This is a genomic window from Actinoplanes sp. DH11, from assembly GCF_020873875.1.
GTDB lineage: Bacteria > Actinomycetota > Actinomycetes > Mycobacteriales > Micromonosporaceae > Actinoplanes.
On sequence record NZ_JAHWGU010000019.1, the window covers coordinates 109850 to 165568 of the forward strand.

At 72.3% G+C, this 55719-nt stretch carries 56 protein-coding genes (2 of these 56 only partly in view); 36 read left to right on the top strand and 20 right to left on the bottom strand.

The window, feature by feature from the left end:
* The 3 genes in view from LPA41_RS26130 to LPA41_RS26140 are tightly spaced (at most 25 nt apart) and all read left to right on the top strand, a layout consistent with a single transcriptional unit that may run on beyond the window.
* A protein-coding gene (locus tag LPA41_RS26130; protein ID WP_229073428.1) for an EAL domain-containing protein crosses the window boundary here: on the top strand, positions 1-185 show its final stretch. It extends 2131 nt beyond the left edge of the window; only the last 185 of its 2316 coding nucleotides appear in the window; the start codon falls outside the window, past its left edge; it ends in the stop codon at positions 183-185.
* Between the two features lie 9 nt (positions 186-194).
* Positions 195-2414 carry a GH92 family glycosyl hydrolase gene (locus LPA41_RS42510; RefSeq protein WP_308036615.1) on the top strand — a complete coding sequence of 740 codons (2220 nt, stop codon included), beginning with the start codon at positions 195-197 and terminating at the stop codon, positions 2412-2414.
* 25 nt (positions 2415-2439) lie between these two features.
* Positions 2440-3693, top strand: coding sequence for a glycosyltransferase (locus tag LPA41_RS26140; protein ID WP_229073429.1), 1254 nt, complete (start codon positions 2440-2442; stop codon positions 3691-3693).
* 136 nt (positions 3694-3829) lie between these two features.
* On the opposite strand, the gene LPA41_RS26145 is transcribed toward LPA41_RS26140, so the two are convergent.
* Both LPA41_RS26145 and LPA41_RS26150 read right to left on the bottom strand, forming a co-directional pair.
* Positions 3830-4324 (bottom strand): SRPBCC family protein, encoded by a 495-nt coding sequence (locus LPA41_RS26145; RefSeq protein ID WP_229073430.1) that lies wholly within the window; start codon positions 4322-4324, stop codon positions 3830-3832.
* Positions 4321-4695 carry a helix-turn-helix transcriptional regulator gene (locus tag LPA41_RS26150; protein ID WP_229073431.1) on the bottom strand — a complete coding sequence of 125 codons (375 nt, stop codon included), beginning with the start codon at positions 4693-4695 and terminating at the stop codon, positions 4321-4323. Before LPA41_RS26150 ends, LPA41_RS26145 begins: the two co-directional genes overlap by 4 nt.
* Before the next feature lie 155 nt (positions 4696-4850).
* On the opposite strand from LPA41_RS26150, the gene LPA41_RS26155 reads away from it, so the two are divergent.
* The 4 genes from LPA41_RS26155 to LPA41_RS26170 all read left to right on the top strand — a co-directional run bounded on the left by LPA41_RS26155 (position 4851) and on the right by LPA41_RS26170 (position 7687).
* Positions 4851-5258, top strand: coding sequence for an STAS domain-containing protein (locus LPA41_RS26155; RefSeq protein WP_229073432.1), 408 nt, complete (start codon positions 4851-4853; stop codon positions 5256-5258).
* Between the two features lie 148 nt (positions 5259-5406).
* Positions 5407-6117: a nucleotidyltransferase domain-containing protein gene (locus tag LPA41_RS26160; RefSeq protein WP_229073433.1), complete on the top strand. Its 711-nt coding sequence runs from the start codon at positions 5407-5409 to the stop codon at positions 6115-6117.
* 41 nt (positions 6118-6158) lie between these two features.
* The gene (locus LPA41_RS26165) at positions 6159-6731 is read left to right on the top strand and encodes a Uma2 family endonuclease (RefSeq protein WP_229073434.1); all 573 of its coding nucleotides are present in this window, start codon (positions 6159-6161) and stop codon (positions 6729-6731) included.
* 74 nt (positions 6732-6805) lie between these two features.
* A complete protein-coding gene (locus LPA41_RS26170) occupies positions 6806-7687 on the top strand; it encodes a TIGR03560 family F420-dependent LLM class oxidoreductase (protein ID WP_229073435.1) in 882 nt (293 codons plus the stop codon).
* A 360-nt stretch (positions 7688-8047) separates the two neighbouring features.
* On the opposite strand, the gene LPA41_RS26175 is transcribed toward LPA41_RS26170, so the two are convergent.
* On the bottom strand, positions 8048-9100 hold the full coding sequence (locus tag LPA41_RS26175; protein ID WP_229073436.1) for a glutamate-cysteine ligase family protein: 1053 nt from the start codon (positions 9098-9100) through the stop codon (positions 8048-8050).
* 255 nt (positions 9101-9355) lie between these two features.
* On the opposite strand from LPA41_RS26175, the gene LPA41_RS26180 reads away from it, so the two are divergent.
* Both LPA41_RS26180 and LPA41_RS26185 read left to right on the top strand, forming a co-directional pair.
* Positions 9356-10816, top strand: a complete 1461-nt coding sequence (locus tag LPA41_RS26180; RefSeq protein WP_229073437.1) for a hypothetical protein — start codon at positions 9356-9358, stop codon at positions 10814-10816.
* 72 nt (positions 10817-10888) lie between these two features.
* The gene (locus LPA41_RS26185) at positions 10889-11461 is read left to right on the top strand and encodes a hypothetical protein (protein ID WP_229073438.1); all 573 of its coding nucleotides are present in this window, start codon (positions 10889-10891) and stop codon (positions 11459-11461) included.
* Positions 11462-11542: 81 nt separating this feature from the next.
* On the opposite strand, the gene LPA41_RS26190 is transcribed toward LPA41_RS26185, so the two are convergent.
* From LPA41_RS26190 to LPA41_RS26200, 3 genes are all read right to left on the bottom strand, one after another.
* Positions 11543-13141: a methyl-accepting chemotaxis protein gene (locus tag LPA41_RS26190; RefSeq protein WP_229073439.1), complete on the bottom strand. Its 1599-nt coding sequence runs from the start codon at positions 13139-13141 to the stop codon at positions 11543-11545.
* 101 nt (positions 13142-13242) lie between these two features.
* The gene (locus tag LPA41_RS26195; protein ID WP_229073440.1) at positions 13243-13725 is read right to left on the bottom strand and encodes an SHOCT domain-containing protein; all 483 of its coding nucleotides are present in this window, start codon (positions 13723-13725) and stop codon (positions 13243-13245) included.
* 58 nt (positions 13726-13783) lie between these two features.
* Entirely contained in the window at positions 13784-14122 is a 339-nt protein-coding gene (locus LPA41_RS26200; protein WP_229073441.1) for a gamma-glutamylcyclotransferase family protein, read from the bottom strand.
* Between the two features lie 90 nt (positions 14123-14212).
* On the opposite strand from LPA41_RS26200, the gene LPA41_RS26205 reads away from it, so the two are divergent.
* A complete protein-coding gene (locus tag LPA41_RS26205; RefSeq protein WP_229073442.1) occupies positions 14213-14575 on the top strand; it encodes a nuclear transport factor 2 family protein in 363 nt (120 codons plus the stop codon).
* A gap of 87 nt (positions 14576-14662) precedes the next feature.
* On the opposite strand, the gene LPA41_RS26210 is transcribed toward LPA41_RS26205, so the two are convergent.
* Together LPA41_RS26210 and LPA41_RS26215 are read right to left on the bottom strand one after the other, a co-directional pair.
* Positions 14663-15184, bottom strand: a complete 522-nt coding sequence (locus tag LPA41_RS26210) for a hypothetical protein (protein ID WP_229073443.1) — start codon at positions 15182-15184, stop codon at positions 14663-14665.
* Between the two features lie 981 nt (positions 15185-16165).
* Positions 16166-16378, bottom strand: coding sequence for a helix-hairpin-helix domain-containing protein (locus LPA41_RS26215; RefSeq protein ID WP_229073444.1), 213 nt, complete (start codon positions 16376-16378; stop codon positions 16166-16168).
* Positions 16379-16727: 349 nt separating this feature from the next.
* On the opposite strand from LPA41_RS26215, the gene LPA41_RS26220 reads away from it, so the two are divergent.
* From LPA41_RS26220 to LPA41_RS26235, 4 genes are all read left to right on the top strand, one after another.
* The gene (locus LPA41_RS26220) at positions 16728-17762 is read left to right on the top strand and encodes a LacI family DNA-binding transcriptional regulator (RefSeq protein ID WP_229073445.1); all 1035 of its coding nucleotides are present in this window, start codon (positions 16728-16730) and stop codon (positions 17760-17762) included.
* 62 nt (positions 17763-17824) lie between these two features.
* The gene (locus LPA41_RS26225) at positions 17825-18598 is read left to right on the top strand and encodes an alpha/beta fold hydrolase (RefSeq protein WP_229073446.1); all 774 of its coding nucleotides are present in this window, start codon (positions 17825-17827) and stop codon (positions 18596-18598) included.
* Positions 18599-18621: 23 nt separating this feature from the next.
* On the top strand, positions 18622-19452 hold the full coding sequence (locus LPA41_RS26230; protein ID WP_229073532.1) for a DUF72 domain-containing protein: 831 nt from the start codon (positions 18622-18624) through the stop codon (positions 19450-19452).
* A gap of 34 nt (positions 19453-19486) precedes the next feature.
* Positions 19487-19894: a hypothetical protein gene (locus LPA41_RS26235; RefSeq protein ID WP_229073447.1), complete on the top strand. Its 408-nt coding sequence runs from the start codon at positions 19487-19489 to the stop codon at positions 19892-19894.
* Between the two features lie 55 nt (positions 19895-19949).
* On the opposite strand, the gene LPA41_RS26240 is transcribed toward LPA41_RS26235, so the two are convergent.
* Positions 19950-20795: a dienelactone hydrolase family protein gene (locus LPA41_RS26240; protein WP_229073448.1), complete on the bottom strand. Its 846-nt coding sequence runs from the start codon at positions 20793-20795 to the stop codon at positions 19950-19952.
* A gap of 225 nt (positions 20796-21020) precedes the next feature.
* Between LPA41_RS26240 and LPA41_RS26245 the strand changes: the two genes are divergently transcribed.
* On the top strand, positions 21021-22106 hold the full coding sequence (locus LPA41_RS26245; RefSeq protein ID WP_229073449.1) for an RNA ligase RtcB family protein: 1086 nt from the start codon (positions 21021-21023) through the stop codon (positions 22104-22106).
* A gap of 60 nt (positions 22107-22166) precedes the next feature.
* On the opposite strand, the gene LPA41_RS26250 is transcribed toward LPA41_RS26245, so the two are convergent.
* Entirely contained in the window at positions 22167-22724 is a 558-nt protein-coding gene (locus tag LPA41_RS26250) for a TetR/AcrR family transcriptional regulator (RefSeq protein WP_229073450.1), read from the bottom strand.
* A gap of 64 nt (positions 22725-22788) precedes the next feature.
* On the opposite strand from LPA41_RS26250, the gene LPA41_RS26255 reads away from it, so the two are divergent.
* Together LPA41_RS26255 and LPA41_RS26260 are read left to right on the top strand one after the other, a co-directional pair.
* Positions 22789-23502 carry an MBL fold metallo-hydrolase gene (locus LPA41_RS26255; RefSeq protein ID WP_229073451.1) on the top strand — a complete coding sequence of 238 codons (714 nt, stop codon included), beginning with the start codon at positions 22789-22791 and terminating at the stop codon, positions 23500-23502.
* Between the two features lie 94 nt (positions 23503-23596).
* Complete coding sequence (locus LPA41_RS26260) at positions 23597-23971, top strand: glyoxalase/bleomycin resistance/extradiol dioxygenase family protein (RefSeq protein ID WP_229073453.1); 375 nt, start codon at positions 23597-23599, stop codon at positions 23969-23971.
* Between the two features lie 195 nt (positions 23972-24166).
* On the opposite strand, the gene LPA41_RS26265 is transcribed toward LPA41_RS26260, so the two are convergent.
* Positions 24167-25117 carry an Lrp/AsnC family transcriptional regulator gene (locus LPA41_RS26265; protein ID WP_229073455.1) on the bottom strand — a complete coding sequence of 317 codons (951 nt, stop codon included), beginning with the start codon at positions 25115-25117 and terminating at the stop codon, positions 24167-24169.
* Positions 25118-25202: 85 nt separating this feature from the next.
* Here LPA41_RS26265 and LPA41_RS26270 point away from each other — a divergent pair, with 85 nt between their 5' ends.
* Positions 25203-26570, top strand: a complete 1368-nt coding sequence (locus LPA41_RS26270) for an MFS transporter (protein ID WP_229073457.1) — start codon at positions 25203-25205, stop codon at positions 26568-26570.
* Here the strand turns inward: LPA41_RS26270 and LPA41_RS43060 are convergent.
* Together LPA41_RS43060 and LPA41_RS26280 are read right to left on the bottom strand one after the other, a co-directional pair.
* Positions 26548-27423, bottom strand: coding sequence for a TetR/AcrR family transcriptional regulator (locus LPA41_RS43060; RefSeq protein ID WP_229073459.1), 876 nt, complete (start codon positions 27421-27423; stop codon positions 26548-26550). The genes LPA41_RS26270 and LPA41_RS43060 overlap by 23 nt on opposite strands.
* Positions 27420-27986, bottom strand: coding sequence for a sugar O-acetyltransferase (locus LPA41_RS26280; protein ID WP_229073461.1), 567 nt, complete (start codon positions 27984-27986; stop codon positions 27420-27422). Before LPA41_RS26280 ends, LPA41_RS43060 begins: the two co-directional genes overlap by 4 nt.
* A 1086-nt stretch (positions 27987-29072) precedes the next feature.
* Here LPA41_RS26280 and LPA41_RS26285 point away from each other — a divergent pair.
* The 8 genes from LPA41_RS26285 to LPA41_RS26320 all read left to right on the top strand — a co-directional run bounded on the left by LPA41_RS26285 (position 29073) and on the right by LPA41_RS26320 (position 37964).
* On the top strand, positions 29073-31103 hold the full coding sequence (locus LPA41_RS26285) for a bifunctional aldolase/short-chain dehydrogenase (RefSeq protein ID WP_229073463.1): 2031 nt from the start codon (positions 29073-29075) through the stop codon (positions 31101-31103).
* Positions 31100-32479: a rhamnulokinase family protein gene (locus tag LPA41_RS26290; RefSeq protein ID WP_229073465.1), complete on the top strand. Its 1380-nt coding sequence runs from the start codon at positions 31100-31102 to the stop codon at positions 32477-32479. Before LPA41_RS26285 ends, LPA41_RS26290 begins: the two co-directional genes overlap by 4 nt.
* 3 nt (positions 32480-32482) lie before the next feature.
* On the top strand, positions 32483-33214 hold the full coding sequence (locus LPA41_RS26295; RefSeq protein WP_229073467.1) for a (Fe-S)-binding protein: 732 nt from the start codon (positions 32483-32485) through the stop codon (positions 33212-33214).
* The gene (locus LPA41_RS26300; RefSeq protein WP_229073468.1) at positions 33215-34642 is read left to right on the top strand and encodes a LutB/LldF family L-lactate oxidation iron-sulfur protein; all 1428 of its coding nucleotides are present in this window, start codon (positions 33215-33217) and stop codon (positions 34640-34642) included.
* On the top strand, positions 34639-35229 hold the full coding sequence (locus tag LPA41_RS26305; RefSeq protein ID WP_229073470.1) for an LUD domain-containing protein: 591 nt from the start codon (positions 34639-34641) through the stop codon (positions 35227-35229). The genes LPA41_RS26300 and LPA41_RS26305 overlap by 4 nt, the downstream gene beginning before the upstream one ends.
* 78 nt (positions 35230-35307) lie before the next feature.
* Entirely contained in the window at positions 35308-36306 is a 999-nt protein-coding gene (locus LPA41_RS26310; RefSeq protein WP_229073472.1) for a zinc-binding dehydrogenase, read from the top strand.
* An 87-nt stretch (positions 36307-36393) separates the two neighbouring features.
* Positions 36394-36741 (top strand): YciI family protein, encoded by a 348-nt coding sequence (locus LPA41_RS26315; protein ID WP_229073474.1) that lies wholly within the window; start codon positions 36394-36396, stop codon positions 36739-36741.
* Positions 36738-37964, top strand: coding sequence for an RNA polymerase sigma factor (locus tag LPA41_RS26320; RefSeq protein ID WP_229073476.1), 1227 nt, complete (start codon positions 36738-36740; stop codon positions 37962-37964). The genes LPA41_RS26315 and LPA41_RS26320 overlap by 4 nt, the downstream gene beginning before the upstream one ends.
* A 27-nt stretch (positions 37965-37991) precedes the next feature.
* On the opposite strand, the gene LPA41_RS26325 is transcribed toward LPA41_RS26320, so the two are convergent.
* Positions 37992-40265 (bottom strand): ATP-binding protein, encoded by a 2274-nt coding sequence (locus tag LPA41_RS26325; protein ID WP_229073478.1) that lies wholly within the window; start codon positions 40263-40265, stop codon positions 37992-37994.
* 280 nt (positions 40266-40545) lie between these two features.
* Here LPA41_RS26325 and LPA41_RS26330 point away from each other — a divergent pair, with 280 nt between their 5' ends.
* Complete coding sequence (locus tag LPA41_RS26330) at positions 40546-40929, top strand: response regulator transcription factor (RefSeq protein WP_229073480.1); 384 nt, start codon at positions 40546-40548, stop codon at positions 40927-40929.
* 205 nt (positions 40930-41134) lie between these two features.
* On the opposite strand, the gene LPA41_RS26335 is transcribed toward LPA41_RS26330, so the two are convergent.
* Positions 41135-41806, bottom strand: a complete 672-nt coding sequence (locus tag LPA41_RS26335) for a sensor histidine kinase KdpD (protein ID WP_229073482.1) — start codon at positions 41804-41806, stop codon at positions 41135-41137.
* A 40-nt stretch (positions 41807-41846) separates the two neighbouring features.
* Between LPA41_RS26335 and LPA41_RS26340 the strand changes: the two genes are divergently transcribed.
* The 4 genes from LPA41_RS26340 (at position 41847) to LPA41_RS26355 (ending at position 45052) form a co-directional block, all read left to right on the top strand.
* Positions 41847-43079: an efflux RND transporter periplasmic adaptor subunit gene (locus LPA41_RS26340; RefSeq protein WP_229073484.1), complete on the top strand. Its 1233-nt coding sequence runs from the start codon at positions 41847-41849 to the stop codon at positions 43077-43079.
* 41 nt (positions 43080-43120) lie between these two features.
* Entirely contained in the window at positions 43121-44155 is a 1035-nt protein-coding gene (locus LPA41_RS26345; RefSeq protein ID WP_229073486.1) for an efflux RND transporter periplasmic adaptor subunit, read from the top strand.
* On the top strand, positions 44155-44589 hold the full coding sequence (locus LPA41_RS26350; protein WP_229073488.1) for a DUF5666 domain-containing protein: 435 nt from the start codon (positions 44155-44157) through the stop codon (positions 44587-44589). Before LPA41_RS26345 ends, LPA41_RS26350 begins: the two co-directional genes overlap by 1 nt.
* Before the next feature lie 100 nt (positions 44590-44689).
* The gene (locus LPA41_RS26355) at positions 44690-45052 is read left to right on the top strand and encodes an STAS domain-containing protein (protein ID WP_229073490.1); all 363 of its coding nucleotides are present in this window, start codon (positions 44690-44692) and stop codon (positions 45050-45052) included.
* A gap of 17 nt (positions 45053-45069) precedes the next feature.
* Here the strand turns inward: LPA41_RS26355 and LPA41_RS26360 are convergent, their stop codons facing one another.
* Both LPA41_RS26360 and LPA41_RS26365 read right to left on the bottom strand, forming a co-directional pair.
* Positions 45070-45315 (bottom strand): DUF3040 domain-containing protein, encoded by a 246-nt coding sequence (locus LPA41_RS26360; RefSeq protein WP_229073492.1) that lies wholly within the window; start codon positions 45313-45315, stop codon positions 45070-45072.
* 53 nt (positions 45316-45368) lie between these two features.
* Entirely contained in the window at positions 45369-46472 is a 1104-nt protein-coding gene (locus tag LPA41_RS26365; RefSeq protein ID WP_229073494.1) for a M20/M25/M40 family metallo-hydrolase, read from the bottom strand.
* A gap of 97 nt (positions 46473-46569) precedes the next feature.
* On the opposite strand from LPA41_RS26365, the gene LPA41_RS26370 reads away from it, so the two are divergent.
* From LPA41_RS26370 to menC, 3 genes are read left to right on the top strand one after another with little or no spacing between them, the layout of a single operon-like run.
* Entirely contained in the window at positions 46570-47247 is a 678-nt protein-coding gene (locus LPA41_RS26370; protein ID WP_229073496.1) for a GNAT family N-acetyltransferase, read from the top strand.
* Positions 47244-47870 carry a MurR/RpiR family transcriptional regulator gene (locus tag LPA41_RS26375; RefSeq protein WP_229073498.1) on the top strand — a complete coding sequence of 209 codons (627 nt, stop codon included), beginning with the start codon at positions 47244-47246 and terminating at the stop codon, positions 47868-47870. Before LPA41_RS26370 ends, LPA41_RS26375 begins: the two co-directional genes overlap by 4 nt.
* The gene (gene menC / locus LPA41_RS26380) at positions 47867-48976 is read left to right on the top strand and encodes an o-succinylbenzoate synthase (RefSeq protein WP_229073501.1); all 1110 of its coding nucleotides are present in this window, start codon (positions 47867-47869) and stop codon (positions 48974-48976) included. The genes LPA41_RS26375 and menC overlap by 4 nt, the downstream gene beginning before the upstream one ends.
* A gap of 61 nt (positions 48977-49037) precedes the next feature.
* Here the strand turns inward: menC and LPA41_RS26385 are convergent, their stop codons facing one another.
* The gene (locus LPA41_RS26385; protein ID WP_229073502.1) at positions 49038-49883 is read right to left on the bottom strand and encodes an alpha/beta fold hydrolase; all 846 of its coding nucleotides are present in this window, start codon (positions 49881-49883) and stop codon (positions 49038-49040) included.
* 82 nt (positions 49884-49965) lie between these two features.
* Between LPA41_RS26385 and LPA41_RS26390 the strand changes: the two genes are divergently transcribed.
* Positions 49966-50466, top strand: coding sequence for a SigE family RNA polymerase sigma factor (locus LPA41_RS26390; RefSeq protein ID WP_229073503.1), 501 nt, complete (start codon positions 49966-49968; stop codon positions 50464-50466).
* Between the two features lie 3 nt (positions 50467-50469).
* The gene (locus tag LPA41_RS26395) at positions 50470-51414 is read left to right on the top strand and encodes a hypothetical protein (protein WP_229073504.1); all 945 of its coding nucleotides are present in this window, start codon (positions 50470-50472) and stop codon (positions 51412-51414) included.
* 33 nt (positions 51415-51447) lie between these two features.
* Here LPA41_RS26395 and LPA41_RS26400 read toward each other — a convergent pair whose 3' ends face one another.
* Entirely contained in the window at positions 51448-52812 is a 1365-nt protein-coding gene (locus LPA41_RS26400; protein WP_229073505.1) for a transaminase, read from the bottom strand.
* A gap of 23 nt (positions 52813-52835) precedes the next feature.
* Positions 52836-55719: the 3' portion of a beta-propeller fold lactonase family protein gene (locus tag LPA41_RS42515; RefSeq protein WP_304523797.1), read on the bottom strand. The gene runs 2621 nt beyond the window's last position; 2884 of the gene's 5505 nt are visible here — the last part of the coding sequence; its start codon lies off the right edge, out of view — the gene reads right to left on this strand; it ends in the stop codon at positions 52836-52838.

Here is a 55719-nt window from a genome sequence, read left to right on the forward strand (position 1 = left end):
CCGACTGGGAGGCGCTGCGGGCCGCGGGCTGCCCGGCCGTGCAGGGCTACTTCTTCTCCAAGCCGCTGCCGGCGCCCGAGTTCGACCGGTTGCTGGCCGCCGGGACCACGGTGGCCGACGTGGTGAACGCTTCCTTCGGGGGAGTTCACCTGAACGAAACCACCGGGAGCGCACTGGCCGGTTAGAGTCCGGCCATCCTAGACGACGTTGATCCCTTCATCGGCACGGCGGCCACCGATCTGCCTCGCGCACACGGTCTGGCCGCCACCTGGTGGTGGCCGAAACCGCAGGTGGGCAACACCCACCCCGGTGCCACCTCGCCCTTCGGCATGGTCTCCGCGTGCGCCTACTCGGGGGCGTATCCGACCGGTTACGGCAGGTACGCCAAGAACACCGAGGGCGTACCGGAGGAGATGTTCGACAGGCTCCAGGCCTCCGGTTTCACCCATTTCCAGCAGTCCGGCACCGGGGCGATCCGCAAGTACTACAACTACGTGCGGGTCACCCCGATGATCCAGCCGCTCGACGACCTCGGCCAGTCCTGGCCGCTGGAGGACGAGCGGGCCGAGGCCGGCTACTACGCGGCGAACCTCGACACCGGCGTGCGCTGCGAGATCACCGTGGGGGAGAAGGTCGCGGTGCACCGCTACACCTTCCCCGACCACGACAGCGCCCGCATCGTCATCGACCTGTCCTGCGGCGGCCTCGGCATCGACCTGGGACGCACGGTGCCGCTGCGGGCCCAGGCCGAGAGCATGGGGTACGGGCGCGGCCAGGCCACCGTGGTGATGGAGGGTGTGCCGCTCTCCGTGCACGTCGAGGTGGACAGCCCCGGCTGGCGGCAGATGCTCTGGTACGACCGGCGGCTCATCCCCGGCGGCACCCGGCTCGACTTCGACAGCATCCGGCACACCACGCTGCGCCCGTTCGGGATGCTGTTCCTGGGGCCGACCCGGGCCGGGCAGACCATCGAGGTGCGCCTCGGGTTCTCGCTGCGCGGCACCGAGCAGGCCCGCGCCAACCTGGAACGCGAGTGCGGCGGGGCACCCAGCGCCTTCGAGACGGTCCGCGCCCGCACCCGGTCCCGCTGGCGTGACCACCTCGGCCGGGTCCAGGTCGACGGCGGCACCCCGGCCCGGCGCACGGTGCTGGCGACCTCGCTCTACCACTCGCTGATCAAGCCGTGCATCGCCGAGGACGAGAGCCCGTTCTGGCCGACCTCGGGGCCGTACGCGTTCGACATCTGCACCATGTGGGACATCTACAAGACCCAGCTGCCGCTGCTGTCCGCGATCGTCCCGGACCGGGCGAACGAGCTGCTCGAGTCGCTGATCCGGGTGTGCGAGGAGGAGGGCAACTTCCCGATCGGGTACCGGATGGCCCGCGGCGCCGACCGGTTCTTCCGGCAGGCCAGCGCGCTCGCGCACACCGCCCTGGCGGACGTGCACGCGCTGCGCCGGCCCGGCATCGACTGGACGTGGGCGCTGGTGCACATGGTCGACGACCTGCGCCGGCTCTACGGCGAGGACTTCCGGGAGCACGGCGTGGTCCATCCGATCACGCACACGCTCGATCTCGCGTACGCCCACCACTGCACCGCGCAGGTGGCCCGCGCCCTGAACGACCACCGCCTCGCCGATGATCTGGAGCGGCGCAGCCGCGACTGGGTGAACGCCTTCGACCCGGGCACCGGCCTGCTGCGGGACTCCGAGTTCTACGAGGGCGGCAAGTGGAACTACTCGTTCCGGCTGCTGCACGACATGGCCGCGCGGATCGCGCTGGCCGGCGGTGACAGCGGTTTCGTCGACAAGCTGGACCGGTTCTTCGGCTACGGCGCCGGCCCGGTCACCCAGCCCGGTCGCTGCCCGTCGCCGGTGGAGATGGCCGCCGGGTACGCGCTGAACCGGTTCGAGGGCCTCAACAACGAACCCGACATGGAAGCGCCCTGGGCCTACCACTACGCCGGCCGGCCGGACCGCACCGCGGAGGTGGTGCACGCCGCGCTGACCTGGCAGTTCGGCACCGGCCCGGGTGGGCTGCCGGGCAACGACGACTCCGGCGGGCTCAGCTCCTGGTACGTCTGGGCGTCGCTCGGGCTGTTCCCGGTCGCCGGGCAGAACCTGTTCCTGGTCAACGCGCCGGCGTTCGCCCGGGCACAGCTCAGCGTCGAGGGCGGCGAGTTCGTCGTCGAGACCAGCGGGCACCGGGACACCCCGATCGGCGTGGACGGTCCCGGCCACGACCCGGCACCGCGGTACGTGCAGTCCGCCACCCTCAACGGCCGCCCGCTGCACACCACCCATCTGAGCGCCGCCGACGTCCACCAGGGCGGCCGGCTGCACCTGCGGCTCGGCCCCGAACCCTCCACCTGGGGTCAGGGGTCCCGGCCGCCGTCCCTCTCCACCCCCGCTTGACGGCTCTCACCCGAAGGAAACACCCATGAGTCGACCGACCCGCCGCCTGGTCATCGCGGTCCGCGCCGACCCGGTCATCTGCGGACACTCCGGCGAGGCGCGCAACCTCGCCGAGGTGGCGCTGACCCGTGGCTTCGACGACGTCCGGTTGCTCACGTGGCCGATTCCGACCCTGCAGGCGGCCGGCTTGCCGCTGAAGCCGCTCGACCGGCTGCTGCCGTACAGCCCCGGCATCACGGTGGAACGACCGGAATCGGTCGGCGACTACCGGGTGCCGGACGGGCGGCACCTCGCCGGGCTGACCGGCCGGCTGGTGGAGCTGCTCAGCGAGCCGGTGCCGACGGTGTGCCTGTCGATGTATCTGGTCCCGCACACCCAGGTGATCAACGACGCGGTGACCGCGGCCCGCGCCGCCGGCTTCGGCCCGCAGGTGCACACGATCGCCAAGGCGGTCGGCTCGGACGTCACCAACGTGATCCGCAACTGCCTGCGCGAGGGCCGGTTCGGCGCGGCCACCGTGCTGCTCACCACGTTCCTGGCCAGCGACGAGGTGGTCGCGGTCTCGGAGTACACCCGCGACGAGATCATCGCCTCGGCCGAGGAGGTCGACGCGCACTGCGGCACCCGGTTCGCCGAGCAGTGCCGGCAGCGCGTCACGGTGAGCTACCCGCCGATCGACGCGTCCGCGTTCCTCGGCCTCGAGGACAAGGCGGTCGACGACGCACTGACCCGCCGCGGCCTCGAACGCGGGAAGTACGTCCTGTTCCTCTCCCGCGTCGCCCGCGCCAAGGGGATCTACGACCTGGTGATCGCCTTCGGCCAGATGCGCGCCCGCGAGGACGTGAAACTCGTCATCGCCGGCACCGGACCGGCCCTGGAACACGTGCAGGCGATGGCGAAGGAAGACGACCGGATCGTCTTCCTCACCGACGTCGACGACGACGAGAAGCCGCTGCTCATGGCGGGTTGTGCCGCGTACGCGCTGCCCACCAAGCCGGAACCCGACTTCGTCGAGACCTTCGGCATCGCGCTGGCCGAAAAAGCCCTCGCCGGCGGCGGCCCGATCGTCACCACCCTGACCGGCGGCACCGGCGAGGCGGTCGGCGACGCGGCGATCATCGTGGAGGCGGGCGACATCGGCGCCCTCGCGGACGCGCTCGACCGGGTCGTGCTGGACATGCCCGACGCGCAGAAGCGCGACCTCGAGACGCGCGCGCGGGCGCACGCGATGCAGTTCGACCGCGGCGCGGTCTTCGACGGGCTCTTCAAGCCGTTGTGAGACGGGCTTTTCACAGCGTTTCTCATACGCGCGACGGCCGCTCCAGAAACAGAAGCGGCCGTCGCGCGATCTCCCGGGTTTCCGGTCTTCCCGTGGCGCACGGCATCGCTCATGCCGCAGCCATCGGGTGCGACGGCTACAGCTTGCCCTCGGCGGCGAGCTGCTCCAGCCGGGCGTAGCCCTCGTTCACGCCGACCTCCATGCCGCTCTGCAACCAGCCGTCGCGGCCCTCGAAGCTGTCGCACAGCGACTGCGCGTGCAGCCGGGTCCGGCCGTCACCGAGGTCCTCGAAGCGCAGCGTCTCCAGCGACACCGCGTCCGGCATGCCCTCCCAGGTGAAGGTCTGCACGATCAGGCCCGGCCGCACCTCGTGGAAGCAGCCGTGGAAGGCGAACTCCTCGCCGCTGGTGTCACCGACCCGGCTGGAGACGTAGCGCCAGCTGCCACCGGTCCGCGCCTCCCAGTAGTCGATCTTGTTGGCCACCGAGTCCGGCCCGTTCCACTGGACGAACAGCTCCGGGTCGGTGTGCGCCCGGAACAGCTGCTCCGGCGTCGCGTCGAAGTCCCGCGTGATGCGGATGATCGGCAGCTTCGGGTCGGCCTCGATGGCCGCCTCGACGATCTTGTTCATCGCTCGTCCCTCTTCTCGGTCTTCGTGCTCGCGTCGGTCGTCGTATCGTTCTCGGCCATGGTGGCCAGCAGGGCGTCCAAGCGGCGGTAACGCTGCTCGGCCCGGCCGCGGTAGAGCTCGATCCAGGCGTCCATCTCGTCGAAGGCCTCCGTCTCCAGGCGCACCACCCGTGGTTGCGGTCCCGGCGGCCGGCTGACGACGCCCGCGTCCTCGAGCACCTTGAGGTGCTTGTAGACCGCCTGCAGCGACATCCGGTACGGCTCCGCCAATTGGTTCACCGTCGCGTCCCCCTCGGCGAGCCGGGCCACCATGTCGCGGCGGGTCGGATCGGCGAGTGCGGAGAAGACGCGGGTCAACGTGTCCGCCGGCATCGAACCTTCTTTCAACTTCTTGGTTTAAACGAACCGTAGACGTGGCCGGGGTCACCTGTCAACCAGAAAGTTGAAACGCCAGCTCATCCGGTTGCAGTGCCCTGATCTCACCTGGAGTTGGAAATGTGTACACATCTTCCGGATAGACCGGTCCCATGGAACAGACGACCCCTCGTCCCGTCCGCACACCGAGCCCTGGCACGACGCCGCGCTGCGAGGTCCGCCGCGGTTCCCGGTCGGCCGTGCACCTCTACCTGACCGGCGACTTCGACCACGCCGCCCACGCCGAACTGCGCCGCAGCCTGCGCCGCGCGTTCGACCGCGCCGGCCGGGGCAGCGTCGTCGTCGACATGTCCGGCGTCGGAGCCATCGGCAGCGAATGCATCGAGGTGCTGCTCGTCGGCTACACGCGCGCGATGCGGGGCGGCCACGGCTTCGAAGTCGTGAACGCCCACGGCCCGGTCCGCCAGGCGCTCGCCGTCACCGGCCTCTGCGAACCGCCCGTCGACGACATGTTCGACTCCCTGATGGCCATGATCACCACCCCGGACACCGCCTCCTGACTCCGGCCCGCGCCGGATCGGGCGCTCCTCGCCGCGCAGGATCGGGCGCTCCTCGCCGCGCGGAATCGCGGGCTCCTTGCCGCGCGGGGTCGCAGCCTGCGCGCCGCGCGGGGTCGAGGGCTCTTCGTCGCGCTGGCATCATGGGGCCGTGGAGGCCGTCGAACGGTTCGCCGAGGAGCTCGCCGGCTTCGGCTGGGTGACCGACGTCTGGGTGGCCGGTTCCCTGGCAACCGGCGACCACCGTCCCGGCGTGTCCGACCTGGATCTCGTGGCGATCACCGCCGGCCCGGTCACCGAACCCCGCTCGGCACAGCTCACAGCCGTGCACCGGCGCCTCGACGACGGCGTCGCGAAGGGCCTGTCCCTGGGCTGCGTCCACGTCGACGAGGCCCGGCTCACCGACCCGGCCGCCGAGCACCCGACATGGACGCACGGCCAGCTCGTCCAGCGGATCCTCTCCGGAATCACCCGCGCCGAACTGGTCCTGCACGGCTACGCCGTACGCGGCCGCGAACCCGGTGCCCTGCTGCCGGCGATGACCGCTCAGGACGTACGAGAGGCCGCCCGCGCCGAACTCACCGGCTACTGGGCCTGGGCCGCCCGCCGCCCCTGGCTCTGGCTGAACCCGGTCATCGCCGACCTGGGCCTGACGTCGATGGCCCGCGGCCGGCACGCCCTGACCACCGGAACGCTCTTGACCAAAACCGCCGCCGTCGAACAGTCAGCGGCACCACCCTGGCTGACCGCCCAACTCCGCGCCCGCCGCGCCGGCCACCCGGTGCGGTCCCCGCGCGTACACACCGCCTTGATCGCCTGGCGCGACGCCCGCCGCACGGTAGCCACCGCCCGCCGCCGCTGACCCCCGGTACGTGGCAGAATTGGCGCGATACCGGTCGGGAGGTGTTGGCGACGAGTGTGACGCTGCTGGAACACCCGGGTCCGTGGAGCGAGGAGCAGTACTTCGCGCTCGGTGAGACGCCGAACCGGATCGAGCTGATCGATGGGGGACTGTGGGTCAGCCCGGCACCGAACAAACCTCATCAGGACATCTCGTTCCTGCTGATGGCCGGCATTCGCCCAGCGGCCCGAGCCGTCGGCCGGCGTGCGTACGAAGCGGCGAACGTCCGGCTCGGCACCGACCGGATCGTCATTCCTGACCTGGTGGTGGCCGACACGGACCCCAAAGGCGGCGTGATCGAGGCGGCCGAGGTCGCCCTGATCTGCGAGATCGTCTCACCGAGCAACGCGGCGAACGACCGGCTCCTCAAGATGCAGTTCTACGCTGCCGCCCAGATCGGCTGGTACCTGTTGGTCGAGCCGGACCTCACCGACTTCGCATCGGTGGTCTTGCGCTTGTTCCGCCTTGAGGGTCAGCACTACGTCGAGCACGCCATGGTGCCGTTCGGCGGCACTCTGACTCTCGACGTCCCGTTCCGCTGTGAGATCGACACCAGAACACTGCTCGACTGGTAGCGCTCAGAGTCATCTCCGCGGCGGGCCCGACCCCTTCGGCCGGATCGTCGCCGGCGGGTGGCAAGGTGATCGGCATGCGTATCTCGATCTGGCCCGGTGCGGGACAGCCCTACGGTGATGTTCTCGAGGCGGCCCGGCATGCGGCCGAGACCGGCTGGGACGGCGTCTGGATCGCCGATCACTTCATGCCCAACGACGGTACCGGCGCCGATCCGCTGCACCCGGTGCTGGAGGCCGGTTCGCTTGTCGCGGCGCTCGGGGCGGCGGTGCCCCGGGTGCGGATCGGCACGCTGGTCTACGGCAACACCTACCGGCACCCGGCGGTTCTGGCGAACATGGCGGCCACCGTGGATCAGATCACCGGCGGCCGGTTCACGCTGGGCGTCGGTGCCGGCTGGCAGATCAACGAGCATGAGCAGTACGGGATCGAGCTCCCGCCGATCGGCAAACGCATCGACCGTTTCGTGGAGGCCCTGCACATCCTCAAGGGCCTGCTGCAGGCGCCGCGCACCACGTTCGCCGGCGAGTACTACCGGGTCACCGATGCCGTCTGCGAACCCAAACCGGTGCAGGACCCGATGCCCATCATGATCGGCGCGAAGGGTGAGAAGCGGATGCTCCGGGTCGTCGCCGAGCACGCCGATCAGTGGAACACTTGGGGCCGCCCGGACCTGATCGCCCAGAAGTCCGCGGTGCTCGGCCGGCACTGCGCCGAGGTGGGCCGCGACCCGCGGACGATCGTACGGACCGCGCAAGCCCTGACCGTCGTCGACGGCCCGGTCCCGGACGGCGTGTCGATGCCGGTGATCGGCGGCTCGCTGAAGCAGCTCACCGAGGACATCGAGGCCTACCGCGCGGCGGGCGTCGACGAACTGATCGTGCCGGACGGCCTGCTGGGTGCGGGCGCGCCCAAGTTCAAGGCGATGGACACGGTCCTCCGCCTGGTCCGCGGCTGACCCGCCGCCGACGCACCGAGCCCGGCGACGTCCCCGCACCTGATGGCGGGCCGATCCCATCCGCGCCCGAACCCGGGTTCTCCCCGTCCCGACCCCGGACGCGCCGACCGTGTCGCGAAGTTGATCTGCTAGCGCTACGAAATCGCTGTGATCATGGGGTCGAAACCGCGATTTCGCACCGCCAGCAGATCAACACCGCCGCGCGGGCGCAACGCAGCCGACCCCGGGTGAGGGGCGGGCCGCGACGTGGCTGGGCGTGTGTCAGGGGCGGGCCGCGACGTGGCTGGGCGTGTGTCAGGGGCGGGCCGCGACGTGGCTGGGCGTGTGTCAGGGGCGGGCCGCGACGTGGCTGGGCGTGTGTCAGGGGCGGGCCGTGACCTGGTCGAGGACGTCGTCGGCGGGGCAGCGGCCGCGGTGCACGTAGCGCTCGGTGAACTCGGCGACCTCGTCGCGCAACTCCCGCGAGGCGCCCCGCCGGGCCAGCGCGCCGTAGGCGGCCACGAAACAGTCCCGCGCGGCCGCCGCCAGTACCGGGTCGGTGAGCGCGTCGCGCGCGACCCGTTCCCAGAGGCCGGCCTCGGCGGTCAGGTGCGCGGTGGCCTGCCAGGCCTCCTCGGCGGCGCGCGGGTCGTCGAGCAGCACCGTCGCGACGGTGGCGGGCACCCGCCAGCCGTGTTCTGGCTGACGGTCGGCGACGTCGAGTTCCAGGTGGCCGCGGGCGGCCACCGGCGGGCGCAGTGCGGCCAGGTGCCGCTGCAGATCATTCTCGGTCACTCGGGCGCCTGCCCGGATGGCTTCCCGGAGCGTACGTCCGGCGGCCGTGCGCGCGTCCATCACATACGCCGACCAGCCGTCCCGCGGCGAACCGGCAGGCGGGCCGACGGGCCGGTCCCGGCGCAGCGCCTGCCGCACGCTGCGCCACCCGGTGGGGCGGCCGTGCCGCAGCGGCGCATTGGCGAACGCGGCCGCCAGTACAGGCGTCACGGTGTGCGCGAGCGCCCAGCGACGCTCTGCCCCGAGCGGGCCGCCACCGTCGATCCCGGCTTCGAGGCCGACCCGTACGCCCGCCGTCGCCGTGCCCAGCGCATGCTCCGGCCCGTCCGGGTGCACGGTGTCGGTGGCCTGATCGAGAACAGTCAGCCGATGCTGCTCGACGAGCCGGTGCGAGGCTGCCAGGTCGTCGGACATGCGGCGCAGCGCCACGTCGAGCCCGGGGGAGGGCGGACCGCTCACCACCATGACGCGCGGTGAGCGGGCGTCGAGGAAACCGTGCCGCAGGGCGCGCCGGCCGGTGGGTGCGCTGGCCGGGTCGAGCATCAGGTCGACGGCGATGCCCACGAAGCCCGGCATCCCGGGCGTGACGGCCCGGGTCGCGATGAGCTCGGCGGCAGCCTGTTCGGTCAGGGTGGTCACTGTGCCTCACTCCCCGGGGTGTCCCACGAGCGGCGAGCATAGCATTCCTATCTGTGCGATAGGAATGGTTGCCTCCGGCGGGTGCAGATCACGCCCGGCCGGGCGATCCGGTCCGGGAAACCCTCGGTGCGGACTCGGTCGTTCAGATACTGGAAGGCGCACTCCGGGGCGCGGGGACGGGTCCGTGACGACGTGCACCTCACAAGCGTGGCCGGGGGACGGGCGCGCGCGACCACGTACGCCTGAGGAGAGCTGATGCCCACGCCGGCCCGCGCCGCGCTCGCCGCCCTGACGCTCACCTGGCTCGCGGCCCTGCCCGGCTCTCCGCCCGCCCACGCGGGCCGATCCGGCGCTCCGCCCGCCGACGCGAGCCGATCCGGCGCTCCGCCCGCCGACGCGGGCCGACCAGGTGCGGGCCAGGTCCGCGCGATCGCGAGGGAAGCCGGGCATGCCGGCGCGAGTTGGTCGGTGACCGGCCTGGAACCGGTCGGTCAGCCCGTCGCGGCCGGTCCGTCGGTGGTCGGGCAGGTGCGCCACGACGGGCGGATCTTCCTCCAGGGCCGGGCGCCGGAGGACGGTGCGCTGCGCTGGGAGGCCGAGGCAGTCGCCGGTACCGCCGGGCTGGCCGGCGGATGGCTGACGTTTCTGGAGCCGCAGCCGGACTTCGGCGCCGGGTACGCGAGTCTGGTCGTTGCCGACCCGCTCACCGGCACGCAGGCGCAGCGAAGCCCCACGATGATCTTCGGGGAGGACGCGCCGCGGGGCTGCTTCCAAGGCGCGGCGGTCTGTGTCAGCGCGGCGCGGGCGGCCGGGGAACCCTTCCAGGGCTACCGGCTCGACCTGGGCAGCGGCGCGTTCATCCCCTTCGCCGACGGCATCCCGGGCGAGGGCATGCACCGCATCGGCCGGCTCGCGAGCGAGGACCCCGCTGGTGCCGCTGAACCCGGCGACGCCGCCGGTTCCGCTGATGCAGCCGGCCCGGTGCGCGGCGCAGGGGAGATCGTGCTGGTCGAGGACGGTGTGGTGAGGTGGCGGCGGCCGGACCCGGGTGCCGTGCGCTGGACGGCGTTCCCCGGCGTCCGGGTGGGTGACACGGCAACCGGCAGTGTCGGGCTCGCCGCCACCGACGGCGCACCACTATGGTCGCTTCCCGGTGCGATCCAGGACTGTGGGATCCCGCTGCCGATCGCGGCGCTCCGGTGCCGGGCCGGCCGGCTGGAAGGGTTCGACCCCTTGACCGGGCTGAGCCGCTGGTCGGTGCCGATCCAGGGACCGATCGGGGTCGCCGGCGACGACACCGTGGTGATCCAGGGTGTGTCCGTGGCGCTGAGCACCGGTGCCCGGTCGGCCGCCACCGCGACGTCCTGGTGTCTCCCCGACGGCCTCGCCCGGACCTGCGGCAAACCCGGAAATGACGAGCGGCCCGGAAATGACGAGCGGCCCGGAAATGACGAGCGGCCCGGAAATGACGAGCGGCCCGGAAATGACGAGCGGCCCGGAAATGACGAGCGGCCCGGAAATGACGAGCGGCCCGGAAATGACGAGCGGCCCGGAAATGGCGAGCGGCCCGGAGAGGGCGAGCGCTCCGGAGAGAGCCCGCCGGCCGAGAGCGAGCCACCCCCGGCGGCGTGGGCGGCGGTCGGCGCGGTCTCCGGAGGGTACGCCGTGGTCGCCACGCCCGACGGTTTCCGCGGACGGCAGCTGACCGGCCCTTAGGGGTGCGGAATCCGGGGCCCGGCAGGGATCGCACCGGTTATCCCCGCTGCACGGCGCCCATAGGTTCGACACATGTCATCGAATGCTGTCACCGTCCGCCGGGCCGCGATCGCCGCACCGGTGCTGATGTTCGTCTATGGCGTGTTCCGCTTCGCCGACGGTCTCGACGGAGATCGCGGCAACGGCGTGGCCTGGGACGCCGGGCACGTGGCGTTCTTCGTGGCCATGGTGCTGTTCGGGGTGCTCACGCTGGCGCTGCGCCCGTTCGTCCCGGCCGGCGCGCAGCGGATCGGGACCGGCGCCGCCGTGGCCGCCCTCTTCGGGGTCGGCTGCTTCCTCTGGGTGATCGCCGGGGACCTGTCGGACGGGTTCCGCGAGGCCGCGCCGCTGCCGGACGCGCTCGCGACCGGCGGTGCGGCGCTCTTCCCGATCGGCATGATCATTCTGCTGGGCCTGATGGTCGCGGCCCGGCGTGCTCCGGTGCGCAGCCCGCTGCTGCTCGGCGCCGGCATGGTGGCGATCACGGTGAACCTCGACCTGCTGCCGATCGCGTCCCTGGTCGTCCTGGCCGCGCTGATCCCGGTGGCCCGGCGCGCGAACACCCCGGCGGACCGTCCGGTGCGGGACGTCGCCGGGGTGCGCTGAGACTTTCTGCCCGCTGCCACGGGGGCATGCGGTCGAAGGTCAAGGGCGAGTGGGCGTACGGCCGGAGCAGCACCCGCCTCGTCAGAAGCGGAAGGCTCGCACCACGCCTTGGAGGTCGTCCGACAGCCGGGACAGTCCGGCGGCGGCGTCATGCGTCGCGTAGGCGCCCTTGCGGTTCTCCTCCGCGACACCGACCACCTGGTTGATGCCGTCGCCGATCTGGTTGGCACCGTCGGCGGCCGCGCTCAGGTCGGCGGCCATGCCGCTGGTCACCGCACTCTGCTCCTCGACCGCCGACGCGATGGTGGTCTGGAACTCGTTGATCCGGCCGATGATCTCGCCGATCTTGGTGATCGACTCGACGGCCGTGTGGGTGTCCGCCTGAATGGCCGCGACCCGCTTGCTGATGTCCTCGGTGGCCTTGGTCGTCTCCTGGGCCAGGTCCTTCACCTCACCGGCGACCACGGCGAAGCCCTTGCCGCTCTCCCCGGCACGGGCCGCCTCGATGGTGGCGTTGAGCGCGAGCAGGTTCGTCTGCTCGGCGATCGCGGTGATCACCTTGACGACGTTGCCGATCTCGCCGGACGACCGGCCGAGCCGGGCCATCAGGTCCTCGGCGGTGCTCGAGGCGATCACCGCCTCCTGGGCGACGCTCGCGGCCTCGGCGGCGCTCATCGCGATCTCGCGGATCGCGGCACCCATCTCCTCGGCGCCGGTCGCGACCGCGCCGACCCGGGAGTTGACCTCGGTGACCGCCCCGCCGATGGAGTTGACCTCGCCGGAGGTGCGGTCGGCCCCGCCGGCCAGGGTGCGTGACGCGTCCTGGAGTTCACCGGCCCGGCCGGCCAGCGCGTTGCCGCTGGCGGCGAGGGTGCCGACGGCCGTACGCATCTGCTCGGTGGCCTGGGCCAGCGCCGAACCCATGTCGCCGAACTCGTTGCGGTTGGTGATGTCGGCGCGGCGGGTCAGATCGCCGTCGGCGACCGCGTGCAGCACGTCGCGGAACTGCCGCAGCGGCCGGATCACGCTGTTCGCGATGAGGACGGCGAGCCCGGCCGCGACCAGCAGGCCGACGACCAGCACGACGATGACCATCGTGCGAGCCGAGTCGTACTCCTCGTCGGCGAGGGTCAGTGCCTCGTTCGCTGCCGTGTCCACGGCGGTGTCGAGCGCCTCCAGGCTGCCCAGCGCCTCGGTCACCTTCGCCGGGAGCTCCTTGCCCCGGATCGCGTCGAACCCGGCCAGGTCACCGGCGGCCTGCAGCTGACCGGCCCGCTCGCGCAACTCGCCGTACTCGGTCCAGGCGGCGCTGAACCCGTCGATCGCGGCGCGCTGCCCGGCGTCCAGGTCACGGCCGCTGTAGGCCTTGACAGCACCGGCGATCGCCTCGTCGGCCGCGGTCGCCCGTTCCTGGGCCGCGGTCTGCAGGGCCGTCGTGGTCGCGGACGCCGAGCTCAGGATCTCGAACCGGTAGACCCACACCTGTTCCCGGATGGTCGCGACCTCCCGGGACGGCAGCAGGGCACCGGTGTAGATGTTGCGGCCGCTCTCCGCGACCTGCGACATCCGGACCAGGCTGATGGTGCCCACGAGGACGGCGACGATGCCGGTCAGGGCGACGAGGAGGGCGAGACTGGTGCGGACACTGAGGTTGCCGACCAGACCGGGACGCTGAGCCACGAAAGTCCTATCGACTGGCTCGCCGGGTAACTGAGCCGGTGCGCTCAAAACAGGCCGGTGCGCTCAGAACGGGCCGGTGCGCTCAGAGCAGGCCGGTGCGCTCAGAGCAGGCCGGCGCGTTTGGCCGCGTACTCCTCGTCGGAGAGCACGCCCGCCTCGTGCAACTCGGCCAGGTTGCGCAGCAGCGCCTCGGAGGGCGCGGGCACGCCGGTCAGCCGGGCCTCGATCACGTCCCGCAGGTGACCGGCGACCGCCCGGTCGGTGACGAACTCGACGGTGGTGCCGTCCACCTCCAACAGCAGGGCGCCCTTGAGCAGACGGTCCCGGCAGCTCACCCCGGCCACCGAGGCGAACGGGATCGCGGACCGGCCGGCCCCGGTGCGGAACCCGAGCTGACCGGTGCTGACCAGTTCCAGCCGGTCCGGCAGGACCAGCAGGTAGACGCTGGCGCCGCCGTCGGTCATGTGCCCCACGGCCAGGGCGGCGCGGACGTCCACACCGGCCTGGGCGGCCCGGTGACGGGCCCGTTCGGCGCGCGCCCGGGCCTCGGCCGCGGAGACCGGTTTGCCGGAGAAGAGACCCATGACGGGCAACCGTAGCCGACGCCTGATCAGTTCCGGACGGGGTGGATCGTCGGCGCCGCTACCGGGACCGGCTGACGTAGGCCCAGGCCGCGTCGCCCGAGGCGAGATGCGTCTCGACCCGCTCGTAATCGGGCACCGCGAAGGCGTCGGACTGTGCCAGGTCGTCCTCGGTGACCTCCAGGACCAGCCCGTCGACACCGTCGGCGAGGTCACCCGTCGAAATCAGGATCGGATGGTTGCGCAGGCCACTGACCTCGACCACCCGTGGGTCGGTGATCTCCACGAGTGACAGCCGGAACCCCAGCACGCGGTCCTGGCGTCCGGTGAGCTCACGGCCGAACGTGGCCTTCTGCACCCCTGGGTCGCGCAATGTCCCGTACGAAAAAAGCAGCGGCATGAGCGCACCCTAACCGCCTGTCCAGGTCACCGGAGGGTTTCGCTCCCGACCGGGCGGGCGGTACGCGCGGGAGCCGTGTAGACAGGAGCCGTGAGTCTCGACGAGGAACTGCTCGTGGCCGAGCGCGCGTTGCAGGACGCGCAGCGCAACAACGACGTGGTGGCGCTGGCCCCGCTGCTGGACGACCGGCTGATCGCTGTCGGACCCGACGGCGGGCGGTACAGCAAGGAGGACGACCTGGCGGCGTACCGCTCCCGCTCCTCGATCATCGACGACCTGGTCGAGGAACACCTCGAGCACCTGATCGTGGACCGCACCGGCGTCACATTCTTCACCGGCACCGTCTCCGGCACGTTCGGCGGCGAACCCGTCACCGCCCGGATGCGTTACACCCGGACGTGGGTGCACGACGGCGGCTGGCGCGTCGTCGCCGCGCACATCGCTCCCGCCTGACCGCTCCTGCCTGATCGCCCCCGGCTGATCGTCCCACGCCCTGACCGCCCGGCGGGATGCCGGGCGGCCAGGGGACGCGGAGGTTCGTCAGCAGTAACCTGACGGGCACTCGCCGCTCGCCAGCAACTCGTACTGCCGGCACTTCGGGCACCGCGGCCGTTCCACCGGCACCTTCGCCGCGGCCCGGGGCCTGGGTTCCGCCTTGGCGCGCGGGGTACGCGGCGTGCTGGTGCTGCCCGCCGTGCTGCGGCTGCGCGCCGCCTTCGCCGGTGGGGTGGTCCGGCGCAGGTCGACGGCCTGGACCGCGGCGTCGAGCAGGGCGTCGTAGTTGGCGTCGATCAGGTCCGCCTCCACCGACACCACCGTGTTCGGGTCGTCCGGGTCGCGCACGTAGGCGCCCGGCATGGAGAGCGCGACGTCGTTCGCCTTCTCCGGATCCACGGCCACGTCGACGCCGCCGGGATGGATGTACACCGCCACTCCGGTGGCACCCTGCGGCCGGACCTGCAGCGCGCGGCCGACCGTGCGTACGTCGACGGTGGCCCGCCCACGCAGCTCCAGCAGCAGCCGGGCGACCGAGGGGGCGGCACCCGCGTTGTACTCGTCCATCTGTCCTCCGCTAGTCGACGACGACCTACCAGTATCGGCACACCCGCCGGAACCGTGATGTCGGCATCAGAACGGGTGAATTTCCTCAACCGGCGGCCCGGTCAGTGTCACCGGACGGCGCGGCGCCGGGCAGCGGGTTCACGGGACTTCGCCCACCCGAGCCGGATCATCCCCCTCAGGTAGGTCCTGAAGTGGGTACCACGGTGTGATGCGGCGGCGTTCCACCTGGTCCTAGCGTTCGCCGCATGACCGCAACCCTGGTTCTGGTCCTCGCCCTGCTTCCCGTCCTGGCCCTGGTCGCCCTCGCGGTGGCCGACCTGGCCGGCCGGTGGTGGCGGGGCCGGCTCGCGGTGGAAGCCGAGCGGGCCCAGCCCTACCGTGGCCGGTCGGCGTCTGTCGCGCCGGCCCCTGAGGTCACCGCATCTGTGCGAGCACGTCCCCGGCGGGGAGCCGGCCACATAGCCCCCGACCACCGGGCGCCGATTCGTGACCGCGCGCGACCGCCTCCTCTTCGCCCGCGACCGCCCTTGCTTTGAGCGCCGTCGCCCTGGACCGCCCTTGCCCCGTCCTCAATCGGGTCGCCCTTGATCGCCCTCGTTCGCGATCGCCCTCGATCGACTCCGGCCGGCCGCCGCGCCCCGGATCGGTGCCCAGCCGATACCGTCCCGCACATCAACCCGTAGCCCCTCTCCGGCCCGGTGGCGCCGGACGAGCCGTCCATGGCGAGATGTTGATCTGCTGGCGGTGCGAAATCGCTGTGATCAAGGGGTTGAAACCGCGATTTCGCATCGCTAGCAGATCAACATCGCCGCACGGAGTAATCGCGGGACACCCTGCGCTGATTGTCCACACACCGACTGCATCGGCGCGGTTACGGTCAGGCGGCGGTGGCTCCTGCGCCGGTTCGGCCGGGTGTTGATCGTGATCCCGGACAGGGTAGGGGGTCGATCGCGGTGGCGCTCAATTCGCGGCGGTTCGCCGTCAGTCGCTGAAGTTCAGACCGTTCTCCGTGAGCGCATCGGAAAGGATCCGGATCGCCTTCGGGCCGATCCCGTGCATGGCGAGCAGTTCGGTGCGGCTGTGCGTGGCGACCTGGGCGAGAGTGGTGATCCCAGCTTCAAGAAGCGCGCCGGTTGCCGGGCGCCCGATCGGTGGCAGATCCCCGATCCGCGCGGGAAGGTGGCGAGTACTCATACGCCCACTCTGCCCGTCCGCACCACCCGGAGCACTCCTGCCCCTGAGATGTCGCCGCCTTGCCGGGCCGCGCCGGGTCGCTGCCGCGCCGGGGTTGCTGCCGTGCCGGGTTGCGGCCGTGCCGGGGTTGCTGCCTGTGTCGTTGTCGGCGATGGCTGGAGCGGGGTGCGGGTGGCGGTTGTGGGTGCGTTTGGTATACAGGCCGGTACGCCCGTTGTGAATCCCCGCCGCGACATGCGCGGAAGGGGAGCGTCCGGTGGTCCGACTCGCGGGGACCGAGGGCGTTGAAATGTTTCAGTCGGGGTGGTTCACTCGATGTGCAACGTCCATCCCGGCGAAAGGTCCACCGTTGACGCGTAACGGCCGCGCCCCATCGGTCAAGGATGTCGCTGCCGCTGCGGGGGTCTCGCTCGGCACGGTGTCCAACGTGCTCAACCGGCCGTCGGTGGTCAGCACGACCACCCGGGAGCGGGTCGAACGGGCGATGGCGGAGCTGGGGTTCGTGCGCAACGAATCGGCTCGGCAGTTGCGGGCCGGCACGAGCCGGGCCTTGGCGTACGTCATGCTCGACGGCGGCAACCCCTTCTTCCATGACGTGGCGGAGGGCATCGAGACCGCGGCCGACGACGCTGACCTCTCGCTGTTCGTCTGCAACAGCAGCAGCCGCTCCGACCGTGAGGCCAAGCACCTGGACCGGCTCGTGCAGCAGCGCGTCCAGGGCATCCTGATCACCCCGGTCGACCCGGACGCGCCGCACCTCGCGGAGATCGCGCAGCGCGGTACCCCGTTCGTCATGGTGGACCGCCTCAGCCGGGCCGGTGATCACTGCTCGGTCTCCGTGGACGACGTGCTCGGGGGCCGGATCGCCGTCGAGCATCTGATCGATCGCGGTCATCAGCGGGTGGCGTTCGTCGGTGGGCCGGCCGGCATCGGGCAGGTGCGGGAACGGTTGCAGGGTGCGCGCGAGGTGTGGGCGGAGTTCGGCCTGCCCGCCGACGATCTGATCAACCTGTCGACCGAGGCGATGACGGTCAATGAGGGCCGTTCCGCCGGGGAACGGCTGGCCGGCCTCCCCAGCCGCCGCCGGCCGACGGCCGCGTTCTGCGCCAACGACCTGCTCGCCCTCGGGCTGCTCCAGCACGCCGTCACCGCCGGCCTGCGGGTCCCGGAGGACCTGGCCATCGTCGGGTTCGACGACATCGACTTCGCGGCCGCCGCCGCGGTGCCGCTCACCTCGGTGCGGCAACCGCGCCAGGAGCTGGGCCGCACGGCCGCCCGGCTGGTGCTGGACGAGGCCACCAATCCGGATCACGTGCATGAGCAGGCGACCTTCGTGCCGGCGCTGGTCGCCCGCGCCTCCACCGGCACAGCCCGCCGCAAGTAGCCCGGTCGCCCGGCCGGAGGCGGTGGTGAGCCGGGCGGTGGGCGGGACCATAGGATGGCCGGATGTTTGTCCTGGTTCCGGGTGCTGGCGGCAGTGGCTGGGCGTGGCATCTGGTGGCCGGTCTGCTGCGGGCGGCCGGGCACGAGGCGGTCGCCGTCGACCTGCCCGCTGCGGATGAGGGTGCGGGTCTGAGCGCGTACGCCCAGGTGATCGTCGAAGCCGGCGCCGGAGCGGAGGAGGTCGTCCTGGTGGCGCACTCGTTCGGTGGGCTCAGCGCGCCGCTAGCTGTCGGCAGGGTGCCGGTTCGCGAGTTGGTACTGGTCAACGCCATGATCCCGGCGCCGGGGGAGAGCGGTGGGGACTGGTGGGCGGCTACCGGGAGTTCGGCGGCGCGGCGGGCCAATGATCGGGCTCTGGGGCGGGATCCGGACGGTGACTTCGACCTGGATCACTACTTCTTCCATGATGTGCCGGCGGCGTTGGCGGAGCAGGCGATGGCGTACGAGCAGGATGAGGCCGACATCGCGTTCGCCGAGCCGTGGCCGCTGCCGGCCTGGCCGGACGTGCCGACGCGGGTGGTGGCGGGCGCCGACGACCGGCTCTTTCCGGTCGCTTTTCAGGAGCGGGTGGCGCGGGAACGGCTCGGCCTGCCCACGGAGGTCGTCCCGGGCGGGCACATGGTCGCGTTGAGTCACCCGGCCGAACTGACCGGAGTGCTCCTGCGAGGGCGAGAGCAAGAGCGAGAGCGAGGCCGGGGGCAAGAACGAGGGCGAGAGCAAGAGCGAGAGCGAGGCCGGGGGCAAGAACGAGGGCGAGAGCAAGGGCAAGGGCGATGATGCGACTGCATGTCGGCTGTGCGATGTGGAGCCTGAAGTCGTGGCAGGGCCGGTTCCTGCCGCATCCGGCGACCCCGGCCGAGCGGCTGCGCGCCTACGCGGGGTGGTGCGACGCGGTCGAGGGGAACACCACCTTCTATGCCGTTCCGGCGCGCGAGACGGTGGAGACGTGGGCCCGGGAGACACCGGCGGACTTCCGGTTCGTCGCGAAGGTGCCGAAGGTGGTCACGCACGAGCGCCGGCTCACCGATGCGGACGAGCCGCTGGCGGCCTTTTTCGATGCCTTGGAGCCGCTCGGTTCCCGTACTCATGCGCTCTGGATCCAATTGCCCGGGTCGTTCGGACCGCCAGATCTGCCCGTGCTCGCGCGTTTTCTGCGGCGCATACCGGAGGGGCATCGCTGGGCCGTCGAGGTGCGTCACCCGGAGTTCTTCGCCGAGCCGCAACGGCTGGAGGAGCTGTTGACGTCGTTCGATGCGGAATGGATCCCGTTCGACACCGCCGCGTTCTTCGCCGACCCGCCGACCAGCGACGCGGAGCGCGACGCCTGGATGAAGAAACCGCGCATGCCGCGACGCGCGCGGGCGCTCACGGAACGGCCCGTCGTGCGATATCTGGGGCGGGACGCCATTTCCCGTACGGTCGAAGGCTGGCAGCCCTGGGTCGAAACAATCGCCGATTGGCTGCGTGAGGGTCGCACCCCGACGTTCTTCGTGCACACGCCGGACAATGCGGATGCGCCGGAGTTGTGCCGCCGGTTCCACGCCGAGGTGCGTGCCCTCGTGCCGGAGCTGGCGCCGCTGCCCGAGCCGGCGCCGTTGCCGGAGCCGGCCGAGCCGCTGACCCTGTTCTGATCATGGGGGTGGGCGGTTCGATAGGTTGCGCGCCATGCGTGAACGGTCGCTCGGCGCGCGCCTGATCCTCTGGGCGCAGTGGTTCCTGCTGGTCGCCTGCCTGGTCGGCAGTCTCGGTGTGCTGGTGATGGCCGCCGTCCGCGCCGGTGACCCGGCTGCGCTGGTCGATCCGGGGCTGGAACGGCTCGGCGACCCGAAGGACTCGCTGCCCGACTCGCCGCTGGTCTTGCTGCTCGTACCGGGAATGTTCGTCGGGTACTTCGTCTTCGCGTCCGGCTTCGTGGCTGTCCTTTTCGGTCTGGGCGCCCTGATGCACACCTGGAATCTCGGTGACCGGGCGACGGCCCGGCGGCTGATCTTCAGCACCGGCGCGTGGGTGCTGCTGACCGCTGCCGCGCTGACCCCGTTCGGTGATCAGCTGCACCGCTGGCTTCTCGATTGACGCGCTGAGGCCCGGCAGGGTCTCTGCCGGGCCTTCGAGCTGGATCGGGTACGGGCTACGCGTGCGGGCAGGTGGCGCGGTACTCCTGGATCGTGGAGCCGGTCGGCGCCGGGCAGAGGAACTGGTCGTAGCGGGTGTCGTTGTCGATGAAGCGCTTGAGCCACGACAGGGCGTACTTCGCGACGGTGACGTTGCCGCCCTCGGTCGGCGCCGAGTGGGAGGCGTTGTTGACCTCGAGGTACGCCTTGTCCGGCGCGCTCGACATGCTGGTGTAGAACGGCTCGGAGTGCGACGTGACCGGCGCGACGGTGTCGTTCTCCGCCCCGATGATCATGGTGGGGACGCGTACCGTGCCCCACGACTTGGTGCCGTGCCACGGCGTCATCGGCACGGCGGCCTGCAGCGCCGGGCGGGTCCTGGCCGCGGCGAGGCTGCCGCCGCCGCCCATCGAGTGACCCATCACGCCGAGGCGGGCGGCGTCGATGCGGGTGCGCACGGTGCTCTGCCCGGTCAGGTAGTCGAGGGCCGCGAGCAGCTGCGTGCCCCGGCTGTCGGGCTGGTCGAGGGTGCTCAGCGTGTTGATGGTGATCACGACGAAGCCCTGCGAGGCGAGGCGGGGGCCCAGCCAGGCGACGCTCGACTGGGTGGCGGTGAAGCCGGGGGAGATGGCGACCGCGCCGAACGTACCGGCCGTGGTGGAGGTCGGGTAGTAGATGGTGCCGCCGCCGAAGCGGCTGGTCCGGGCCACCGTGGTCTGTGCGATGGCGAACGAGCCGCGGGACGCCTCGATGCTGGCGTTGGTGGGCGCGGGCCCGCGCTCGTACGGGTTGGCGGCCGCGGCCGGTGCCGGGGCGACCAGGATGGCGGCGGCCACGGCGAGCGAGGCGAACAGTTTCTTCATGCGAGTACTCCCCAGGGGATGTGGGAACGTTCACATACAGGGATGTGAATAAGATCGCGCCGGATCACTACCCGCGGGTAATCCCACTGGGTACATGCCGCCGCGATATGTAACACGCCGGAAATTCCGTTGCCGCGCGCGTGAACTGGGCGAACGATGATCGACATGACGTTCTGAGCAGCCCTCCCGCCTGTGCCAACTCCCCTCACGGAAGATGAACGTCTCGTGTCCGTCACCGTTTTCGCCGGCGCGTCCAGTTGGATCGAGTCCGACGCGGTCGCGCAGTGCCACCAGGTCGCCGCCCTCGACGGCATGATCCACGTGGCCGGCATGCCCGACCTGCACCCCGGCAAGGGCGCCCCGATCGGCGCCGCCATGCTGTCCCGCGTCCTCTACCCCCTCCTCGTCGGCTCCGACATCGGCTGCGGCATCGCGGTCTTCGGGTTCCGGCTCAAGAAGGTCGTCCCGGAACGGCTCGCTCCCCGCTTCCCCGACCTCGACGAGCCCGTCCCCGCGGACCGGCTGGCCGAGCTTCTCGGGTCAACGGCCGAGCTGCCGGGCGGATACGCCGACTCGCTCGGCACCGTCGGCCGGGGCAACCACTTCGTCGAACTGGCGCGCGTCGAGGAGGTCCTCGCCGACACGCCGCTCGCACCCGGCGACCACGTGCTGATCGTGCACAGTGGCTCCCGCGGGCACGGCGAACGCATCCTGCGGGCACACACCGAGGCCTGCGGCGCTGGTCCGGCTGCCGACGCCGGCGCCTACCTGGCGGCGCACGACGACGCCGTACGCTGGGGAAGTCTCAACCGCCGCACCCTGGCCGCCCGGGTCGCCGAGGCGCTCGGCGCCGAGATCACCGAGCCGCTCGTCGACGTCTGTCACAATGCGGTCGAGGTCCGGGACGGCCTCTACCTGCACCGCAAGGGCGCCGCACCCGGCGACGGCCGTGACGTGCTGATCGCCGGCACCCGCGGTACCCGGTCCTACCTGGTCAGCGGCCACGCCGGCGCCGACGCCGGCTATTCGGTGGCGCACGGTGCCGGCCGCAAGATGTCCCGGGCCGACGCCCTGCGGCGCGGCAAGGCCAAACACACGGTCGCGGAGCTGCGGCGTACGGCTGTCGGCTCCCTCGTCGTCTGCGGTGACCGGCAGTTGCTGTTCGAGGAGGCGCCGACCGCGTACAAGCGGATCGAGCAGGTGATCGGCGACCTGGTCTCGTTCGGGCTGGCCACGCCGGTCCTCACGACCATTCCGGTGATCACCTACAAGACGGCTGACCAGGGCGGGCGGCCGGGTCGGCGGCGGTAGGGGCCGGCTTCTCGCGCGGCCGGCTTTTCGCACGGCTGGCTTTCGCGCGGCCGGCCGGTTTCACGCGGCCGGTGCTCTGCCGGCTTTGATGGCTTCGGTCAGGCGGGTCAGGGCGTACTCGAAGGCGGCCTCGACGTCGCCGCCCAGGTTGAAGGCGCCGGCGAGTTCCATGCTGATGAAACCGTTCGCCCAGGCGGTCACCAGGCGGGCGGCTTCGAGGGTGTCGTCGGGGCCGGCGAGGGCGGCGATGGACGCGAGGACCGGCGCGATCGCGGCCGCCAGCAGCTCGACGTCGACGGTGACCGTTTCCGGTCCCCAGCCGAGGATCAGCCGGTAGCCGGCCGGATGCGCGTGGGCGAACGCGCGGAACGCCCGGGCCAGTTCGCCGAGCGTCTGCGGTGCGGTTCGCAGGTGTTCGCCGAGGTCCGCGACGGTGGCTGTCGCGACGAGCCTTACGAGCTCGTCGCGGTTGCGCACCCGTTTGTAGAGCGAGGGCGCCCGCACGCCCACCCGGTCGGCGACGGACTGCATGGTGAGGCGTGCCAGCCCGTCAGCCTCGAGGATCTCCCGGGCCGCGGCGACGATCGCGTCCCTGGAGGTGCGTTCAGGTGTCGGCATCGAAAAACCTTCCCGGAGCGATAGCTATTGACCATAGCCATCATAGCTAGGTAGCTTAGCCATCATGAAGCTGGGACCGCATCTGCGTCGCATCGGCAACGACATCGTCGCCGCCTACCTGATCGTCACCGACGACGGCGTGACAGTCATCGACGCCGGCCTGCCCGGGCACTGGCCCGAACTGATAAGTGAACTCGCCGAGGTCGGCCGCTCGGTCGCCGACGTACGCGGCGTCGTTCTGACACACGGCGACAGCGACCACATCGGGTTCGCCGAGCGGTTGCGGCGCGACCACGGCGTACCCGTCCACGTGCATGCCGCCGACGCGGCGCGGGCCCGTGGCGAGACCAAGACAAAACCCAGCTGGGGCAAGGTCCGGGTGGGCGCGATCGGGCGCTTCCTGTGGTACGCGAGCAGCAAGGGCGGCCTGCGGACCACCTACCTCACGGAAGTTCACGAGATGACGGACGGTCAGGTGCTGGACCTGCCGGGGTCACCCCGCGTAATCGGCCTGCCTGGACACTCGCCGGGAAGCGTCGCGATCCACGTGCCGGTCGCGGACGCGGTGTTCGTCGGCGACGCGCTCACCACGCGCCACGTGCTGACCGGCGAGCACGGCCCGCAGCCGGCGCCGTTCACCGACGACCCCGCGCAGGCCGCGACCTCGCTCGAACGGCTGGCGGAGCTGGACGTCACGTGGGTGCTGCCCGGTCACGGCGCACCGTGGGACGGCGGCACGGCGGCGATCGTGCGCCGGATCAGCGAGCGGGCGTCGTAACGCTTGGTCCTCCGTGTCCCGCCCGCGGCGGATGGCCGCTCTCACCGGCGCGGCCGGCCCCGTACTCCATCTCGTCGCCGATAGCGTGACGGGCATGGCCGCATTCCGGGACGCTCACCCGATCATCTACGTCGAAGACCTCGAAGCCGCTCTCGCGTTCTACCGGGATCAGCTCGGATTCGCCGAGACCTATCGGTTCGGTGAGTTCGTGTCGCTCGCGCTGGGCACGTCCGTCATCTCGGTGGTCCAGGTGACCGACGGGCAGACCGGTTCGCACGGGTTGCCGATCCGTCCGGGAGCCGGTCACCAGTTCGAGTTGTGCGTCTACACCGACGATGTGGACGCGGCGGTGGCCGAGTTCCGGGAGAGGGGCGTGCCCGTGCTGGTGGAGCCGGCGGACCAGCCGTGGGGCGAGCGCATGGCCTACGTCGCCGATCCGGACGGGCATCCCGTGATGATCTGCCGCTGAGTCGCTGAGTCGCTGAGTCGCTGCCGAGCTGGCGCGGGTGAGGCGGTGGGAGCGAAAGGCGGCGGCCCGAATCGGTGCCGCCGCCTCTCTGCGCGAGGGCGACGCCCCCGGGGGCAGGGGAGTGCCCTCTTGTTGATCAGGACGCTGCAGCGGGGTGCATCGGTTGCACGCGTGACAGGGATTTAACAATCATTCTCACCGTACGGCGCCGAACTGCTTGACGTGCCGCATCAACGGCGCGGACTCGGCGCGTTCCACGCCGTCCAGGGAGCCGATCCGCTCGGTCAGGTAGCGGTAGAAGCCGGCCATGTCCGGGCAGATCACGGTGGCCGTGACATTCGTCGGCCCGGTCGTGGCGGCCGCGAACACGACCTCCTCGTGGGTGGCCAGGGCGGCGCCGACCGCGGCGAGCCGGGACGGTGCCACCGAGAGCCAGAGGACGACCCGCCCGCGGAATCCGAGCGCACCCGGATCGGTTTCCACGTCGCTGAAGACGGTGCGGGTGCCGAGCAGGTCGCGCAGCCGGCGCCGTACCGTCGACTCGGGCCAGCCCGTCACCGCGGCGAGTTCGGTGTGCCCGGCCCGGCCGTCGTGGGCGAGCGCATCCAGCAGCGGCTGATCAGCATCGGTCAGCCGGGGAGAGCCGGGGAACCGCTCCGGTGCCAGGGCGGCGATCTGCTCCGGCGAGAGCGCCCGGTCCCTGGTGTCCGGGCCGGTGGCGCCGCCGGCGAACTGGTGGATCAGGCAGTGCGCGGTGACCGGACCCAGGCGCGGGGTGCGCGGCAGCCTCTCCAGGAGCAACGACTCCCAGTCGGCGCCGCCCGGCACCCGGACGCTGCACGTGATCTCCGTACCGCCGGAGGTGAGGTTCACCCAGCTCGTGTCCCGCCGCAGCGCCAGCGACCGGGCGACCGCGACCGCGGCGTCCGGCGTGGTCCGCAACCGGATCGTCCACGTCTGGTGCCCGAGAACGATCGGGTTCGGCAGCACCACGACCCGCAGCCCGGCCCGTTCGCGCAGCTTGCGGTACCGTCGCGCCACGGTCTGGTCGGAAACGCCGAGCACCGTGCCGATCTCCCGGTAACCGGCCCGCCCGTCGACCCGCAGCGCGTGGATGAGCTGGTGGTCGAGCGTGTCGAAATCCACCGGCAGAGCCTAATGGAAGTCGAGATCCGCCACCCCGGCCTTCGGCAGCGGCTTCAGCCGCCACGAATCGGGCAGAGTTCTTCGCATGCACAAATGGTCACCGCTCGTCGCCGTCTGTCTCGGCACGTTCCTCCTGCTCGTCGACGTCACCGTCGTCGTGGTCGCGCTGCCGGACATCTCCGTCAACCTCGGCGCCGGCTACGACGACCTGCAGTGGGTGCTCGACGGGTACGCGCTGGCGCTGGCCGCCCTGGTCCTCGGCGCCGGGTCCCTGGCCGACCGGTTCGGGCGCCGCCGCGCGTACCTCTGGGGTCTGGCCCTCTTCTCCGCCGCCAGCCTGGCCTGCGCGTTCGCGCCGGACGCCACCACCCTGATCGCGGCCCGGGTAATGCAGGGCATCGGTGGCGCCGCCATGTTCGCCACCACCGCGGCCCTGCTCAACGTCACCTACCAGGGCCGGGACCGGGGCGTCGCGTTCGGCGTCTGGGGCGCCGTCAACGGTGCCGCCGCGGCAGCCGGGCCGATCGCCGGCGGGCTGCTCACCGAACACCTCGGCTGGCACTGGATCTTCCTGATCAACCTGCCGGTCTGTGCCGCCGCGGCGTGGTTCACCGTCCGTGGCGTGGCCGAGTCGAAGGCGCCGCGTGCCGGCCGTTTCGACCTGCCCGGCACGCTGACCTTCACGCTCGCCGCCGCGGCACTCACGTACGGCCTGATCGAGGCCTCGGCCGCCGGCTGGACCTCCGCGGCCACCCTCGTCGCGTTCGCCGCCGGGCTCGCCGGCGCGATCGCCTTCATCGCCGTGGAACGCCGCTCCGACCACCCGATGCTCGACCTCACACTGTTCCGCCAGGCTCCGTTCACCGCACTGATCGTGGCGGCATTCCTCACCCAGGCGGCGGCTTTCGCGGTCATGCCGTACGCGACCGTCTGGCTCCAGCAGTTCCTCGGCAAAGGCCCAGTCGACGCCGGACTGCTCGGCGCGCTGCCGTTGAGTGTCGCGTCGCTGCTGGTCGGCGTGTTCGCGGGGCGGCATCTGCAACGCGTCCCGGCCCGCTGGACCGTCGGTGCCGGCATGCTCCTGATCGCCGCCGGCAACCTGCTGCAAACCCGGGTCGACCCCGGCAGCGGCGGTTCCGTGCTGATCCCAGGACTGATCCTTGTCGGGCTCGGCGTAGGCGTGGTGCTGCCGACCATGTCCTCGGCGGTGCTCGCCGAGGTGCCCCGCGAACGCAGCGGCATGGCCGGCGGGGCCCTCAACGCGTTCCGCCAGCTCGGATTCGCCTTCGGTGTCGCGGTGCTCGGCACCACCGTGCAGGGGCAGGCCGCCTACACCGACGGCCTGGACGCCGCCCTGTTCATCGCGGCCGGCCTGGCGCTGGCCGGCGGCCTGATCGTGCTCGCCCTCGCGAAACACCGCGAGCCGGCCGTCACCGACCCAGTGCGCGCCTGACGATCGCCTGGATCTCCGCCATCGGCACCGGCGTGGTCGCCAGGGTCTTGTGCATGACCAGGCCCTCTATCAACGCGTCCACCCCGCGCGCGGTCACCGGGTCGACGAAGCGTTCCAGCACCGACCGGCTGGTCCGCATCCACGTCTCGGTGACCGCGCGCAACGCCGGATCCCGCAGCGCCGCCAGGTAGAGCTCGTAGGCGACCGCCCAGTCCGCCGCACTCGCGCCCGCGTCACCGTGGATCAGCCCGGTCAGCGCGTCCAGCAACTGCTCATCCGTCGCCACCCCGTCGAAGTGCGCGGCGTAGATGGCCGACATCCGCTCGGCGTGCCGGGTGAAAGCCTGCACGCGCAGATCGTCGAGGCCGGTGAAATGGTAGGTCAGCGACCCCAGCGGGACATCGGCCTCGGCAGCGATGAGGCGGTGCGTGGTGCCGGCCACCCCGTGCTCGGCGATCACCCGGATGGCGGCGTCGACGATGCGGTCCTTGCGGTCGGGGTCATGCCGGCGGACGCGCCGCTCCCTCGGCCGCGCCCCTTGCTTGCGGCGCGGCGTGTCCTGCGCAGCTTGCTTGCCGCGCGGCGTGTCCGGTGTCGCTTGCTTGCCGTGCGGTGCGTCCTGCGTTCCTTGCTTGCCGTGTGGCGTGTCCGGTGTCGCTTGCTTGCCACGTGGGGTGTCGTGCGTTGCCTGCTCACCGCGTGGGGCACCCGGTGTCGCTTGCTTGCCACGTGGGGTGTCGTGCGTTGCCTGCTCACCGCGTGGGGCACCCGGTGTCGCTTGCTTGCCGCGCGGCGTGTCTCGGGGCGTCTGGCCGGCCTGACGCACGACGCCGTCGGCGCGCGCCGGGCTCACAGGTCGCGGATGACGCGCGCCGGCGAACCGACCGCGACCACGTTCGCCGGCAGATCGCGGACGACCACCGAACCCGCACCCACCACCGTGTTCTCGCCGATCGTGACGCCCGGGCAGACGATCACGCCGCCGCCGAGCCACACGTTGTCACCGATCACGATCGGCTGGGCCGACTCCCACTTGTCGCGGCGCGGCCCCGGCTCGAGCGGATGGGTAGCCGTCAGCAACTGCACGTTCGGCCCGATCTGCACGTCGTCGCCGACGGTCACCTTCGCGACATCGAGGATGACCAGCCCGAAGTTGGCGAACGACCGGGCCCCGATCGTCGTCTGATACCCGTAGTCGCAGTGCAACGGCGGCCGGATCTCGCTGCCCTCACCGAAGCCGCCGAGCAGCTCACCCAGCAACTCCCGCCGCCGCGCATGGTCCGTCGGATCGATCGTGTTGATCTCGTGGCTGAGCCGCTGCGCCCGCGCCAGATCCCGGGCGATCTCCGGATCGTCGGCAATGTACAGCTCACCGGCGAGCATCCGCGCACGCATGCTCTTCTCGCTGACCGTCATATGTACAAATGTACGCTGCCCGGGCAACGCATGCGCCCCCACTCGCGTGCGTCTTCTCTTGCATGCGCCCTGTCGCGCATGCGCCCTGTCGCGTATGGGTCCTGTCGCGCATGCGCCCTGTCGCGTATGGGTCCTGTCGCGCATGCGCCCTGTCGCGCATGCGCCCTGTCGCGCATGCGCCCTGTCGCGCATGCGCCCTCTCTCACATGCGCTCTCTCGCATGTGGGCCTGCGCCATCGGCCGAACCAAGATCGCCGTCCGGCCGATGGCGCAGGTGCCGCAGAAACGCCTCGAGGATCACGAACTCGGTTCGGATCCGCCCGCTCACCAACCCCGCGTCCCCCGGTTGCGGCCCAGTGGCGCCCGGCGTGCCGTCCCTGGCGAGAAGTTGATCTGCTAGCGGTGCGAAATCGCTGTGATCATGGGGTTGGAACCGCGATTTCGCATCGCTAGCAGATCAACACCGCGGTGTGGGCGCGACGCAGCCGATCGCGGCGACTTGTTGAAGGGCCTCAATGGAGTCGAGGGCAGCCAGCGTCACGCGCACTCGTCTGCCTCGCCTGCCGCCGCGTCGACATCTGTGCGCCGTGCTCCCAACCCTTCTACCAGCGCAAACCGGCAGAGGAGTTCGCTCCGGCTGCTTGCCGAGTCCATAGGGGTCACACCTGCGCCGCCGGCTGCCGCTGGCGCAAGGCCCGCCGGGGGTCCTGCGGACGTGGCGCGGGGGGGGGTTATGCGGAAGGGGCGCGGAGGTTCTGAGGGAGGGTCGCGGGGTTGTGCCGGGGTCTGCGGGAGGGGCGCGCGGGGCCTGTGGGCATGGTGCGGGGGTCGTGCAGGAGGGCGCGGGGGTCGTGTGGAGGTGGCGCGGGGGTTCGCGCCGGAGGGGCGCGGGGGGTCGTGCGGGGGCGCCGCCGGGGGATCGGGGTCAAGCCTTGACCCGCCGAGTGAGGCCCGCGTAATGTGTCCGTAACTCTGAAACGTTTCACACCGAGACGGCCGCCGCCTGGTGGTGCCGCGGGTGGAGCCGTCGCAGGGCCACGGACCAGAGCACGAAACCGCCCCGGCCTGAAGGACTGAAGGACCGTCATGACCAACCCCGCAGTCGCCGCGCTCATCGCCCGATCGAACCGCCTCGGTGCGGACCCCCGCACGACCAACTACGCCGGTGGCAACACGTCGGCGAAGGGCACCGACACCGACCCGGTGACCGGTCAGGACGTCGACCTGCTCTGGGTGAAGGGGTCCGGCGGTGACCTGGGCACCCTGACCGAGAACGGACTCGCCGTCCTGCGCCTCGACCGGCTCAAGGCGTTGCCGAGCGTCTATCCCGGCCTGGAGCGCGAGGACGAGATGGTCGCCGCGTTCGACTACTGCCTGCACGGGCGGGGCGGCGCTGCGCCGAGCATCGACACCGCCATGCACGGGCTCGTCGACGTCGCGCACGTCGACCACCTGCACCCGGACGCCGGCATCGCGATCGCGACGGCCGCCGACGGTCCCGCGCTCACCAAGGAGATTTTCGGCGACCGGGTGCTGTGGGTGGACTGGCGCCGCCCCGGTTTCCAGCTCGGACTGGACATCGCCGCCGTGCAGAAGGCGAACCCGCAGGCGATCGGCGTGATCCTCGGCGGTCACGGCATCACGGCGTGGGGTGCGACGAGTGACGCGTGCGAGGCCAACTCGCAGGAGATCATCGCCAAGGCCGCGGCCTATCTGGCGGAGCACGGCCGCAGCGCGCCCTTCGGTGCGACGATTCATCAGCCGCTGCCCGAGGCGGTACGCCGGGAGCGCGCCGCCGCCCTCTTCCCGGTGATCCGCGGTCTCGCCTCGACGGATCGGCCGCAGGTCGGCCACTACACCGACAGCGACGTGGTGCTCGACTTCGTGGGCAGCGAACGGCTCGCCGAACTGGCCGCGCTCGGTACGTCCTGCCCGGACCACTTCCTGCGTACCAAAGTGAAGCCCCTGGTCGTGGACACCGCGCCGGACGCACCGGTCGAGGAGGTCGTGGCCCGGCTCAAGGAGCTGCACGAGGCGTACCGCGCGGCCTACCGCGCCTACTACGACCGGCACGCCACGCCGGAGAGCCCGGCGATCCGCGGCGCCGACCCGGCGATCGTGCTGGTGCCCGGTGTCGGCATGTTCTCGTTCGGCGCGAACAAGCAGACCGCCCGGGTGGCCGGCGAGTTCTACGTGAACGCGATAAACGTGATGCGCGGTGCGGAGGCCGTCTCCCGGTACGCCCCGATCGACGAGTCGGAGAAGTTCCGCATCGAGTACTGGTCGCTGGAGGAGGCGAAGCTTCAGCGCCTGCCGAAGCCGAAGCCGCTCGCCACCCGGGTCGCGTTCGTGACCGGTGGCGGTTCCGGCATCGGCCGGGCGATCGCCCTGCGCCTCGCCGGGGAGGGTGCGGTCGTGGTCGTCGCCGACCGGGACGCGGCCGCCGCCGAGAGCGTGGCCCGCGAGATCGGCGGCACCGATGCGGCGGTGAGCGTGACCGCCGACGTCACCGACGCGGCAGCCGTCGAAGCGGCCCTGGACCAGGCGGTCCTCGCGTTCGGCGGGGTCGACCTGGTGGTCAACAACGCCGGTCTGTCGATCTCCAAGCCGCTGCTGGAGACCACCGAGCAGGACTGGGACATCCAGCACGACGTGATGGCGAAGGGTTCGTTCCTGGTCGCGAAGGCCGCCGCGAAGGTGCTCATCGCGCAGGGCATCGGCGGCGACATTGTCTACATCTCCAGCAAGAACTCGCTGTTCGCCGGCCCGAACAACGTCGCCTACGGCGCCGCGAAGGCCGACCAGGCGCATCAGGTCCGGCTGCTGGCGGCCGAGCTGGGCGCGCACGGCATCAAGGTCAACGGCATCAACCCGGACGGCGTGGTACGGGGTTCCGGCATCTTCGCCGGCGGCTGGGGCGCGCAGCGGGCCGCGGTCTACGGCGTGCCGGAGGAGAAGCTGGGCGAGTTCTACGCGCAGCGCACCCTGCTGAAGCGCGAGGTCCTGCCGGAGCACGTGGCGAACGCCGTCTTCGTCCTCACCGCGGGCGACCTGTCGCACACCACCGGCCTGCACATCCCGGTCGACGCCGGCGTCGCCGCCGCGTTCCTGCGATGAGCAAGGCCTTTGCCGCGGTCGACCTCGGCGCGTCCAGCGGGCGCGTCGTGGTCGGCCGGCTCGGCGACGGACGACTCGACCTGGACGTGGTGCACCGGTTCCCGAACGAGCCGGTCCGGGTCGGCGGGACCCTGCACTGGGACATCCTGGCGCTGTACCGCGGCGTGGTGGAGGGCCTGCGCAAGGCCGGCCCGGTGAGCAGCATCGGCATCGACTCGTGGGCGGTCGATTACGGACTGGTGGACGCGACCGGGGCGCTGCTCGGCAACCCGGTGCACTACCGGGACGCGCGCACCGACGGGGTCGCGGCCCGGATCGGCGACCTCTACGAGGTCAACGGGCTGCAGACGCTGCCGTTCAACACGGTGTACCAGCTGGTGGCGGCGCGTGACACCCCGCAGTACGCGGCCGCCCGGCACCTGCTGCTCGTGCCGGACCTGCTGGCCTACTGGCTGACCGGGGAGATCGGCGCGGAGTACACGAACGCGTCGACGACGGGGCTGCTCGACGTGCGTACCCGTGCCTGGTCCGCGCCCTTGATCTCCGAGTTGGGCCTGCGCGCGGACGTGCTGCCGCCGATCCGCCACCCCGGCGAGGTGATCGGGCACCACGCGGGGACGCCGGTCGTCGCGGTCGGCTCGCACGACACCGCGTCGGCCGTCGTCGGGGTGCCGGCGGAGGGCACCGATTTCGCGTACATCTCCTGCGGGACCTGGTCGCTCGTCGGCCTGGAACTGGACGGGCCGGTGCTCGGCGACGCGTCGAGGCGGGCCAACTTCACCAACGAGGGTGGAGTCGACGGGACCATCCGGTACCTGCGCAACGTCATGGGGCTGTGGCCGTTGCAGGAGTGCCTGCGGGAGTGGGGTGCACCGGACCTGGCGCAGCTGCTGCGGGCCGCCGCCGCGGAACCGGGCCTGGCCCACGTCGTCGACCTGGACGACCCGCTGTTCCTGGCACCGGGCGACATGGCGGGCCGGCTGCGCAAGGCGGCCGGTCTGCCCGCCGACGCCGGTCCGCCCGCGGTGACCCGGTGCATCCTGGACAGTCTGGCGCTGGCGCAGCGGCGTGCGGTACGGCAGGCCGCGGAACTGTCCGGACGCGAGATCACCAAGGTGCACCTGGTCGGCGGCGGCGCGCTCAACGAGTTGCTCTGCCAGCTCACCGCGGACGCCTGCGGGCTGCCGGTGCTGGCCGGGCCGGTGGAGGCCACCGCGATCGGCAACCTGCTCGTGCAGGCCCGCGCGGCCGGGGTCCTAGGTGGTGGCCTGGATGCGATGCGCGCGCTGGTGCGCGAGACTCAACGGATCGTGCGTTACGAGCCGCGCGGCGACGACGCCCTTTGGCGGGCGGCAGCCGCGCGAGCAGGGAGGTGACAGGTGCGGATCGCGCTTTTCGCCACGTGCCTGGCCGACACCCTCTTCCCGGAGGCGGCCAAGGCGACGGTGCTGCTGCTGGAGCGGCTCGGTCATGAGGTGGTGTTCCCGTCCGACCAGACGTGCTGCGGGCAGATGCACGTCAACACCGGCTATCAGAAGGACGCGTTGCCGCTGGTCAAGCGGTACGTCACGGTGATGGCCCCCTACGACGTGATCGTGGCGCCGTCCGGCTCGTGTGTCGGGTCGATCCGCCATCAGCACGCGATGGTCGCGGCGAAGTACGGTGACGCGAGCCTCGCCGCCCGCGCCGAGGACGCCGCCGCCCGGACCTATGAATTGTCGGAATTGCTGATCGACGTGTTGAAGGTCGAGGACGTCGGCGCGTTCTACCCGCACCGGGTCACCTACCACCCGACGTGTCACAGCCTGCGGATGACCCGGGTCGGCGACAAGCCGTTGCGGCTGCTCCGGCAGGTGCGCGGCCTCGACCTGGTGGAGCTGCCGGCGGCCGAGCAGTGCTGCGGGTTCGGTGGCACGTTCGCGCTCAAGAACGCCGAGACCTCCACGGCCATGCTCGCCGACAAGATGACGAACGTCGTCGCCACCGGGGCGGACGTCTGCACGGCCGGGGACGCCTCCTGCCTGATGCACATCGGTGGTGGCCTGTCCCGGCTGCGCACCGGCGTGCGTACCGTCCACCTGGCCGAGATCCTCGCCTCGACGGAGTCCTAGATGACCACCTTTCTCGGCATGCCGGCGACCGCTCCCCGCGGCGTCGGGAACCTGCGCGGCGAGCAGACCTTCCCGGCGGCCGCGCACGACGCCCTGGCCGACTCGCAGCTGCGCCGCAACCTGCGGCACGCCACCACCACGATCCGCGGCAAGTCCGGCAAGGTGATCGCGGAGCTGCCGGACTGGCAGCCCCTGCGCGACGCCGGGTCGGCGATCAAGACCGATGTCCTGGCCCGCCTCCCGGAGCTGCTGGAACAGCTCGAGGAACGGGTGACGGCGGCGGGCGGTGTGGTGCACTGGGCGGCCGACGCCAACGAGGCGAACGCGATCGTCACCCGGCTGGTCCGGGAGACCGGCTCCGACCGGGTCATCAAGGTCAAGTCGATGGCGACCCAGGAGATCGGCCTCAACGAGGCCCTGGAGGAGGCCGGGATCGCGGCGGTCGAGACCGACCTCGCCGAACTGATCGTGCAGCTGGGCCACGACAAGCCCAGCCACATCCTGGTGCCGGCCATCCACCGCAACCGGGCCGAGATCCGGGAGATCTTCCTGCGCGAGATGCCCGGCGTCGACCCGGCGCTGACCGACGACCCGCCGGTGCTGGCCGCGGCGGCCCGGCGGTACCTGCGGGAGACGTTTCTGTCGACGACGGTGGCGATCAGCGGGGCCAACTTCGCGATCGCCGACACGGGCACCCTCGCGGTCGTCGAGTCCGAGGGCAACGGCCGGATGTGCCTGACCCTGCCCGACACCCTGATCACCGTGATGGGCATCGAGAAGGTGCTGCCGACCTGGCAGGACCTGGAGGTGTTCCTGCAACTGCTGCCGCGGGCGTCGACGGGGGAGCGGATGAACCCGTACACGACGATGTGGACCGGTGTGACGCCCGGCGACGGCCCGCAGAACTTCCACCTGGTGCTGCTCGACAACGGCCGCAGCGCGGTGCTGTCGGACCCGGCCGGGCGGTCGGCGCTGCACTGCATCAGGTGCTCGGCGTGCCTCAACGTGTGCCCGGTCTACGAGCGCGCGGGCGGGCACGCGTACGGCTCGGTCTATCCCGGCCCGATCGGCGCGGTGCTCTCGCCGCAGCTCACCGGCATCGCCGACAACGCGTCCCTGCCCTACGCGTCGTCCCTCTGCGGCGCCTGCTTCGACGCCTGCCCGGTGAAGATCGACATCCCGTCGCTGCTGGTGCACCTGCGCAACGAGGCACCACACCCGCGGGGCGAGCGCGCGGCGATGGCGGCGGCGGCGCGGATCATGGACAGACCCAGGGTGTACGCGGCCGCGCAGCGCGCCGCCAAACTCGCCCGGATCGCCGGGCGCCGTGGCCGGGGACTGCCGCCACCGCTGTCCGGGTGGACCGCCGGCCGGGATCTGCCCGAGTTCCCCGAGCAGACCTTCCGGGATTGGTGGGCGTCACGATGAGTTCCAAGGACCTGATCCTGGGCCGGGTGCGGGCCGCCCTGCGTGACGCGCCGGTCGCGCCCCCGGTGCCCCGGGAGTACCGCCCGGCCGGGCGACCGGCCTCGCTGGACGTGCTCGTCGACCGGCTTCTGGACTACAAGGCCGAAGTGCACCGGGTCCGCCAGGACGAGATCGCGACGACCGTGGCGGGCCTGGTGGACGGGGCGGTGATCGTACCCCCGGGTCTGCCGCGAGCTTGGCGCCCGGCCGCCGCCGTGCCCGACGACGGCCTCGCCCCGGACCGGATCGCCGCGGCTGCCGCCGTGCTCACCGCCGCGGCCGTGGCCGTTGCCGAGACCGGCACCATCGTCCTGGACGCCGCCCCCGACCAGGGCCGGCGCATCATCACCCTGCTCCCCGATGTGCACTTCTGCGTGCTGCGCCCCGCGCAGGTGGTGGCCGCCGTGCCGGACGCGGTGGCCCGGCTCGACCCGCGGCGGCCGCTCACCTGGATCAGCGGTCCCTCCGCGACGAGTGACATCGAACTGAACCGGGTCGAGGGCGTGCACGGCCCCCGCCACCTGCACGTGCTGCTGCTCGACGAGTGACGACGGTCGCCGCGCGGGCCGTTCCCCGATGACCGGTCCGGGTCCGGTCGAGCGCCGCCGCGGCATAGGGTGATCTTCATGAAGATGCTGGCGGGACGGTTGCACCTGGCGGAACGGTCGCTCCGGATGGAGAGCGTCGACGTGCCGGAGCCGGGGCCGGACGAAGTGCTGGTCAAAGTGGCCGCGGCGGGCGTGTGTCTCTCCGATGTGCACCTCATCGAGGGTGGCCTGACGCCGCGGCTGCTCGACGGGGATGTGGTCACGCTCGGACACGAGACGGCCGGGGCCGTGGACCGGCTGGGTCCGCGGGTGGAGGGCTGGCAGCCGGGGGACCGGGTGCTGTTGCAGGCCGGGCAGCGTGACCGGCGCGGGACCGTCTACACGCGCGGGGTCGACTACGACGGCGGCTGGGCGGAGTACGCCGTGGCCCGCGCCGACACGCTCGTCGCGATCCCGGACGACCTGCCGTTCGAGCAGGCCTGCATCATCCCGGACGCGGTGTCCACGCCGTGGGCCGCGATCACCGCCACCGCGCAGGTCCGGGCCGGTGACGCGGTGGCGGTCTGGGGCGCCGGCGGGCTCGGGGCGCACGCGGTGCAACTGCTGCGGCTGATCGGGGCGGCCCCGGTGATCGCGGTGGACCCGCTGGCACCGGCCCGGGAACGGGCACTGGCACTGGGCGCCGACATCGCGCTGGACCCGTCCGAGGCGGCGACGATCCGGGACCTCACCGGCGGCGGGCTGGCCGTCGCGTTCGACTTCGCCGGGGTGCCGGCGGTCCGCGAGCAGGCGCTGACCGTGCTCGGCCGGGGCGGGAAGCTGATCCTGGCCGGGATCGCCGGCCAGCCCGTGACGATCAGTTCGGACAGCTTCTTCAACTATCTGAAGCTCAGCATCCACGGGCACTACGGCTCGGACGCCGAGCACGTGGCGGAACTGGTCCGGCTGGCCGGGCAGAAGCGCCTCGACCTGGCCGCCTCGGTGAGCGACGTGCTGCCGCTTGCCGAGGCGCCGGCCGCGGTGGAACGGTTGCAGCGCAAGGAGGGCAACCCGATCCGCCTGATCCTGCGTCCGTGACGCCGCGAAATTCTTTTCCCGCGGCGGTCCTTTTCCGGCGGACCCGTTCGTAGTGAGGTCGAAGCCGTCACAGATGGGAGTTCGACCATGAAGTACATGCTGCTGATCCACGCCGGTGCCGTCGACGAGCAGGGCGGGGCCGCCGGGTGCGAGCCGGCGGACTGGATGGCGTACGACAAGCAGGTCCAGGAGGCCGGCATCCTGGTCGCCGGCGAGTCGCTGGCCGACCTGGTCACCGCCACGACCGTGCGGGTCGCGGCGGACGGCACGCGGACCGTGACCGACGGGCCGTTCGCCGAGACCCGGGAGGTGCTGGGCGGGTTCTACGTGATCGACGTGCCCGACCTCGACGCGGCCCTGGACTGGGCGGCCCGCTGCCCGGGCGCCCGGGACGGTTCCGTGGTGGTCCGCCCGGTCGCCGATTTCGGGGCGTGATCCCCGGGCAAGCCGTGGAGGCCGTGTTCCGCGAGGAGCACGGCCGCCTCCTCGCGGCACTCGTGCGCCGCTTCGGCGACCTCGACCTGGCCGAGGAGGTCACGTCGGAGGCGATCGAGACGGCCCTGTCCCGCTGGCCCGTGGATGGCGTGCCACCGAACCCGGGTGCGTGGCTGATGACCACCGCGCGGCGCAAGGCCGTGGACCGGCTGCGCCGCGACGCGGCCCTCGCCGCCCGGCTCGCGGTCCTCCAGGTGGAGGCGGACCGGGCCGGTCCGGCGCCGGCCACCGACGAGTTCCCGGACGACCGGCTCCAGCTCTTCTTCACCTGCGCGCACCCGGCCCTGGCCGCCGAGGACCGGATCGCGCTCACCCTGCGCTGCCTGGGCGGACTCAGCACCCCCGAGGTCGCGCGGGCCTTCCTGGTGCCGACACAGACGATGGCGAAACGGATCACCCGCGCCAAGCACCGGATCCGTGCGGCGCGCATCCCGTTCCGCGTGCCCGGCCCCGACGAGCTACCGCATCGGCTCCCGGTGGTCCTCCAGGCGATCTACTCGATCTTCACGGAGGGGTATGCCGCCAAACGCACCGACCTCACCGGGGAGGCCATCAGGCTGGCCCGCATCCTGCGCCGGCTGATGCCCGCCGACCGCGAGGTGGCCGGGTTGCTGGCGCTGATGCTGCTCACCCACGCCCGGCGCTGGCCCGCACCGGACGCGGCCGGCGACGGTGCTGGGCCGGCGGGCGCGGCGGACGGGGGTGCGGCGCTGGTGGGTGCGGCGGAGGAGGGCGCGGCGCTGGTGGTCGTGGCGCTGACCGGCGGGGCGGCCGGGTTCTACGGTGTGCAGGCCGCGATCGCCGCGCTGCACGCCGAGGCGCCGGACCCGGAGAGCGCCGACTGGCCGCAGATCGTGGCGCTCTACGACGTGCTGCTGAGCATCGCCCCGTCGCCGGTGATCGCGGTGAACCGGGCGGCGGCGGTCGCCATGCGCGATGGCCCGGAGGCCGGGCTCGCCCTGCTCGACGCGCTGGCGGGGGAGCCTCTGCTGCGCGGCTATGGCCCGTACACCTCCGCTCGTGCCGACCTGCTCAGCCGCCTCGGCCGTCGCGGCGAAGCCGAGGAGGCCTACCGCGCGGCGCTGCGCCAAGCCGGCACCGACGCGGAGCGCGCGTTCCTCCGCGACCGGATCGACCGGATCGACGGGATCGACCGGCTCTGACCCGGTTTCCGCTTCTGGCCCGCGAGGTCAGCCGGTGCGGACCAGTTCCCGTGAGAGGCCGGCCATCGTGTCGCTCACCTCGCGGGCCTGCTGGTGCAGGTCGCGCAGCAGGTCGGCGGAGCCCTCGGGGTGCCGGTGGGCGCGGATCTCCAGATCCGCGCAGATGGCGGCGAACCGGTTCGCGCCGAGAGTGGACGAGGAACCTTTCAGGCCGTGCGCGAGGCGGGCCAGGTTGCGGGCGTCGCCGGTGCTCGCGGCCTCGTCCATCCGGTCGAGCACGCCGGGCAGCCGGTCGGCGAAGTTGCCGAGGATCTCGGCGAGCCGTTCCCGGTCCTCCGGCACCATCTCGGCGATCGAGTCCACGCAGGCCCGGATGCTCGCCGACTCGTCGTCGGTGTCCGGGCCGGGCAGCGGGCCGATCCCGGCCAGCCGGACGTCGGCGTGGGCGGCGGCGCCGGCCAGCACGACGTCCAGGTCGGCCTCGATGATCGGCTTGGCCAGGAAGCCGTCCATGCCCGCCAGCTGGCTCGCCTTCCGGTCGTCGACCATGGCGTTGGCGGTCAGCGCGACGATCCGCGGCGTACCGTGCGGAGGCGGGTCGGCCCGGATGATGCGGGTGGCGTCGAGGCCGTCCAGGACCGGCATCTGCACGTCCATCAGCACCAGGTCGTACCGGGTCCGCAGCACCGCCTCCACCGCCGCCTCGCCGTCGCCGACCGTCTCGACCCGGTGGCCGCGCCGCTCCAGCAGGAGCTGAGCCACCCGCTGGTTGACCGGGTTGTCCTCGGCGACAAGCACCAGCAGCGACCGCCCGGCCCGCTCGGTGAGCGCCGGTGACTCGAACGGCTCGATGCCCGGGATGCCGGCGGACTCGACCGCGCCCAGCCGCAACGTCACGGCGAAGGTCGACCCGTGGCCGGGCTGGCTGTCCACGGTGATCCCGCCGTCCATCGCCTCGGCGAGCCGCTGGCTGATCACCAGGCCCAGACCGGTGCCGCCGTAGCTGCGGGCCGTCGACGCGTCCACCTGACTGAACGGCAGGAAGAGCCGGTGCAGCCGGTCCGCGGGGATCCCGATGCCGGTGTCCCGCACGGCGAGCCGGACCGCCACCCGCCCGCTCTGCGCGGCCGCCAGGTCCGGCGCCACCGACACCGCCACGGTGACCGCGCCGTGCTCGGTGAACTTGACGGCGTTGCCGAGCAGGTTGACCAGAATCTGCCGGATCCGCGCCTCGTCACCGGCCACCGTCTCCGGGCAGTCCGGTGCGAAGTGGCTCGACAGGTGCAGGCCCTTCGCGTCGGCGGTGAGCGCCACCAGGTTCATCGCCTGTTGCACGCAGGCACGCAGCCGGAACGGCTTCTCGTCCAGGCTCAGCTCGCCCGCCTCGATCTTGGAGAAGTCCAGCACGTCGTTGATGATCACGAGCAGCGAGGCGCCGCTCGCGTGCACCGTCTCCACCAGCTCCCGCTGGCGCTCGTCCAGCTCGGTCTCCTTCAGCAGGCCGGTCATGCCGATCACGGCGTTCATCGGGGTACGGATCTCGTGGCTCATCGTCGCCAGGAACGCCGACTTGGCCGCGGTCGCCGCGACCGCCTCGTCGCGGGCGGCGAGGATCGCGCCCATCGACGCGTTGACCGCCTGCGCCATCTGCGCCAGCTCGCGCGGCGACGACACCTCGGCCCGCCGGGTCAGATCGCCCTCGGCCACCCGCTGCGCCGCCGCTGTCACCTGCCCCGCCGGCCCGGTGATCCGCCGGGTGATCCACCTGGCGCAGAGCGCCACCAGTGCGGCCGTCGCCACCACGAACCACAGAATCAGCCAGCGCGTGTTCTGGGCGCTCGCCCGGCTGTCCGCGAGCTTGCCGGCCAGCCGCGCCTCCTCGTGCTGGTGCATCTGGCTGACCAGCGGGAACACTTGGCTCACGTCGACGTTCCCGCCGGCCGTCCAGCCGTCCACCCGCTCCTGGATCCGGCCCGTCAGCGCCTGGTGCGTCGCATCGTCCGCCGACGCGGCACGCACCTCGCCCAGCCGCCGGTCCACCGTCGCCCGGCTCACCCGGAACGCCTCCGCCCAGCGGGCGGTCGGCGCCGCCTGCAAGCTGCGCGACACCCGGTCCAGCGCGTGCATCGCGTCACCGAGCCCGCCGATCTGCCCGAGCAGCACGTGCGAATGCCGCATCGGGTCCTGGGTGGCCACCAGGCTGCCGATGCGGACGTAGGCGCTGATCCCGACCACGGCGAGCGCGATCAGGGCCAGGGTGAAGCCGGCCGCCAGCATCCGGCCCACGGTCCAGCGGGACATGAGAATCACTCTAGGAGTTGGTTCGTGACGGTTCGCCGCGTTCGGCCATCCGGGCGGCGAGCAGGTGCCGCCGGGCCCGGGCCTGATGCGCGGGCGGCGTCGGCTGCGGCGGGCCGTTGGGGATCCATCAGGCGGGGGAGAGAGCCGCCATCGCAGGGGCCTACCGCCGGCCTAGATCCCCGCGCCGGCCGCCCTTGCGCGGGCGTTCCGGCGGCCGCGGGCGCCGGCCTGCCGGGGTGAACGGGGCATCCGCGGCGCTGCACGTCGGTAGCCTGAAACGGTGACATCGGTGCTGGTGGTCGACGACGACCCGACGGTCCTGCGCATCGTCGAGACCGTGCTGCGGTCCGGCGGGCTCGACGTGGACACCCGGACGACCGGCCCCGACGGCTTGCGCGCCGCCCACGAACGGCTTCCTGACTGCGCCGTGCTCGACGTCAGCATGCCGGGCATGACGGGCCTGGAGGTGTGCCGCGCGCTGCGTGACGACGCGGAGACCGCCGACGTCCCGATCCTGCTGCTCACCGGGCGCGGGCAGTGGCTGGACGTGGCGTCCGGCTTCGACGCGGGGGCCGACGACTACCTGGTGAAGCCGTTCACCGCGCAGGATCTGCTGACCCGGGTGGAGGCTCTGACGGCGCCCGGGGGTGATACGTACGAGTGAACGCAGGGTCCCGACGGTTTTGTCGAGGGTGTTGATCTGCTAGCGCTACGAAATCGCGGTTTTGACCCCTTGATCACAGCGATTTCGCACCGCTGGCAGATCAACACCTCGGCAGGGCCGCGTCCGGCGCCGGTGAGGCCGGAACCGGGCACCGGGCCGCTGACGGCCATCAGCGAGGTCGCGGTCCTGGCCTTATGAGCGGCGATCACTGGGGGAGTGTGGCGCAGAGGTAGGGCGTGCCGGCGAAGGTTTCGACCGCTACCTGACCGTCGTGCCGGCCCACCACCGCGCGCGCGAGCATCAGCGCCATCGCGTTGCCCTGGCCGCCGGGGCCGGTGAAGAGCCGGTCGGTGGGTTGTTCCGGGGGCAGCCGGAAGGCCACCCGCCACTGGCCGCCTGCCCGCGTCGCCTCGATCCGGCCGTCGCCGCCGAGGGCGCGTACTGCTGCGAGCAGCCTGCGGAAGACCTGGCCCAGCCGTTCGCGGTCGCCGGTGAGCAGACCGGTCGTGAGGCCTGTCGTCTCGTCGGGGACGGACAGGGCGGTGCCGGCTTCGTCCGCCACCTCGGTCAGCAGCTGGGGCAGGTCGAAGGGGATCCGGTCGAGGCCGATCGTCCCGTTCTCGATGCCGCTCACCGTGGCGATCTCGGTGACCACGTCCTCGATCCTTCGCAGGTTGCGGGCCAGGACGGGGAGGACGTCGTCGATCGCCGGGTCGCCGGTCCGTTCGGGGAGCAGGCCCACGACGGCCAGTGCCGCCGCCAGCGGGGTTCGCAGTTCGTGCAGCAGGGCGCTGACCAGTTCCGTCTTGGAGGCGGTCAGTTCGGCGAGGGCGCGGTTCTGCCGGCGTTGCTGGTTGCGGTGGTGTGTGGTCGGCAAAGAAGACTCCTGCGGTCACCCCAACAGCCACAATGCGATCATGAGCAAGGTAGCGGGGTCCGGCCGCGCGAAACGGCGCATTCGGTGGATCGGCGCCGGGATCGTGGCGGTGGCGGCGGTGGCCGGCGGGGTCGTGTTCGCGGTCGTGCGGAACGAGGCGGGTCCGGTTGTCACAGTGGTTACGGCGGCGGTGGACCGTGGCGACGTGACGCTGCACGTGGCGAGCGACGGGACCGTGGAGCCGGCCAGCACGCGCAGCCTCGGATTCGCCGCCGGTGGCACCGTGGAGTCGATCGCGGTGCGGCCCGGGAACCGGGTGGAGGAGGGCGACGAACTGGCCGTCCTCGACGACACGGACGCGGTCGAGGACGTCGCCGACGCGCAGGCCGCCCTCGCCGACGCGCGAGCGCGGCTGGTGACGGCCCAGAACAACGCGGCCGCCGCGACCGCGAACGCGACCGCCTGCGCGGCAGCCACCGGCCTCGGCGTGCCGGACCCGGCAGCCCTGGCCATGGACCCGGCCGCGGGCGCGGGAACAGCGGCGGAAACAGGCGCAGGGACAGCGGCGGATGCCGGAACAGCGGCGGGTGTGGGAACGGCGGCCGGCGCGGGCGCGGTGGCGGGGGCCGCGTGTGCGACGCGCGGGTATCCGGGTGCCGGCTCGGATCAGGTGCTCACCGCGGAACAGGCGGTCAACGGCGCGCGGCGGGCCGTCGCCGCGGCGGAGAAGGCGCTCAGCGGGACGGTGATCACAGCGCCGATTCCCGGGACCGTGGTGTCGGTCGCGAGCCGCGTCGGCGGCCGGGTCGAGGCCGGCGCGACAGTCATCGGGCTGGCCGACACGAACGACATGCAGGTCGCCGCGGACTTCCCGGAGGCGGACGCCGGTGCGCTGGCGAAAGGGCAGCGCGCCACCGTGACCCTCGCCGACTCGGACGAGGTCCACGCCGCGAAAGTGGTTCAGGTGGACCCGGTGGGCACGTCCGACGGCACCCTGGTCCGTTACGGCGTGCTGCTCGCCTTCGCGGACGCCCCGCCGGACCTGCTCGTCGGCCGCAGTGTCCGGGTCCGGGTCCGGATCGGCGAGGTGGCGGGGGCGCTGCGGGTCCCGTCGACGGCGGTGCGGGACGTGGCCGGCGGGTCCGGGACGGTGCTGGTCCGGGCCGGTGGCGAGCCGGTGGAACGGACCGTGGAGGTCGGTCTGCGCGGCGACGAGTACACCGAGATCACCGACGGCCTGGCCGCGGGCGAACAGGTGGTCCGTTCCTGGTGAACTCGCGGACACCGCTGGGAGAAAACGGACAGAATGGAGGCGTGAAAGCGCTTCGCCGTCCCAGCACGGCCGTGAACGCCCTGCTGGCGCTGCTGATCGTCGGCGCCGGGTTCCAGGGCTGGACCCTGCTGCGCGACGCCGGTTCGGAGACCGGTGCGAACGCGTCCGAAATCCGTACCGTCACCGTCAGCGAAGGCACCGTGACCAGGACGGTCGAGGCCGCCGGGAACGTGGCGAGCGCCGCCACGGCGACCGCCACGTTCGGCACCGCGAGCACCGTGACGGCGATCAAGGCGCGGGTCGGTGACACCGTCTCCGCCGGTCAGTTGCTCGCCCAGGCCGACGCCACCGACGCGGAACGGGACCTGGGGCTGGCCCGCGCCGACCTGCAGGCCGCGCGGGACGCGCTGGACCGGGCGCAGACCGCCGGCACCGACACGAGCGCCGCCACCAACGAGGTGGCCCGGGCGGAACTCGCGGTGGACGGGGCGGAGGCCGCGGTCGGTGGCACGAAACTGACCGCCCCGATGGCCGGGACCGTCACGGCGGTGAACGGAACGCTCGGCGGCTCGACCCGGCCCGCCGGGCAGCAGGGCTCCGGCGGGTTCGTCGACATCGCCGACCTCACCAAGCTCCAGGTCACCGCGGCCTTCTCCGAGGCGGACGCCACCGAGCTCAAGGCTGGCCAGTCCGCCACCGTCACCTGGACCGCGCTGCGCGGCGCCGAGGCCACCGGCCAGGTCGTCGCCGTGGACCCGACCGCGACCAGCAGGAACGACGTCGTCACCTATCGGGTGGCGGTGAGCCTGCCGAACCCGCCGGAGGACGCGAAACCGGGCCAGACCGTCACCGTCTCGGTGATCACCGGCAACGTGGAGAAGGCCGTCCAGGTCGACGCGGCAGCGGTCAGCGCGGTCCGGGACGGGCACACCGTCACGGTGCTCGGCGGGGACCGCAAGCGAGAAATCCGGGAGGTCGAGGTGGGCCTGGAGGGCGATGAGGCGTACCAGATCACCTCGGGCCTCACCGCGGGGGAGCGAGTGATCGTCCCGCTTGCCGAAGGGGGTGCCGGGTGATGCGTGCCGATGAGGACACCGAGGTGCTGCCCCGCATCGGGGTCGACGCACCACCGATCCCGATTCCCGACAATCTGGCAGGCGTGCGCGCGGCGACCGCCCCGCGGCGCTGGTGGAACCGGACCACTGTCGCCCTGGCCGGGCTGGCTCTGGCCGCCGGTGGCTTCGTCGGCGGCGCCGCGGCCCAGGAACGCTGGGGGACCGAGCCTGCCGGTGTCACGACGTCGGGAACGGTCGAGCGGGTGGACGGCACCACGCTGCGGGTGCGGACCGCGGCGGGCGAGACGGTCACGGTACGCACGGACGGCACCACCGCCGTGCGCCTGGCGCAGACCGCCACCCTGGACAGGCTGAGCGCCGGCCAGGAGGTGACCGTCCGGGGCGAGACCGACGGCGAGGGCGTCGTCACCGCCACCATCGTGACCGCGGGCTGACACTTTTCCCGATGCCGGTGACTACCCGGCGCTGCTGACTGCCCTGCGGGCCGCGATGTTGGTAGCGTCGGAGGACACCCACACCCGTCGGGGAGGGGGCATGGTTCTCGTGGACCTACCGCGTTGCTGCCCGCGCTCGCCGATCGAGATCGAGGCGGTCGCGTGCACCGGCACCGTGGTCACGGTGGCGGTGCGTGGCGAGATCGACATGGACACCGGCAACCACGTGGAGCACACCCTCCTCGCGGCGCTCGACGCGGCACCGGAAACCCTGGTCGTCGACCTGAGTGGGGTGACGTTCCTGGGTTCGGTCGGCTTGCGGATCCTGGTGGAGTGCCAGTTGATGGCGGAGAAGTCGGGGCGGGCCCTGGTGCTCGGCAACGTCCGGCCCTGGGTCCGGCAGGTCCTGGAGATGGCGGGGCTGCGCGAGTTCTTCGACGTGCGGGCCACCGAGCGGGCCTGAGACGTGCGCGCCTGAGCTCAGCGCCGGCCGGAGTGGTGGCGGCGGGAGCGGTGCCGGCGGATCAGCACGTAGGCGACGGTGACCGCGAACGCGTCGACGGTCAGCAGCAGCCCGTGCCAGCTGAAGAGCAGCGTGACCAGCGGTACCGCGAGGAACAGCAGGATGCACAGCACGGGGATGGTCGGGAACGGCACGTCGGAGCCGGGTGGTTCGAACTCCCGCTCCAGATCGGCGAGGATGCGACGGTCGTTGTCAGAAAGCATCGATCGACTCCCGTGAGTCTTCGGTGCCGCCCGCCTACCCCATCGCGAGAATCCTAAACCTGACCGCCGGCGAGACCGTCCGGGCCCAGGAGAGCGGTCAGCAGGGCGATCCGCTCGGCCACGCCGGCGGACGAGACCCATTCGGTACGGGCATGTGCCCCACCACCTCGCGGAGCGAGCCCGTCCACCGTGGCCACCCCGAGGGCGCCGGTGGTGTTGGTGTCGGCGGCGCCGTCGGCCGGAAGCCCGCCGAGTTCCTGGCCGATGCCGCTCGCCACCGCCCGGATCCGGTCCAGCAGGCCGGCCGTCGCGGCGGACGGCTGCCAGGCCGGCCGGTGCGACAGCAGCCTCGTCGTCACCCGCGCACCCGCCCGGACCGGCCGCAGCGCGCGCAGCGTGCCCAGCACCGCCTCCTCGTCGCCGGGCGTGCCGAACCGCAGCCCCAGGTCGGCGTGTGCCCGGCCGGCCACCACGTTGGTCCGGCCACCGCCGCCGATCGTCCCGGTGTTCAGCAGCACCGGCCGGCCGGCGACCTCGGTGCGGAACCGCACCAGTTGGTCGACGAGCTCGTCGATCGCGTTCACCCCGGCGTCCGGGTCGAGCGCGGCGTGCGCCTCGACGCCGGTGACCTCGATCCGCGCGCGGGTGCTGCCGCGCCGCCCGGTCTTCAGGTCGCCGCCGGGGTGCGGCGGTTCCAGGCCGAGCACGGCCCGCGCCCGCCGCGCCTCGGATCGGACCAGGTCGACGGCGGTGGGCGAGCCGATCTCCTCGTCGGCGACGACGACCACCCGGATCTCCGGGCAGCCCGTGGCGGGCAGCGCGGCGACCGCCGCGAGCAGGGCGACGATCCCGGCCTTGGTGTCGTAGACGCCGGGACCGCGGATCACGTCGTCCTCGGCACTCCACGGCATCGTCGCGAGGGTGCCCACCGGCCAGACCGTGTCGTAGTGGGTGAGCAACAGGATCGGCGGGCCGGAGCCGGGCCGGTTCCACAGCAGGTGGTCCCCGGTCGGGTGCGGTTCCCGGGTCACCGTGAACCCGGCCCGGTGGGCGTCGGCCTCGAGCACCTCGGCCAGCGCGCCGAGGGCCCGCGGGTCGCCGGTCGGCGATTCCAGCACTGTCAGGCGGTGCAGTGACTCCAATGCGGTGAGCGACATATACGGACGCTAAGTTGCACCGCTGGTGTTGTCAACGAGCGTAAATCCCGGCAGCATGGCAAAGATAGGAACGCTATCCCTTCATGGTGGGTGCCTGATGACCGAGATCCGTGACCTGGACGGGCTCGCCGAATGGACGGCGGCCTCCGCGCTCTACCGCGCGGTCTTCGGCTACACCGGCCCCGAGTGGGGCCTCAGCCCGCGCCTGCTCGCCGCGCTGCGGCAGAACTCCGGCACGGTCGTCGGCGCGTTCGAGCCGGACGGCACACTCGTCGGCTTCTGCTACGGCTTCACCGCGGTCGAGGACGGCGAGATCTACCACTACAGCCAGGCCGCGGTGGTGGCGCCGGGTGCCCAGGGCGGCGGGATCGGACGCGAGCTGAAACGGGCACAGGCCGCTGCGGCGCGACGCACGGGGGCGCGGTCCATGCGGTGGACCTTCGATCCGTACGCGCTGCGCAACGCGCACTTCAACCTCACGGTTCTCGGCGTCACCGGGATCCGTTTCCTGCCCGACCACTACGGCGAGGCCGGCACCGACCGGGTGCTGGTCAGCTGGCGGCTGACGGGGGACGCGCCGGCCCGTACGCCCGGATCGGTGAGCGTGCCGGCACCCGCGGGTGACCGGATCGCCGCGCCCGAGCCCGCCGACCGCCTCCGGCTCCGCCGGCAGTTGGCGGACCGCTTCGCTGCCGGCGACCGGCTGACCGGGGTGGCCCGGGTCGGGGGCGATCCCGGCCGGGTCGCGTACACGTTCGAGAATGGCGCCTCGTGACCTCATCACCGTCCGAACGGTTCGACCGCAACGTCCAGCGCCGGTCCGCGCGGGTGCTGAAGCAGCGGGTGCTGGAACAGCAGCGCGCCGAGTTCGAGAAGGCCCTCGCTTGGGCCGCCGAGCACGACGCCATCGAACGTGCGGCCGCGCTCATCGTCTCCGCGCGGCGGCGCTACCTGCTCGGGCACGGGAAATCCCTCGGCTACGCCTCGCTGCTCGCCGCCGACCTCAGTGCCGGCCTCTCCGGCGTGCACCTGCTCGACGGTGTGACGGTGCGCCCGCTCGACGTCCTGAGCGACATCCGGCAGGGCGACCTGCTCGTCGCCGTCTCGATGTCGCGGTACCGCCGGGAAACCGTTGACGTCGCGTCCGCCTACGTCCGGCACGGCGGTGACCTGGTCCTGGTCACCGACACCGACGACGCGCCGCTGGCCGGGGTCGCGACCACGAGCATCGTCGTCGGGTCGGAGAGCGCGTCCTACGCCAACTCACCGTCCTCGGTCGTGCTCGCGCTGCACCTGCTCGCCACCCTGACCATCGCCAGTTCCAAGGGCGCCGGCCGCCGGCTGCGGGACCGGGATGCCCTCGCCGCCGAACTCGGCCTCTACACGGAGGAGACATGATCCGGATCGCCCGTGTCGAACTGCGCCGGGTGACGTTGCCCCTGGTGCACCGGTTCCGTACCAGCTCGCACGCGAAACGCTCCCTGGAACACATCCTGGTCCGGCTGGAGGCCGGCGACGGCTCGGTGGGCTGGGGTGAGATCGCGTCACCGAGCGGGCCGTTCTACTCGGCCGAGACGGTCTCCTCCTGCTGGGCCGTCGCCCGCGACTTCCTCACGCCGATCGTGCTCGGCGCAAGCTGGGAACACCCGTCGGAGCTGGCCGCGGCGACGGCGAAGGTGCGCGGCAACCACTTCGCGCGGGCCGGTTTCGACGTGGCGGCCTGGTCACTCTGGTCGGGCCGGTCCGGCATCGCGCTCTCCCGCGCCCTCGGCGGTACGCTGCCGCAGGTCGAGGCGGGTGTTTCCCTGGGCATCGAACCGACTGTCGACGACCTGCTGGCCCAGGTCGCGGCGCGGGTGGCCGAGGGGTACCGGCGGGTCAAGCTGAAAATCGCCCCGGGCTGGGACGTCGTACCGGTCCGCGCGGTCCGCGACGCGTTCCCGGCGGTGCCGGTGCACGTCGACGCCAACGGCGCCTACACCGACCCGGACGACCCCGTTCTCACCGAGCTGGACACTCTGGGCCTGCTCATGATCGAGCAGCCGTTCGCGCCGCGTGACCTGGTCGCGCACGCCGCGCTCCAAGCCAGGATCGGCACCCCGGTCTGCCTGGACGAGTCGGTCGAGGAGGTCGCCGACCTGGTCACCGCGCTCCGGCTGGGCGCCGGGCGGGTGCTCAACATCAAGGTGTCCCGGATGGGCGGCCTCACCGCCGCGGTGCGCGCCCACGACCTGGCCCGGGCCGAAGGGATGCCGGTGTGGTGCGGCGGGATGCACGAGTTCGGCATCGGCCGCGCCGCGAACGTGGCGCTCAGCTCCCTGCCCGGCTTCACCATGCCGTCGGACGTGTCCGGATCGGACAAGTACTACGCCCGCGACGTCACCACCCGGCCCATCGTGAGCACCGGCGGCCTGGTGGAGGTGCCGGCGACGCCCGGCCTGGGCTGGGAACCGGACCTGGCGTTCATCGAGTCGCAGACCGTTGACGCGCTGCGCCTGCCGTAGGGTCGTCGACTGGCACTCCCCACCGCCGCGGTCACCGCGGGTTCCCTGATCGGCGGGCGGCTCACGCACCGGCGGGGGTTCGGGTCACCGCCGCGATCCACTCCGTCGCGGGCTCGGCCTGCTCGGTCATCACGGAGATGTGCCCGGCGCCGGGCACCAGCCGCAGCTCCGCGCCGGGGATCCGCCCGGCCAGCCAGGTGCTGTGCGCGGCGGGCACCATCCGGTCGTCGGCGCCGTGCACGAGAAGCACCGGCGCGGTGATCGCGGCCGGGTCGAAGCCCCACGCGCCGACATAGGCGAGGTCGTCGTCGACGAGCGGTGCCGGGCCGTTCGCCTTCGCGGGCTCGACGACCGAGCCGAACCAGCCCCACACGCCTTCCAGCGCGGCCCAGTCGGCGGCGGTGAAGTCCACGTCGGTGACCGTCGGCGCGGCGGCGTACGCCTCCTTCGCCGCCCGCCCGGCGGCCGCGGCCCGCAGCGACGCCACACCCCCCGGCCCCATGCCGGCGAACCAGTCCAAGCCGTCCGCGGTGAACGGGGCGAGGCCGGCGACCGAGACGGCCGCGGTGACCCGGCCGGGCAGCAGAGCGGCGCAGGCCAGGGCGTGCGGACCGCCGCCGGACTGGCCGAGCACCGCGAACGAGCCGATGCCGAGCGCGTCCGCCACCGCCGCCGCGTCACCGGCTGCCGAGGCGACGTCCCGGCCCGGACGCGCCGTCGAGCCGCCGTAGCCGGGCCGGTCGTACCCCACGAACCGCAACCCCAGCCGGGCGGCCGCGGCGAACAACGGGGCCGGTGGGTGACCGATGTTCGGCGTCCCGTGATGCCACATCACCACCCGGTCGCCGTCGCCGTGCGTGTAGGCCCGCAGAACCCGGTCGTTCACCGTCACATCGGTCTCTATCACTCGATCACGATAGAGAATTGCCGGTGCACCACTCCACATTTCCGGGCGCCGCGCGCGTCACGAGGGGCGGAAGGGAGCACCCGTGACATTCGAGGAGTTTCTGAGCGCCCGGCTCGCCGCCCTGCTGCGGTACGCCACGGTGCTCGCCTGCGATGCCCACCTGGCCGAGGACATCGTGCAGGACGTCCTCGCGAAGGCGCAGTCGCGGTGGGACCGGATCGCGGCGGCGGACGTGCCCGAGGCGTACGTCAAACGCATGATCATCAACGAGCTGGCCTCGTGGCGGCGGCGCCGGGCCGCCCGGGTCGTGCCGCTGTCACACGAAGCCCTGGAGACCTTCGCCGCGCCGGCCGCGGACCCGCAGACGAACCTCGGCGAACGCGACGCCATGATCCGGCTGATCGCGCGGCTCCCGCTGCGGCAGCGCATCGTGATCGCGCTGCGGTTCTACGAAGGACTCGGTGACCAGGAGATCGCCGACCTGATCGGCTGCCGGCCGGCCACGGTCCGCAGCCACACCTCACGCGCGCTGGCCACCCTGCGCGCCGGCTTTCCCGCACAGACCACCCGGATCGGAGGCTGACCGGTGAACGACCAGACGATCAAGGACGCCCTCGAGGCGATCGCCGCCACGGCCGTCGCCCCGGAGCGGGTGCGCGCCCGCATCGACGCCCGGGCCCGGGCACACCGGCAACGGCGGGCGCTGCTGGCCGCCGCCGGGGTGGCCACGGTGACGACTGCGGTGGGCGTACCCCTGGCTCTGCGTGATCAACGCCCGACGCTGCCGTCCCCGGCGCAGCCGCCGGAGCCGGTGGCCGAGCCCCGGACGATGTCGTTGCTGTTCGCGCCGCAGTGGCTGCCGGACGGGGTGGCCGAACAGTTCCGGTCGGTCAAGTACGACACGGCGACCGGCGAGGTGCTCGGTGGCAGCCGGTCGTGGTACCCGGCAGGGGCGCCCTACTCGCTCGAGATCCCGAAGGGCAGCGTCACCCTGATGATCGACGAGCGGATCGACGACGGCTCCGGCGAACCGGTGATGGTCGGCCCGGCACGCGGCACGCTGCGGGTGACCGACAGCGCGTGGGTCGAATGGCAGCCCGCGGGCGGGCCGGTCATGGTCGTCTCCGTCTACGGCACCGGCGACGACACCGCTAACGCGCTCCGGGTGGCCCGCTCGGTGGCCGCCACCGACGAGACCGCGACCGTCACCATGCGGGCGCCGCTGGTGCCGCAGGCCTTCGACGGCCACACGCTGTTCGAGGTCTTCCCGGCCGCGGACGGCGGACGCCAGTCGCTGACCGTCGCCTCCGACGACCTGCGCAACCACTTCGTCCTGCAGACGTCGCCGCCGGAGAGCGGACAGCCGTTCCAGTCCGTCGAACGCAACGGGATCATGGTGTACCTGCCCCGGGAGGTGCCCGGGGTCGAAGTGGTCGACGGTGGGGCGCGGCTCACCGACGACGAGGCCAGGGAGGTCCTGGAGCGGGTGGAGTGCCTGCCCCCGGACCTGTCCTGGGTCGGCGGTCGCTGATCACTTCCGGTCCCTGATCACTCATGCCGCTGATCAGGTCAGCTCCCGCACCGCCGCGTCGAAGATCTCGTGGTGGCGGGTGACGTCCGCGATCGACGTCTCCGGGCACATCAGGGCCATGTTGTGGAACGGGGTCAGCAGCACACCCCGGTTCGCCAGATAGACGTGCAGGAAGTCCTCCAGCTCGGCGTCCGCGCTGCGGGCCGACGCGGTGCCGTCGCGCGGCGCCGGGCTGGCGAACCGGTACTCCACCCGGGCGCCGAGGCGACTCACGGACCACGGCAGCCCGTACCCCTCGATGATCTCGGCGATCCCGTCGGCGAAGGCCGACGCCGTCCTGATCATGTGATCGAACGCGGTCTCGGTGAGCACCTCCTGCAACGTGGCCCGGGTCGCGGCCATCGACATCGGATTGCCGGCCAGCGTGCCACCGACCCCGCCCATGTCGACCAGGTCCAGATCACTGCGGCCGGTCAGGGCGTCCGCGAGCTCGCCGCTCAACCCGTACGCCCCCACCGGCACCCCGCCACCGATCGCCTTGCCGATCGTCACCACATCCGGCTCCAGGCCCCAGAACCGGGTCGCCCCGCCCGGCCCCGCCGAGAACGTGTGCGTCTCGTCGTTGATCAGATAGGTGCCGTACCGCCGGGTCAGCTCCCGCACCCCCGCCAGGTAGCCGTCCTCGGGCAGCACGATGCCGATGTTCGTCAGCGCCGGCTCCATCAGCACCGCCGCCACGTCGCCGTGCGCCAGCTCCCGCTCCAGGCCCGCCAGGTCGTTGAACTCGGCCACCCGGCTCGTCAGCGTCACGTCCACCGGCGCGCCGACGTTGCCCTCCCGGCTCACACCCCGCCCGTCCGGACCCACCACGATCAGCGACTCGTCGACCGAACCGTGGTAGCAGTAGCTGTTCACCAGGATCTTCGGCCGGCCGGTGACCGCGCGCAGTAGCCTGATCGCCCACCGGTTCGCGTCCGTCGCGGTCAGCGCGAAACTCCACGCCGGCAACCCGAACCGGCGGGCCAGCTCGGCACCGGCGATCGCGGCGTCCTCGGTCGGCAGCATCGTGCTCAGCCCGCCCAGCTCGCCGATCCGGCGGGTCACCGCGTCCACCACGGCGGCCGGGGAATGGCCGGCCATCGCGCCGGTGTCACCGAGTGCGAAGTCGACGAACTCGTTGCCGTCGACGTCGGTGATCCGGTTGCCCCGGGCCCGCTCCAGGTAGATCGGGAAACCCGCCGCCGTCTTGTTCATCCACGTCATCGGGACGCGGCCGAACAGGTGGTCGGCGCCTTTGTACGCTTTCAACGAGGCCGGGTGCCGCTCGGCGAACGTGGCCCGTTCGTGCTCGGTCAGGGTGCGGAGACGAGCGCGATCAATTCCGGAATCCGTCGACATGGCGCGACGCTACCAGTGAATCATCACTCATCCGAGGTCCGGAGAACGGTAACCGTACGGCTGCGTCCGTCCGACACGTACAGCCGCAAACCGTCCGGCGAGATCGCGATCACCCGCGGGCTGTCACCCACCCCGACCGTGGACACCACCTTCGCCTGCTCCATGTCGACCACCGACAGATTGTCGGAGCCCTCGTTCACCACGTACGCGTGCTTGCCGTCCGTCGAGGTCATCACCGCCTGCGGCTCCCGCCCGACCGGGATCTGCCTGATCCGCCGCAACGTCGACGTATCGAAGATCTCCACCCGGTCCAGGTCGTAGTTCGTGACGATCAGCTTCGAGCCGTCCGGCGTCAGCGCGATCGCGTGCGGCGACCGGCCCACCTTGATGTTGCGCCGCACGATCCGGTCCGACGTGTTCACCACCGAGATCTGACTGGACTCGTGGTTCGCCGTGTACGCCGTGCCGCCGTCCGGCGAGAACGTCACCCAGTGCGGGTTCGGCGGCACCGAGATCCGGCCCGACTCGGTCAGCGACTCGTCGTCGTAGATCTCCACCCGCGCCGCGTTGTGGATCGGCAACCACACCTGCCCGTCCGGCGCCACCGCCGGCTCGAACGGCCGCGGACCCGTCCGGATCGTCTTCACCAGCGAACGCTTCGCGGTGTCGATCACGGCCAGTCCGTTACCGGTGAAATCGTTCTCGAACAGCGAGACGTACAGCCGCGCGCCGTCCTGGCTCACCGCCAGGAACCGCGGCGTGTTCGGCACCTTCACCGCCACGATGTCCCGGCTGGCGACATCGATGAAGTGCACGTCCTTCGAGTTCTGGTCGGCCACGAAGACCGTCTTGTTGTCCGGCGAGACGGCCACGCCCTCCGGCTCCTGCCCCAGCTGGAACCGGTCCACCACCACCGGCTTCGCCAGCGACACCGGAACCTCCGCAGCCGGCGGCCCGCCCGTCGGGTCCTCCGCCGCACCGCTCTGCGCCGGAGCGGCCTGCTGCTGCTGTTGCTGCGCCGGCGGCGTCGCCGGATCGTCACCCGACCTGAACAGCCGCACCCCGAGATAGCTGCCCGCCGCCAGCAGAACCACCGCGAGCAGGATCGCGAGCGCCTTGCCGGCCCGGCGGTTCGGCGGCGGGTCATTCCGGGGGTACGGGTCATCGCCGCGCCCCGGCGGTGGCGGCGACCCCGGGTACGCCGTTCCCGGCCGCGCTGTTCCCGGCTGCGCTGCTCCCGGTTGCGCCGTCCCCCGCACGGTGGCTGGGTAGGCGGCCGCCGGGCTCGCCGGCCAGTCGTTGGTGGACTGCCAGCCGCCGTCCGCGGGGGAGGCCGGCCAGGTGGAGACGCGCGGCGGCGGGTTGGGCTGGCCCCAGGGGTCGGACGAGGTGCCCGGCCACTGCTGGTGGGGCGGGGTCTGGCGCGGAGCCTGGGTGCCGGCGGCCCACGGATCTTCCGCGGCGGGCTGCTGGGGGCCGGGCTGCTGCGGGCCGGGCTGCTGGGGGCCGGGCTGCTGGTAGCCGGGCTGCTGGTAGCCGGGCTGTTGGTGGACGCCGATCTGTTGCTGGAATCCGGGCTGTTGCCGCGGGTCGGGCTGCTGCGGGTCGCCGGGTCCCTGCGGGGCGCCGGGCCGGGGGGCTCCCGAGGTGGGCGTGCTGCTCTGCCAAGGAGCCGCCGGTGCCCCCGAGGTGGGCGTTGCCCCCGGCCACGGTTCGGCGGGTGCGCCGGACGCCGGTGTGGTTCCCGGCCACGGCCCGGAAGCGGCCGCGGCGCCGGGCCACGGTTGCGGCGGCGCCCCTGACGTGGGCGTTGTTCCCGGCCAGGGCTCATGCGGTGCGCCGGACGTCGGTGCGGCACCCGGCGACGGCGGGCCGGACGCAGGAGCTGGCGCGCCGGAGGCCGGCGCGCCGGAGGCCGGCGCGGCTGCCGGCCAGTAGGCGCCGGTAGCGGTGCCCGGGCCGGGCCACTGTGCCGTCGACGTCTCTGCCGGCGGCGTGACCGGTGCTGCGGAGGCCGGTGTGGTGCCGGGCCACCGCGTCGGCGTCGCCTCTTCCGGCGGGGTGACGGGTGCTGCCGGAGCTTGGCCGGTGCCCGCCCACGGCGGGGTTGCGGGTGCTGCCGGAGCGGGGCCGGCGCCCGCCCACGGCGGGGTGACGGGTGCTGCCGGAGTCGGGCCGGTGCCCGCCCACGGGTCGTCGGAGCCGGGGCCTGCCCCGGACCAGCCGCTGCTGGGAGCCCCGGAAGCCGGGGCCACCGACCACGGCCGGGTGGCCGGTTCCGGCGGTCGGGCCGCATCCGGGCCCCCGGCGTTCTGGTTCGTGGTGTTGCCGCTACGGGCGGGCGGTGTCAGCCACGGGTCGCCGGCCACGCCGTGATGGCTGGGGCCGGGCCACGGGTGCGGCGGCGTTGTGTCGTCCGGGTCGCTGCCTGCCGCGTAGGGCGCCTGGCCCGCGGTGTCGGTGGGTCGGCCCGCGGCGGCAGAGGCCTGGCCCGCAGCGTCGGCGGTCTGCCCTGCGGTGGCGGTCTGTTCCGGGGCGGTGTCCGGGGTTGGTGCTTCGGTGGCGGGGCCGGCGGCGGGTTGCTGGGTTCGCAGCCACGCCGCCCCGGCGACCGAACCGCTCGGCCAGGAACCGGCGGCACTCCACCCCTGATAGCGGTCGGCCCGCGAGGCTTCGTCAGCAGTTTCCGGATCGGATCCACCGCTGGTCGCGTCAGGCTGGCCGGAATCCGTACGCCGCTCGCCCTCCGACCGGGCACTCGCCGCCCAGTCGCCGAACCCGGCCGCGGACGAACCAGACCGCCCGGCCCGCGTACGTTCGCTGTCGGTGTCCTCCGGCTCTGTCACCGCATCCTCCCCGGTGCGCGCGGGCGGGGCCGTTCCGGCGCCCTCGACCCGTGCACGCGGA

Excerpts from the sequence above, each read along its gene's own strand:
- LPA41_RS26140 (WP_229073429.1), top strand. The coding sequence starts at position 2,440 with ATGAGTCGACCGACCCGCCGCCTGGTCATCGCGGTCCGCGCCGACCCG.
- LPA41_RS26145 (WP_229073430.1), bottom strand. The coding sequence starts at position 4,324 with ATGAACAAGATCGTCGAGGCGGCCATCGAGGCCGACCCGAAGCTGCCG.
- LPA41_RS26150 (WP_229073431.1), bottom strand. The coding sequence starts at position 4,695 with ATGCCGGCGGACACGTTGACCCGCGTCTTCTCCGCACTCGCCGATCCG.
- LPA41_RS26155 (WP_229073432.1), top strand. The coding sequence starts at position 4,851 with ATGGAACAGACGACCCCTCGTCCCGTCCGCACACCGAGCCCTGGCACG.
- LPA41_RS26170 (WP_229073435.1), top strand. The coding sequence starts at position 6,806 with ATGCGTATCTCGATCTGGCCCGGTGCGGGACAGCCCTACGGTGATGTT.
- LPA41_RS26180 (WP_229073437.1), top strand. The coding sequence starts at position 9,356 with ATGCCCACGCCGGCCCGCGCCGCGCTCGCCGCCCTGACGCTCACCTGG.
- LPA41_RS26185 (WP_229073438.1), top strand. The coding sequence starts at position 10,889 with ATGTCATCGAATGCTGTCACCGTCCGCCGGGCCGCGATCGCCGCACCG.
- LPA41_RS26195 (WP_229073440.1), bottom strand. The coding sequence starts at position 13,725 with ATGGGTCTCTTCTCCGGCAAACCGGTCTCCGCGGCCGAGGCCCGGGCG.
- LPA41_RS26200 (WP_229073441.1), bottom strand. The coding sequence starts at position 14,122 with ATGCCGCTGCTTTTTTCGTACGGGACATTGCGCGACCCAGGGGTGCAG.
- LPA41_RS26210 (WP_229073443.1), bottom strand. The coding sequence starts at position 15,184 with ATGGACGAGTACAACGCGGGTGCCGCCCCCTCGGTCGCCCGGCTGCTG.
- LPA41_RS26215 (WP_229073444.1), bottom strand. The coding sequence starts at position 16,378 with ATGAGTACTCGCCACCTTCCCGCGCGGATCGGGGATCTGCCACCGATC.
- LPA41_RS26225 (WP_229073446.1), top strand. The coding sequence starts at position 17,825 with ATGTTTGTCCTGGTTCCGGGTGCTGGCGGCAGTGGCTGGGCGTGGCAT.
- LPA41_RS26230 (WP_229073532.1), top strand. The coding sequence starts at position 18,622 with ATGTGGAGCCTGAAGTCGTGGCAGGGCCGGTTCCTGCCGCATCCGGCG.
- LPA41_RS26235 (WP_229073447.1), top strand. The coding sequence starts at position 19,487 with ATGCGTGAACGGTCGCTCGGCGCGCGCCTGATCCTCTGGGCGCAGTGG.
- LPA41_RS26240 (WP_229073448.1), bottom strand. The coding sequence starts at position 20,795 with ATGAAGAAACTGTTCGCCTCGCTCGCCGTGGCCGCCGCCATCCTGGTC.
- LPA41_RS26250 (WP_229073450.1), bottom strand. The coding sequence starts at position 22,724 with ATGCCGACACCTGAACGCACCTCCAGGGACGCGATCGTCGCCGCGGCC.
- LPA41_RS26255 (WP_229073451.1), top strand. The coding sequence starts at position 22,789 with ATGAAGCTGGGACCGCATCTGCGTCGCATCGGCAACGACATCGTCGCC.
- LPA41_RS26260 (WP_229073453.1), top strand. The coding sequence starts at position 23,597 with ATGGCCGCATTCCGGGACGCTCACCCGATCATCTACGTCGAAGACCTC.
- LPA41_RS26270 (WP_229073457.1), top strand. The coding sequence starts at position 25,203 with ATGCACAAATGGTCACCGCTCGTCGCCGTCTGTCTCGGCACGTTCCTC.
- LPA41_RS26280 (WP_229073461.1), bottom strand. The coding sequence starts at position 27,986 with ATGACGGTCAGCGAGAAGAGCATGCGTGCGCGGATGCTCGCCGGTGAG.
- LPA41_RS26285 (WP_229073463.1), top strand. The coding sequence starts at position 29,073 with ATGACCAACCCCGCAGTCGCCGCGCTCATCGCCCGATCGAACCGCCTC.
- LPA41_RS26290 (WP_229073465.1), top strand. The coding sequence starts at position 31,100 with ATGAGCAAGGCCTTTGCCGCGGTCGACCTCGGCGCGTCCAGCGGGCGC.
- LPA41_RS26300 (WP_229073468.1), top strand. The coding sequence starts at position 33,215 with ATGACCACCTTTCTCGGCATGCCGGCGACCGCTCCCCGCGGCGTCGGG.
- LPA41_RS26305 (WP_229073470.1), top strand. The coding sequence starts at position 34,639 with ATGAGTTCCAAGGACCTGATCCTGGGCCGGGTGCGGGCCGCCCTGCGT.
- LPA41_RS26310 (WP_229073472.1), top strand. The coding sequence starts at position 35,308 with ATGAAGATGCTGGCGGGACGGTTGCACCTGGCGGAACGGTCGCTCCGG.
- LPA41_RS26315 (WP_229073474.1), top strand. The coding sequence starts at position 36,394 with ATGAAGTACATGCTGCTGATCCACGCCGGTGCCGTCGACGAGCAGGGC.
- LPA41_RS26325 (WP_229073478.1), bottom strand. The coding sequence starts at position 40,265 with ATGTCCCGCTGGACCGTGGGCCGGATGCTGGCGGCCGGCTTCACCCTG.
- LPA41_RS26340 (WP_229073484.1), top strand. The coding sequence starts at position 41,847 with ATGAGCAAGGTAGCGGGGTCCGGCCGCGCGAAACGGCGCATTCGGTGG.
- LPA41_RS26350 (WP_229073488.1), top strand. The coding sequence starts at position 44,155 with ATGCGTGCCGATGAGGACACCGAGGTGCTGCCCCGCATCGGGGTCGAC.
- LPA41_RS26355 (WP_229073490.1), top strand. The coding sequence starts at position 44,690 with ATGGTTCTCGTGGACCTACCGCGTTGCTGCCCGCGCTCGCCGATCGAG.
- LPA41_RS26360 (WP_229073492.1), bottom strand. The coding sequence starts at position 45,315 with ATGCTTTCTGACAACGACCGTCGCATCCTCGCCGATCTGGAGCGGGAG.
- LPA41_RS26365 (WP_229073494.1), bottom strand. The coding sequence starts at position 46,472 with ATGTCGCTCACCGCATTGGAGTCACTGCACCGCCTGACAGTGCTGGAA.
- LPA41_RS26370 (WP_229073496.1), top strand. The coding sequence starts at position 46,570 with ATGACCGAGATCCGTGACCTGGACGGGCTCGCCGAATGGACGGCGGCC.
- menC (WP_229073501.1), top strand. The coding sequence starts at position 47,867 with ATGATCCGGATCGCCCGTGTCGAACTGCGCCGGGTGACGTTGCCCCTG.
- LPA41_RS26400 (WP_229073505.1), bottom strand. The coding sequence starts at position 52,812 with ATGTCGACGGATTCCGGAATTGATCGCGCTCGTCTCCGCACCCTGACC.